General features: G+C 66.3%; 78 protein-coding genes (2 of these 78 cut by a window edge). 58 read left to right on the top strand and 20 right to left on the bottom strand.

Annotated features, from left to right (window positions below):
- From NQ151_RS06200 to NQ151_RS05955, 50 genes are all read left to right on the top strand, one after another.
- Positions 1-261 carry the 3' portion of a hypothetical protein gene (locus tag NQ151_RS06200; protein WP_257527396.1) on the top strand. The gene continues 33 nt to the left of window position 1, outside the view, so only the last 261 of its 294 coding nucleotides appear in the window; its start codon lies off the left edge, out of view; the stop codon is at positions 259-261.
- A 5-nt stretch (positions 262-266) separates the two neighbouring features.
- Positions 267-488, top strand: coding sequence for a hypothetical protein (locus NQ151_RS06195; protein WP_257527395.1), 222 nt, complete (start codon positions 267-269; stop codon positions 486-488).
- Positions 489-1106: 618 nt separating this feature from the next.
- On the top strand, positions 1107-1346 hold the full coding sequence (locus NQ151_RS06190) for a hypothetical protein (RefSeq protein ID WP_257527394.1): 240 nt from the start codon (positions 1107-1109) through the stop codon (positions 1344-1346).
- A gap of 45 nt (positions 1347-1391) precedes the next feature.
- A complete protein-coding gene (locus NQ151_RS06185) occupies positions 1392-1517 on the top strand; it encodes a hypothetical protein (protein WP_257527393.1) in 126 nt (41 codons plus the stop codon).
- 27 nt (positions 1518-1544) lie between these two features.
- Positions 1545-2669, top strand: coding sequence for a DUF3560 domain-containing protein (locus NQ151_RS06180; RefSeq protein WP_257527392.1), 1125 nt, complete (start codon positions 1545-1547; stop codon positions 2667-2669).
- Complete coding sequence (locus NQ151_RS06175; RefSeq protein ID WP_257527391.1) at positions 2666-3052, top strand: hypothetical protein; 387 nt, start codon at positions 2666-2668, stop codon at positions 3050-3052. The genes NQ151_RS06180 and NQ151_RS06175 overlap by 4 nt, the downstream gene beginning before the upstream one ends.
- Positions 3053-3078: 26 nt before the next feature.
- Positions 3079-3294, top strand: a complete 216-nt coding sequence (locus NQ151_RS06170; RefSeq protein ID WP_257527389.1) for a hypothetical protein — start codon at positions 3079-3081, stop codon at positions 3292-3294.
- On the top strand, positions 3291-3506 hold the full coding sequence (locus NQ151_RS06165; RefSeq protein ID WP_257527388.1) for a hypothetical protein: 216 nt from the start codon (positions 3291-3293) through the stop codon (positions 3504-3506). Before NQ151_RS06170 ends, NQ151_RS06165 begins: the two co-directional genes overlap by 4 nt.
- Positions 3507-3708: 202 nt before the next feature.
- Positions 3709-4068: a hypothetical protein gene (locus NQ151_RS06160; RefSeq protein ID WP_257527387.1), complete on the top strand. Its 360-nt coding sequence runs from the start codon at positions 3709-3711 to the stop codon at positions 4066-4068.
- Positions 4065-4337 (top strand): hypothetical protein, encoded by a 273-nt coding sequence (locus tag NQ151_RS06155; protein WP_257527386.1) that lies wholly within the window; start codon positions 4065-4067, stop codon positions 4335-4337. Before NQ151_RS06160 ends, NQ151_RS06155 begins: the two co-directional genes overlap by 4 nt.
- The gene (locus NQ151_RS06150) at positions 4334-4732 is read left to right on the top strand and encodes a hypothetical protein (protein WP_257527385.1); all 399 of its coding nucleotides are present in this window, start codon (positions 4334-4336) and stop codon (positions 4730-4732) included. The genes NQ151_RS06155 and NQ151_RS06150 overlap by 4 nt, the downstream gene beginning before the upstream one ends.
- Positions 4729-5019, top strand: coding sequence for a hypothetical protein (locus NQ151_RS06145; RefSeq protein WP_257527384.1), 291 nt, complete (start codon positions 4729-4731; stop codon positions 5017-5019). The genes NQ151_RS06150 and NQ151_RS06145 overlap by 4 nt, the downstream gene beginning before the upstream one ends.
- Positions 5016-5546: an Mbeg1-like protein gene (locus tag NQ151_RS06140; protein WP_257527383.1), complete on the top strand. Its 531-nt coding sequence runs from the start codon at positions 5016-5018 to the stop codon at positions 5544-5546. The genes NQ151_RS06145 and NQ151_RS06140 overlap by 4 nt, the downstream gene beginning before the upstream one ends.
- Positions 5543-5926 carry a hypothetical protein gene (locus NQ151_RS06135; RefSeq protein ID WP_257527382.1) on the top strand — a complete coding sequence of 128 codons (384 nt, stop codon included), beginning with the start codon at positions 5543-5545 and terminating at the stop codon, positions 5924-5926. The genes NQ151_RS06140 and NQ151_RS06135 overlap by 4 nt, the downstream gene beginning before the upstream one ends.
- 1 nt (position 5927) lies before the next feature.
- A complete protein-coding gene (locus NQ151_RS06130) occupies positions 5928-6218 on the top strand; it encodes a hypothetical protein (protein ID WP_257527381.1) in 291 nt (96 codons plus the stop codon).
- Entirely contained in the window at positions 6215-6757 is a 543-nt protein-coding gene (locus NQ151_RS06125; protein ID WP_257527380.1) for a hypothetical protein, read from the top strand. Before NQ151_RS06130 ends, NQ151_RS06125 begins: the two co-directional genes overlap by 4 nt.
- The gene (locus NQ151_RS06120) at positions 6754-7053 is read left to right on the top strand and encodes a hypothetical protein (RefSeq protein WP_257527379.1); all 300 of its coding nucleotides are present in this window, start codon (positions 6754-6756) and stop codon (positions 7051-7053) included. Before NQ151_RS06125 ends, NQ151_RS06120 begins: the two co-directional genes overlap by 4 nt.
- A complete protein-coding gene (locus NQ151_RS06115; RefSeq protein WP_257527378.1) occupies positions 7050-7337 on the top strand; it encodes a hypothetical protein in 288 nt (95 codons plus the stop codon). Before NQ151_RS06120 ends, NQ151_RS06115 begins: the two co-directional genes overlap by 4 nt.
- Entirely contained in the window at positions 7334-7927 is a 594-nt protein-coding gene (locus NQ151_RS06110; RefSeq protein ID WP_257527377.1) for a hypothetical protein, read from the top strand. The genes NQ151_RS06115 and NQ151_RS06110 overlap by 4 nt, the downstream gene beginning before the upstream one ends.
- On the top strand, positions 7924-8121 hold the full coding sequence (locus NQ151_RS06105) for a hypothetical protein (protein ID WP_257527376.1): 198 nt from the start codon (positions 7924-7926) through the stop codon (positions 8119-8121). The genes NQ151_RS06110 and NQ151_RS06105 overlap by 4 nt, the downstream gene beginning before the upstream one ends.
- A gap of 166 nt (positions 8122-8287) precedes the next feature.
- On the top strand, positions 8288-8845 hold the full coding sequence (locus NQ151_RS06100) for a hypothetical protein (RefSeq protein WP_257527375.1): 558 nt from the start codon (positions 8288-8290) through the stop codon (positions 8843-8845).
- On the top strand, positions 8842-9198 hold the full coding sequence (locus NQ151_RS06095; RefSeq protein WP_257527374.1) for a hypothetical protein: 357 nt from the start codon (positions 8842-8844) through the stop codon (positions 9196-9198). The genes NQ151_RS06100 and NQ151_RS06095 overlap by 4 nt, the downstream gene beginning before the upstream one ends.
- Complete coding sequence (locus tag NQ151_RS06090) at positions 9195-10727, top strand: helicase-related protein (RefSeq protein WP_257527373.1); 1533 nt, start codon at positions 9195-9197, stop codon at positions 10725-10727. The genes NQ151_RS06095 and NQ151_RS06090 overlap by 4 nt, the downstream gene beginning before the upstream one ends.
- A gap of 70 nt (positions 10728-10797) precedes the next feature.
- Positions 10798-11076 (top strand): hypothetical protein, encoded by a 279-nt coding sequence (locus NQ151_RS06085; RefSeq protein ID WP_257527372.1) that lies wholly within the window; start codon positions 10798-10800, stop codon positions 11074-11076.
- Positions 11076-11423, top strand: coding sequence for a hypothetical protein (locus NQ151_RS06080; RefSeq protein ID WP_257527370.1), 348 nt, complete (start codon positions 11076-11078; stop codon positions 11421-11423). The genes NQ151_RS06085 and NQ151_RS06080 overlap by 1 nt, the downstream gene beginning before the upstream one ends.
- Positions 11424-11574: 151 nt before the next feature.
- Positions 11575-11736: a hypothetical protein gene (locus NQ151_RS06075; protein ID WP_257527369.1), complete on the top strand. Its 162-nt coding sequence runs from the start codon at positions 11575-11577 to the stop codon at positions 11734-11736.
- The gene (locus NQ151_RS06070; protein ID WP_257527367.1) at positions 11733-12014 is read left to right on the top strand and encodes a hypothetical protein; all 282 of its coding nucleotides are present in this window, start codon (positions 11733-11735) and stop codon (positions 12012-12014) included. The genes NQ151_RS06075 and NQ151_RS06070 overlap by 4 nt, the downstream gene beginning before the upstream one ends.
- Complete coding sequence (locus NQ151_RS06065) at positions 12011-12373, top strand: hypothetical protein (RefSeq protein WP_257527366.1); 363 nt, start codon at positions 12011-12013, stop codon at positions 12371-12373. The genes NQ151_RS06070 and NQ151_RS06065 overlap by 4 nt, the downstream gene beginning before the upstream one ends.
- A gap of 1 nt (position 12374) precedes the next feature.
- Positions 12375-12605: a hypothetical protein gene (locus tag NQ151_RS06060; protein ID WP_257527365.1), complete on the top strand. Its 231-nt coding sequence runs from the start codon at positions 12375-12377 to the stop codon at positions 12603-12605.
- Complete coding sequence (locus NQ151_RS06055; protein ID WP_257527364.1) at positions 12602-12823, top strand: hypothetical protein; 222 nt, start codon at positions 12602-12604, stop codon at positions 12821-12823. The genes NQ151_RS06060 and NQ151_RS06055 overlap by 4 nt, the downstream gene beginning before the upstream one ends.
- 50 nt (positions 12824-12873) lie before the next feature.
- On the top strand, positions 12874-13137 hold the full coding sequence (locus NQ151_RS06050; RefSeq protein ID WP_257527363.1) for a WhiB family transcriptional regulator: 264 nt from the start codon (positions 12874-12876) through the stop codon (positions 13135-13137).
- A 377-nt stretch (positions 13138-13514) separates the two neighbouring features.
- Positions 13515-13832, top strand: a complete 318-nt coding sequence (locus NQ151_RS06045; protein ID WP_257527362.1) for a hypothetical protein — start codon at positions 13515-13517, stop codon at positions 13830-13832.
- Complete coding sequence (locus NQ151_RS06040) at positions 13829-14008, top strand: hypothetical protein (protein WP_257527360.1); 180 nt, start codon at positions 13829-13831, stop codon at positions 14006-14008. Before NQ151_RS06045 ends, NQ151_RS06040 begins: the two co-directional genes overlap by 4 nt.
- A complete protein-coding gene (locus tag NQ151_RS06035) occupies positions 14005-14253 on the top strand; it encodes a DUF3039 domain-containing protein (RefSeq protein ID WP_257527358.1) in 249 nt (82 codons plus the stop codon). Before NQ151_RS06040 ends, NQ151_RS06035 begins: the two co-directional genes overlap by 4 nt.
- On the top strand, positions 14250-14510 hold the full coding sequence (locus NQ151_RS06030) for a hypothetical protein (protein WP_257527357.1): 261 nt from the start codon (positions 14250-14252) through the stop codon (positions 14508-14510). The genes NQ151_RS06035 and NQ151_RS06030 overlap by 4 nt, the downstream gene beginning before the upstream one ends.
- A gap of 5 nt (positions 14511-14515) precedes the next feature.
- Entirely contained in the window at positions 14516-15238 is a 723-nt protein-coding gene (locus NQ151_RS06025; protein ID WP_257527356.1) for a hypothetical protein, read from the top strand.
- A gap of 40 nt (positions 15239-15278) precedes the next feature.
- Positions 15279-15944, top strand: coding sequence for a hypothetical protein (locus NQ151_RS06020; RefSeq protein WP_257527355.1), 666 nt, complete (start codon positions 15279-15281; stop codon positions 15942-15944).
- Between the two features lie 210 nt (positions 15945-16154).
- Positions 16155-18692 carry a bifunctional DNA primase/polymerase gene (locus NQ151_RS06015; protein ID WP_257527354.1) on the top strand — a complete coding sequence of 846 codons (2538 nt, stop codon included), beginning with the start codon at positions 16155-16157 and terminating at the stop codon, positions 18690-18692.
- Positions 18689-19201 (top strand): DNA N-6-adenine-methyltransferase, encoded by a 513-nt coding sequence (locus NQ151_RS06010; protein WP_257527352.1) that lies wholly within the window; start codon positions 18689-18691, stop codon positions 19199-19201. Before NQ151_RS06015 ends, NQ151_RS06010 begins: the two co-directional genes overlap by 4 nt.
- Positions 19198-19599, top strand: a complete 402-nt coding sequence (locus tag NQ151_RS06005; protein WP_257527351.1) for a hypothetical protein — start codon at positions 19198-19200, stop codon at positions 19597-19599. The genes NQ151_RS06010 and NQ151_RS06005 overlap by 4 nt, the downstream gene beginning before the upstream one ends.
- Positions 19596-20513 (top strand): DNA cytosine methyltransferase, encoded by a 918-nt coding sequence (locus NQ151_RS06000; RefSeq protein ID WP_257527350.1) that lies wholly within the window; start codon positions 19596-19598, stop codon positions 20511-20513. The genes NQ151_RS06005 and NQ151_RS06000 overlap by 4 nt, the downstream gene beginning before the upstream one ends.
- 64 nt (positions 20514-20577) lie before the next feature.
- Positions 20578-20802 carry a DNA cytosine methyltransferase gene (locus NQ151_RS05995; protein WP_257527349.1) on the top strand — a complete coding sequence of 75 codons (225 nt, stop codon included), beginning with the start codon at positions 20578-20580 and terminating at the stop codon, positions 20800-20802.
- The gene (locus NQ151_RS05990) at positions 20799-21152 is read left to right on the top strand and encodes a hypothetical protein (protein WP_257527348.1); all 354 of its coding nucleotides are present in this window, start codon (positions 20799-20801) and stop codon (positions 21150-21152) included. Before NQ151_RS05995 ends, NQ151_RS05990 begins: the two co-directional genes overlap by 4 nt.
- On the top strand, positions 21149-21373 hold the full coding sequence (locus tag NQ151_RS05985; RefSeq protein ID WP_257527347.1) for a hypothetical protein: 225 nt from the start codon (positions 21149-21151) through the stop codon (positions 21371-21373). Before NQ151_RS05990 ends, NQ151_RS05985 begins: the two co-directional genes overlap by 4 nt.
- Positions 21370-21945: a hypothetical protein gene (locus NQ151_RS05980; RefSeq protein ID WP_257527345.1), complete on the top strand. Its 576-nt coding sequence runs from the start codon at positions 21370-21372 to the stop codon at positions 21943-21945. Before NQ151_RS05985 ends, NQ151_RS05980 begins: the two co-directional genes overlap by 4 nt.
- A complete protein-coding gene (locus NQ151_RS05975) occupies positions 21942-22622 on the top strand; it encodes a hypothetical protein (RefSeq protein WP_257527344.1) in 681 nt (226 codons plus the stop codon). Before NQ151_RS05980 ends, NQ151_RS05975 begins: the two co-directional genes overlap by 4 nt.
- Positions 22619-22807, top strand: coding sequence for a hypothetical protein (locus tag NQ151_RS05970; protein WP_257527343.1), 189 nt, complete (start codon positions 22619-22621; stop codon positions 22805-22807). Before NQ151_RS05975 ends, NQ151_RS05970 begins: the two co-directional genes overlap by 4 nt.
- On the top strand, positions 22804-23439 hold the full coding sequence (locus tag NQ151_RS05965) for a Mom family adenine methylcarbamoylation protein (RefSeq protein ID WP_257527342.1): 636 nt from the start codon (positions 22804-22806) through the stop codon (positions 23437-23439). Before NQ151_RS05970 ends, NQ151_RS05965 begins: the two co-directional genes overlap by 4 nt.
- Positions 23436-23945, top strand: coding sequence for a hypothetical protein (locus tag NQ151_RS05960; protein WP_257527341.1), 510 nt, complete (start codon positions 23436-23438; stop codon positions 23943-23945). The genes NQ151_RS05965 and NQ151_RS05960 overlap by 4 nt, the downstream gene beginning before the upstream one ends.
- Positions 23942-24193 (top strand): hypothetical protein, encoded by a 252-nt coding sequence (locus NQ151_RS05955; protein ID WP_257527340.1) that lies wholly within the window; start codon positions 23942-23944, stop codon positions 24191-24193. Before NQ151_RS05960 ends, NQ151_RS05955 begins: the two co-directional genes overlap by 4 nt.
- A gap of 88 nt (positions 24194-24281) precedes the next feature.
- On the opposite strand, the gene NQ151_RS05950 is transcribed toward NQ151_RS05955, so the two are convergent.
- The 14 genes from NQ151_RS05950 to NQ151_RS05885 all read right to left on the bottom strand — a co-directional run bounded on the left by NQ151_RS05950 (position 24282) and on the right by NQ151_RS05885 (position 37873).
- The gene (locus NQ151_RS05950; RefSeq protein WP_257527339.1) at positions 24282-24533 is read right to left on the bottom strand and encodes a hypothetical protein; all 252 of its coding nucleotides are present in this window, start codon (positions 24531-24533) and stop codon (positions 24282-24284) included.
- Between the two features lie 38 nt (positions 24534-24571).
- A complete protein-coding gene (locus NQ151_RS05945; protein WP_257527338.1) occupies positions 24572-25882 on the bottom strand; it encodes a hypothetical protein in 1311 nt (436 codons plus the stop codon).
- A 104-nt stretch (positions 25883-25986) separates the two neighbouring features.
- Positions 25987-26343 carry a hypothetical protein gene (locus NQ151_RS05940; RefSeq protein ID WP_257527336.1) on the bottom strand — a complete coding sequence of 119 codons (357 nt, stop codon included), beginning with the start codon at positions 26341-26343 and terminating at the stop codon, positions 25987-25989.
- Between the two features lie 178 nt (positions 26344-26521).
- Positions 26522-26851, bottom strand: a complete 330-nt coding sequence (locus tag NQ151_RS05935) for a hypothetical protein (protein ID WP_257527334.1) — start codon at positions 26849-26851, stop codon at positions 26522-26524.
- Positions 26852-26888: 37 nt separating this feature from the next.
- Positions 26889-27854, bottom strand: coding sequence for a M23 family metallopeptidase (locus NQ151_RS05930; RefSeq protein ID WP_257527332.1), 966 nt, complete (start codon positions 27852-27854; stop codon positions 26889-26891).
- A 5-nt stretch (positions 27855-27859) separates the two neighbouring features.
- Complete coding sequence (locus NQ151_RS05925) at positions 27860-28441, bottom strand: transporter substrate-binding domain-containing protein (RefSeq protein ID WP_257527331.1); 582 nt, start codon at positions 28439-28441, stop codon at positions 27860-27862.
- Positions 28442-28451: 10 nt separating this feature from the next.
- On the bottom strand, positions 28452-29114 hold the full coding sequence (locus tag NQ151_RS05920) for a hypothetical protein (RefSeq protein ID WP_257527330.1): 663 nt from the start codon (positions 29112-29114) through the stop codon (positions 28452-28454).
- Positions 29115-29123: 9 nt separating this feature from the next.
- Entirely contained in the window at positions 29124-30719 is a 1596-nt protein-coding gene (locus NQ151_RS05915) for a hypothetical protein (protein WP_257527329.1), read from the bottom strand.
- Complete coding sequence (locus NQ151_RS05910; RefSeq protein WP_257527328.1) at positions 30716-31645, bottom strand: hypothetical protein; 930 nt, start codon at positions 31643-31645, stop codon at positions 30716-30718. Before NQ151_RS05910 ends, NQ151_RS05915 begins: the two co-directional genes overlap by 4 nt.
- Positions 31642-35238, bottom strand: a complete 3597-nt coding sequence (locus tag NQ151_RS05905; protein WP_257527327.1) for a phage tail tape measure protein — start codon at positions 35236-35238, stop codon at positions 31642-31644. Before NQ151_RS05905 ends, NQ151_RS05910 begins: the two co-directional genes overlap by 4 nt.
- 44 nt (positions 35239-35282) lie before the next feature.
- Positions 35283-35636, bottom strand: a complete 354-nt coding sequence (locus NQ151_RS05900) for a hypothetical protein (RefSeq protein ID WP_257527326.1) — start codon at positions 35634-35636, stop codon at positions 35283-35285.
- Between the two features lie 80 nt (positions 35637-35716).
- The gene (locus NQ151_RS05895; RefSeq protein WP_257527325.1) at positions 35717-36412 is read right to left on the bottom strand and encodes a hypothetical protein; all 696 of its coding nucleotides are present in this window, start codon (positions 36410-36412) and stop codon (positions 35717-35719) included.
- A 113-nt stretch (positions 36413-36525) separates the two neighbouring features.
- On the bottom strand, positions 36526-37278 hold the full coding sequence (locus NQ151_RS05890; protein ID WP_257527324.1) for a phage tail tube protein: 753 nt from the start codon (positions 37276-37278) through the stop codon (positions 36526-36528).
- 10 nt (positions 37279-37288) lie between these two features.
- Positions 37289-37873: a phage tail tube protein gene (locus NQ151_RS05885; RefSeq protein WP_257527323.1), complete on the bottom strand. Its 585-nt coding sequence runs from the start codon at positions 37871-37873 to the stop codon at positions 37289-37291.
- Between the two features lie 90 nt (positions 37874-37963).
- Between NQ151_RS05885 and NQ151_RS05880 the strand changes: the two genes are divergently transcribed.
- Complete coding sequence (locus NQ151_RS05880) at positions 37964-38719, top strand: endonuclease VII domain-containing protein (protein WP_257527322.1); 756 nt, start codon at positions 37964-37966, stop codon at positions 38717-38719.
- On the opposite strand, the gene NQ151_RS05875 is transcribed toward NQ151_RS05880, so the two are convergent.
- The 6 genes from NQ151_RS05875 to NQ151_RS05850 are packed head-to-tail and all read right to left on the bottom strand — an operon-like array spanning position 38720 to position 40767.
- Positions 38720-38935 carry a hypothetical protein gene (locus NQ151_RS05875; protein ID WP_257527321.1) on the bottom strand — a complete coding sequence of 72 codons (216 nt, stop codon included), beginning with the start codon at positions 38933-38935 and terminating at the stop codon, positions 38720-38722.
- A 39-nt stretch (positions 38936-38974) separates the two neighbouring features.
- Entirely contained in the window at positions 38975-39424 is a 450-nt protein-coding gene (locus NQ151_RS05870; protein WP_257527320.1) for a hypothetical protein, read from the bottom strand.
- Positions 39424-39867 (bottom strand): hypothetical protein, encoded by a 444-nt coding sequence (locus tag NQ151_RS05865; RefSeq protein WP_257527319.1) that lies wholly within the window; start codon positions 39865-39867, stop codon positions 39424-39426. Before NQ151_RS05865 ends, NQ151_RS05870 begins: the two co-directional genes overlap by 1 nt.
- Positions 39864-40298 (bottom strand): DUF6093 family protein, encoded by a 435-nt coding sequence (locus tag NQ151_RS05860; RefSeq protein ID WP_257527318.1) that lies wholly within the window; start codon positions 40296-40298, stop codon positions 39864-39866. Before NQ151_RS05860 ends, NQ151_RS05865 begins: the two co-directional genes overlap by 4 nt.
- 17 nt (positions 40299-40315) lie before the next feature.
- Positions 40316-40552: a hypothetical protein gene (locus tag NQ151_RS05855; RefSeq protein WP_257527317.1), complete on the bottom strand. Its 237-nt coding sequence runs from the start codon at positions 40550-40552 to the stop codon at positions 40316-40318.
- Positions 40549-40767: a hypothetical protein gene (locus NQ151_RS05850; RefSeq protein ID WP_257527316.1), complete on the bottom strand. Its 219-nt coding sequence runs from the start codon at positions 40765-40767 to the stop codon at positions 40549-40551. The genes NQ151_RS05855 and NQ151_RS05850 overlap by 4 nt, the downstream gene beginning before the upstream one ends.
- Positions 40768-40829: 62 nt before the next feature.
- On the opposite strand from NQ151_RS05850, the gene NQ151_RS05845 reads away from it, so the two are divergent.
- The 7 genes from NQ151_RS05845 to helR form a co-directional block, all read left to right on the top strand.
- Positions 40830-41873 (top strand): tyrosine-type recombinase/integrase, encoded by a 1044-nt coding sequence (locus NQ151_RS05845; RefSeq protein ID WP_257527315.1) that lies wholly within the window; start codon positions 40830-40832, stop codon positions 41871-41873.
- Positions 41874-42086: 213 nt separating this feature from the next.
- Entirely contained in the window at positions 42087-42506 is a 420-nt protein-coding gene (locus NQ151_RS05840) for a hypothetical protein (RefSeq protein WP_257527314.1), read from the top strand.
- Between the two features lie 45 nt (positions 42507-42551).
- Complete coding sequence (locus NQ151_RS05835; protein ID WP_257527313.1) at positions 42552-44846, top strand: MMPL family transporter; 2295 nt, start codon at positions 42552-42554, stop codon at positions 44844-44846.
- A gap of 49 nt (positions 44847-44895) precedes the next feature.
- Positions 44896-45477 carry an isochorismatase family protein gene (locus NQ151_RS05830; protein WP_257527312.1) on the top strand — a complete coding sequence of 194 codons (582 nt, stop codon included), beginning with the start codon at positions 44896-44898 and terminating at the stop codon, positions 45475-45477.
- 295 nt (positions 45478-45772) lie between these two features.
- Positions 45773-46381 (top strand): NADase-type glycan-binding domain-containing protein, encoded by a 609-nt coding sequence (locus NQ151_RS05825; RefSeq protein WP_257527311.1) that lies wholly within the window; start codon positions 45773-45775, stop codon positions 46379-46381.
- 368 nt (positions 46382-46749) lie between these two features.
- Positions 46750-48099: a D-alanyl-D-alanine carboxypeptidase family protein gene (locus NQ151_RS05820; protein WP_257527310.1), complete on the top strand. Its 1350-nt coding sequence runs from the start codon at positions 46750-46752 to the stop codon at positions 48097-48099.
- Positions 48100-48221: 122 nt separating this feature from the next.
- Positions 48222-48401 carry the beginning of an RNA polymerase recycling motor ATPase HelR gene (gene helR, locus NQ151_RS05815; protein ID WP_257527309.1) on the top strand. It continues 1959 nt past the right edge of the window, so only the first 180 of its 2139 coding nucleotides appear in the window; the start codon lies at positions 48222-48224; the stop codon falls past the right edge of the window.

Here is a 48401-nt window from a genome sequence, read left to right as displayed (position 1 = left end):
GTAGCGGCCTTCGCCACCCTGCTCGCAGACATGCCGCACGAAACGCGCGCCACGGTCACAGCCACTGAGAACGGCACCCCATGGGCAACCGTTTCGATTGCACCCACCACGGACACGCGCCGCACCGCCTTCCCCAACATTCTCGGCACCACTGCTGTAGGGGATTCGCGCAAGCGCGGCCAGTCAGGCGCAAGATTCACCGCGGGTGAGGCGCGCGACGCCTTGCGCGTCGTCATCTACCGCGCCGCGAAGATGGTGTAACGAACATGGCTTATCGCGTCCTCGCACACCCCGACGTTTCGCCCGCTCGCATCGCCCTCGCGCCTCGCCGGCAAGAGCTGGCAGACGCCTACAGTGACATGGGCGAAGGTGTCGTCATCAACGACGCCGGGAGCATCGTCGCCTTCCACCAGCGACACTTGCCGATCCTTGAACGCCGCACGGCGCGCGGGTTGCCGCTGCGAGTGCCGACGCACGGGCGGGTGTGACGGAACTCCGCTGTGCAGCCCTGAAACCGAAGGTGCCGACAGCTCCCAGTGAGACCGTCAGAACGGCCAAAAAGGCCCGATTCCTCACAGCCGACACTCAGAAACGGCAAAACCTGTACACCTGCACATACAACTACATAGGGGGGGGACCAGATGTGTAGTGGACTAAATGTGAGAGGCTCCGAGGCCTCCAGCCGACCCGAAAACCCCGGAAAATCAAGGGCTGGGTTTTTTTTGCCGCAGCAAGCGAAGAAGGCCTTATGTACTTACACACTTATACACATCAATACATAACTAGGATTTAAGAGAGTCAGGAAACCAAAAACCCCTCCCGCGGAATCACGCGGTTCTCTCCCCCTCCCAGCAGCCTCCCCCGCGACACATTTAGTCCCAAGGGGTTATGTACTTATACATGTAACACGCTGGAGTGATGTGGATTGCCTCACATTCCACACAACCCCGCCGCACAACCTATACATCGCAATACATAGACGGAAAACCTATGTGATCCACATATACGGGACGTATAGACAAAACCTGAGATAGTCCACTAAACTCAGATCAACCACACCAGCCGGCCCAGCCGGCGCCACCGCCACACAAGGGAGACTGACCAGCATGAGCACCCTTAAGCCCCGCATCATCGTCAGCGTCAACCGTGCCCGCATCGCAGCGGCGGAGAGTCGCGAAGAGTACGCAGGCGCCGCCATCGCCGAGGCTCTGCGCCTCATGGCCGATCAGATCGAAGAGCGCATCAGCGTGATCCCGTATGGCTCGGGGGAGTGGGTCCGAGAGGTCCACCGCTTCACCGATGCGGACTCGAAGCCGCTCGGGGCGCTGTCGCTCTACGAGGCCTGACCACCACCACCACCACCACCACGCAGAGCTAAGGGAGTCTCGATCATGGCCCGTCACACCACGCGCAAGACCACCACGCAGAGCAAGCGGGCCACCATCGCCCGCCGCGCACAGCGCGCCACCAAGTACCAGTCCGCCGCCCGCGTCACCACCGCCGGCCGCGCCCGTTAGTCCACAAACGTCTAGGGAGACGAAGACATGACCACCACCGCAACGCCCGTAGCCACGCTCACGATTACCCACACCCACGAGGCCGGAACGCTGATCGAAGGCACCGCCCGCGGCGACGGTTCCGCCGAAGTCCTGAAAGGCCAGCGCTGGCGCTGGGGGCGCAGCATCGGCGCCTGGTTCGTGCCGAACAGCCGCGACCGGCTGCCCGCCATGCACACGATCAACGCGACGCGAGACGCACTCACCGCCGCGGGTTTCGCCGTAGAGCTGGAGGTGTCCACCGAACGCAGGGACATGGCAGAGGTTGAGGCCGGCAAGATCGAGCGACAAGCGGCGCGCGTCGAAGCGCTCGAAGCCAAGGCGCAGCGCAAGGATGCCGCCGACGATGCCGCCTATGCCCGCGCGCTCGGTGCGTTGAAGTCGCTCCCCGAGGGAGGGGAACCGATCAAGATCGGCCACCACTCAGAGGGGCGACACCGCGCCGGAATCGCCAAGGCTGACCGCGCCATGCGGGCGTCCGTCGAAGCCGGAAAGGCGGCTAGCGAGGCGCGCGCCAAGGCTGAGATTGCCTCCCACACGACCGACGCCCGCTATGCGCCGGCCAGGGTCGCGCGCCGCATCGAAACGCTCGAAGTGGACGGGCGCAAGCTCGCGCGGAGCATCGAGCGCTCACAGGCGAACGCCGAAGAGGGCCGCGCCGCTGCCGAAATGACGGAGGACGACACGCGGCGATTCCTCGCGACTGACCGCGCCGAACGCGCCGAAGCGCACACCGCGCGACTCCAGCTCATGGCCGATGAGAACGCCGAACAGCTCGAATACTGGCGCGGCATCCGTGCCGCACAGATCGAAGAGGGCAAGGCGGGCGACTACTCACCCGCGACGATCGCCAAGGGCGACCTTGTGCGCTACCGGTTCGCGAATGCCGCGATTGTCATCCGCGTGAACCCTAAGACGGTGACCGCCGCTTACTGGCCGCGCTGGGATGCCGAGAACATGCACACCGACACAATCGCCTATGGCGACCTGACCGCGCACACCGTCCCCACGGATGACCAGCGCGCGCAGCTTCTCGCCAAGGCGAAAGAGGGCGCGGCCAAGTCCAAGGCCCGCCACGCGGCAGCCCTCGCAAGCTTGGGCGGGCGACGATGAGCGCCATCGAAGCCCGCGCCCGCGAGATTCACGCGCAGACGCCGCGATTCGCTCCCATCAGTGGGCGACCGCTCACCGCCGAACAGGCGTTTGACCTGGCACGCGACCACGGCACCAACAGCCACGCCCGCGCCGTGCGCCAGGCTCGCGAAGAGTTGACGGCGTGGGAGATGGTCACGGAGCGCATCGACGACGAAACCGGCGCGGTGTTCTCGACGGACCGCACGCAGGCGCACGGCTGGACGTCCCCGAGCGAGGCTGTCGCCAACTGGACCACGCGCGGGCTGTTCAAGCGCGACGGGTCGAGTCGCTACCGCAACGGGAAGATCGAGCGCGCCGGCGTCGGTTGCTCGGTGCGGACCTACTTCGAGGAGGCCAACTAATGCCCCCGTTCTGCGAAGAACACCAGATGTATCACAACCTCACGGGGGGCTGGGGCGAATGCGGCGACATGCGCCGCGCAGCCCACCGCGCCCGCATGGAAGCCAAGCGCCAGGAGAAGGCCGAACGCATCGCCGCCGAAACCTACCAGCGCTACGTCCCGCAGTTCGGAGACCCCACGCCCGAAGAGATCCGCGCGGCCCTGGCTGCCGCCGCCCTAGCCGGCATGGAGGCCGCAGCATGACCACCACGACCTACCGCCAGCCGTTCGGCGCGCCACTGCCGACCGCCACGGAGCCCGAGCCCACGCCGACAGTCGAGCGCATCCCGCGCACCGTTGACGGCTGCACCTGGTACGCCTACGCCGAGCACAACGGCGGACGGATCGGCGCCACCGCCCGCACGAAGCGCGACGCACTGGTGCGATTCTCGGCGCAGTGGGCGAGGTTCGCATGACCACCACGACCCCCCGCGCCCCGCGGTGCGCCTGCGCTCACTACAGCGACGGCTCTACGTCCGCGATGCTGTGCTCCCTGCACTCCGACACCGACCCGTGCCTCACGATGTCGCTGGTAACCGGGCGCCGGCGTAAAGGCACCATTCGCCGCGGGGTCTGCACGAACTGTGGACACGGCCAGAGCCAGGAAGAGGCCACAGCATGACCGCCTACGCCAGCAAGACGCCCCGCATGCTCAACAGCGACCCCGAGCCCTGGCTAGGGCGCTCACCCGTGACCAACGACCTGATTCGCACGCCAGTCGCTCCCGCGGGGTTGAGCGGCTTCCACCGCCAGCCGCGTGACTACTACAACCACGAGCAGCACAACGAGCCGAACCCGATCCTTACCGAGTTCCGCGAGGTTCACGCCCGGCCCCACCTGTCGGCCCATCCGGCGTCATGGCTTGCGGGGCACTGGATTATGAACTGGACCAGCCACGAACGGTACGCAGACGAAAGCGTGACCGAGCAGCAACTCGACCACGCCCGCAAAGTCCTCGAAAGGTTGGCCCGCGCATGATCTTCAACAGCATCAAGCTCCCGCTCGCCCAGTGCGGCGCGGATGACTGCACCGGCTGCATTGGGCAGGGCAGCGAGCCGAATCCGATCCTCATCCACGCCCGTGAGGCAAGCATCTTCTCCGCCCTCTCTTGGCTGGACGCTTTCGACGCCTTCGGGGGTTACGTGTCCTGGCCGGACGATCACCCCGTACTCATGGCAACGCCGGGCCAGCGCGACCACGCGCGCCGCGTTCTGGCCCGCCTAGAGGACATGGCGGTAGCAGCATGACCATTTACGCCAGCCAGGATCACACAGTCCGCCTTGCCGACACGCTCGCCGGCTGCCCGTTCTATCAGAACACCGGCACGCAGAGCTGCGACAGTCGCGCCGCTTGCGCCGCTCACCATGAGCCCCTGTGCATCACCGATGAGCCGATGGGCGGATGGGAGTCGCAGACCTACACGCCGCACAACGGGCCGAACCCGATCCTCATTGCCTTCCGTGAGATTGACGCTGGCCGGAATGAGTACGCCGATTGGGTTCGAGACTTCGATGAGAACCCGCACTTCTGGACCCGCGGACACGCTGACCCCGGCGCGCGCTATCCGCAGTACACGCCAGCGGAACTCGACCACGCGCGCCGCGTCCTGACCCGCCTAGCAGCCCTGGAGGCATCCGCATGACCCCCACCATCCACCCCGCCGCCCGCCGCGCGTACAGCGCTTACCGCGAGGCCGCTGCACAGTCCATCCTCTGCCCCATCGACCCGCGCAACGGCCACCGCATCAACGACCCCTTGCGCGCCCTCATCCCCGGTGCTCACGCCGCCACGCCAATGGCCCTGTACATCGTTGAGCAGATCACCGGCTACCGGGACCACCGGGACGAGGTTTTCACCGCCCCAGCCAGCCGCGCAGCCCTGCGCCGGTGGGCTTTGAAGAACGCGACCACGAAGGAGAACGCAGCATGAGCACTTGGAACGCCATCGTCATCGAGCAGCCTGGCAGCCTCACCATCGACACGCTCCCCGACGCACTCACGGGGGAGGGTGAGATCTGGGAGGGCTACGACGTCACCGACGAGCGGGAGAGCCGCCAGCCCAACACCTACTACCAGGGCGACCCTGGCGGCCCCGGCAACCCGGAGGGCCGCATCGTCATCAGCGGTCACAGCAAGTACGAGGCCAGCGCGGCCATCGCCGCCCTGATCGAACTATCCAAGACGACGGGCACGATCACGCACAGCGAAGAGTACGACTACGACGAGCCCGGCCAGGAAGTCACGGTCTACCGCGCCGGCGGTTACGTCCTGGCCGAATCGCGGACATCCGAACTGGTGCCCAACAACCTGGGCGAGCTGATCGCCGCCGTCCGCGAGGGTATCGCGCTGGTTGATGCGACCTTCGACAAGGAAGAAGAGCACTACGCCGCCGTCCGTACAGTCATGGCAGCCCGCGCACTTATCAGCGCCCTCACCCCGAATGGCGGCGCAGCATGACCATGAAAACCCCCCAGCAGATCGCGGCAGAGGTGGCCGACCTTCCCCGCATCGGGACCTACCGCAACAGCCAGAACATCAACGGCGACGGCTTCCGGCGAGCAATCGCTGTCGCCGCCATCGAGGCCGACCGCGCGCAGCTCCGCGAGGCGCTGGCCAGCGCTGGCCCCGTCCCCGGCATCCGCCCCTATCGCCTGGCGACCGTCGATGAACTGTTGCAGGCGTGGGACGAGTACAGGGGCGACGAAACGGCGTTCGTGGACGCCTGGAACGCCTACACGGCAGGCGAAGACTTCCCCTGCCCCGAGGCGTTCGGTGGCGTCCATGAGGTCACGGACGGCTCGTGCGACGCATGCGGCGACAAGAACCGGGCGGCCTGACATGCCCCCTATCACCCTGAGCCGCGAGGCCGTAATGCTGGCCCTCTTCATGGAGGCCCTCGCCCGCCACCCGCTGACCCCGTTCGAGCGCATGTGCTTGTTCAACACCTCGCAGGCCGCCGGCTCGGGCGCCTCGTTCCACTGGGCAGCAGTCAGACAGTCCACTAACACGGCGACGGGCCGCACCCTCTGGCACGCCGCGCTGATCCACAACCACGACTTGACCACCGATCAGGCCCCCAACGCCTCTCAGATCATCCGCATGCTGGAAAACGAAGGAGTCACCGCATGACCACTGCAAGCAGCTCATCCGACCGCTACGAGGCCGCGCGCGCCGCTCTCGCAGAGTACGACATGCCCGGATCGAGCGCGCACCACGCGGACGACCTGGCCGCAGCCCTCCGCGCCCTCATCGAGCCCGCCGCCACCGAGGAGAACGTCGATGACATCGCAGAGCGCCTGTCGCGTCAGCAGTTCGAGGAGGACGAGGACGAGGTTCGAGAGCACGTCTCGAACCTCGTCGCCCACGACTCCTGGGAGAGCGCGCCGGAGGAACTGCGCCAGAAGTACCTCGCCCGCACCACCGCCGCCGTGAACGCCGGCATTCTGGCCGCCTGGAATTCCTGGGAGCCCGACGACTACGCACCGGTCCAGTGCGCCAAGTGCGGCGCCGACACGGACGAGCCCGAGGCGGAGCCCGCCGAGGCCCTGCCGCTGGACCCCGAGCCGTGGGCGTCGCTCGACGGCTGGCGCTGGGACCGCAACCCCATCGGGGACAACTACTTCGCACCCCGCCCTGGCTATTCCCAGAACAAGGAGGACTACGCATGAGCACCATCACTCACACCGCCGAAATCGAGGGCATGACCCTCAGCCTTTCGATCAAGCCGGACTGGCGCGTGCTGGGCGAGCTGTTCGCGAACGCACGCTCCGACGAGCAGGGCCTCTTCCTGGAGGGCATGGTCGCCGAGTTCGGGCACCAGCAGATGGGCGGCAACATGCAGTTCTTCTACATCGCCGCCGGGCTCAAGGAGGAGGCGCCGAACGTCGCTCAGAAGGCCGCGCGCATGCTCACCGAGCTGGCCGAGCACCTGAGCGCCGTGCAGCCCGAGGTGGTGGCGGCATGAGCATCACCCTCACGAACGCCGCACAGTCGGCCTTCTACGCTTCCCACGACCGCACCGAGGACGCCGGCCCCGACTGGGACACCCTCTCGCCCGCCGAGCGCCAGGAACATCGCGAATACTGCCCCGACGCCTGCGCCACCTGCGAGAACAATCGATTCTGGGGCACCTGCTCCTCGTGCGGCGTCTGGCCGGTGGAGGCCGACGATGACGGCTACGGCTGCTGCGGATCGGTCATCATTCTGGAGATCCCGCGCGAAGACAACATGAAGGCGTGGGCAGCATGAGCGCCTTCACAGCCAGCAACGGGATCGCCGTCCAGTCCGAGACCCAGGGCATTACGGGTGACCGGCGGATCATCTTCGGCTCCGGCGACAATGCCCGCGTCATTACGTTCAGCGGCAAAGAGATGCGAGCCCTGATTGAGACGCTCGACCACGAGAAGGACGAGGATCTCGGGCGGTGGCGGTGGTTCGAGGACGCTGGCTACGTGGTCTATCCGGGGACGACAGACCCCGCCCGGAAGGGAGTGCGCGGCGTGACCGTACTCAACGAACAGATCCCCCGCCCGTACACCGTCTGGGAGGACAACATCGACACTCTCTACGGGACATCTGCCGACGAGGAAGCCCGCAAGAAGGGCCGGGACGCCGCCCGCGCCTACTTCGCCGCGCACCTGGAGCCGAAGCCCGCATGGCACGATGCCAAGCCATGGGAGACATGGCTCCTCACGATCGACGACATCGAGCATGCCCGCACCCTTGACGAGGACCGAGAAGTCCGCGACCCCGCCTACGTGGGCGACAACTCGTGGCTCCATATCACGGACGCCCGCATCACCGCGGGCCGCCGCATCTGGCCGGAGGACGCAGCATGAAGACCGCCGCCATCCGTACCGTCGTCATCATTGTGACCGCCGCGCTGCTGGTCGCCGGGTTCCTGCTGATCCCGTTCACGATGCGCAGCCTGAACTTCTACTCGCTGACCCTGGCGAACGCCGCGGGCATCGCCTGGGGTATGGGCGTCACGGTCATCAGCCTGGTGGCCTGGATGGATGCGGAGGCGCCGTGAGCGGCCTCATCCTCGGGCAAGCCTGGGAGCCCCGCCGCGGGCTGTGCCTGGTGGAGCAGCTCAGGCCGGGCTCCACGCTGATGGTCCTGACACCGCTCAGTGACCCGAACAACCGACTAATACGCGCCAGAAGCCAGGTTTCCTGGCGGAAAACGAAGGAGACAGCATGAACGGACTGCCGAAGTTGAAGCCCGAAGAGGAGCCGCTGGTCGACCAGGTGCGCAAGGCGAACCTGGCATACCAGGAGGCGCGCGCAACCGCGTTCATCATGGCGCAGCGCATGGCCGAGGAGCAGGTGCAGGGCCTCCTCATCGAGCGGGACAAGCTGGCCTACAAGGCGTACCGCGCCGGCATCTCGAAGCGAAAGATCGCCATCCACGGGCTATCCTCGCAGCACACCCCGAAGGCTGACACTGCGATCCTGCACGGCGCCCAGTTCTTCCACGAGGAGGAGGCGAAGCCGGTCGAGCCTGCCACGAGCCCCAACTTCGCGCTGCTCGGTGACACGCTGACCGTGACGCTGCACCCCGCCGATTTCAAGCCGTACGCCATCGAGGAAGCCTCGCAGCGGTCCCACTCGTTCACCGTGGCAGACGGGAACATCCTGCCGGTGGACCACGAGAAGGAGGAGACCTGGATGCACCCGGTTGTCCAGGTGGTCACGGCCGCCAATGGGGATTGGAAGCAGAAGGCGCTCGAGTACGTGGAGGGCCAGACCGCATGATGTTCTCCAGCATCGAAGCCCGCGACCTGCCGTTCCGCGCAGGCCAGGCTGTCACCATCCACGAGGCGACGCTGAACGGTGAGCCCGCGAGCCTGGTCGTTCGGGAGTACGTGCAGCACAACAAGCCGAATCCGGTACTCGTGGAGTTGCGCGAGGAGCTGCCCTACCGAGCGCACGACGGCGGAATGGGCGAGCAGTTCACCGCGGCAGAGCTTGCGCAGGAATGGCTGGCGAAGGGCGCTCTCTCACGGTCCCTCTGGGGACACCACGCCACAGTCATCGCTCAGATCGACCACGCCCGCAAGGTGCTCACCCACCTCGCCGCACTCACCAAGGAGAACACTCCCGCATGACCACCGCACCCGCCAAGCTCACCCCGCGCGTCGAGCAAGAAGACTCGATTGTCCGCATCCTCGCTGAGCCGACGAAGGCGGCCTTGATCGGTGACGAGACCGGCTACGGAAAGACGTTGCTGGCTACCGAGGTGATTGTGCGGGCTGGGTGGAAGCGAGTGCTACTCCTGGGCATCTCGGCGACGTTCCCCCAGTGGGCCGACCGGCTGGCGGCTCAGAGTGACGGCGCCATCCAGCTCCGCCGCCTGGATTCCACGAAGGCGGGCCGGGAGGCGTTCGACGCTTTCCTCGCCGGCGAGCCGGGCCACTACTTCACCACAATCCAATGGGCGACGGCGCAGAACAACCTGCACCGCGACAAGACCGACTACGCGGGCAACAAGATCCCGAAGATCGACCGGAAGACGGGCCTGCCGACCGACAAGTTCGAGCGCGAGCGGGTGAACCTGAAGGTCTACGAGAAGATGAGCAACCGCAAGGCGGGACCGGTGGACGCGATCATTTTCGACGAGTCCCACGCGATCGCCAACCGGGACAGCATCGGCCGCAAGACGCTGCTGTCCATCAAGACCGACTGGAAGATCGCCATGTCGGCCACCTGGTCGGGTAATCGGTTCGATTTCGCCTGGTCGACCACGCGCTGGCTGTGGCCTGAACTGATCCCCGCGTACTGGACGTGGCGTGAGGAATGGTGCCGCACCGAGACGAAGTACGTCAACGGCGGCCGTGCCGTGCAGGAGGTTGTGGGGGAGAAGGAGCCCGAAGGCGGGTTCGTGAAGACCCTGCCGCTGTACCTGCGCCGCGAGCACGACATGAAGGCACCGCCCGCGGTGATCGTGGAGTGCGATTCCACGGTGGAGCAGCGAGCCCAGTACGAGGATCTCAAGTCCGAACTGATGACCTGGGCGTCGTCGTGGAGCGGCGACCGTGAGCCGCTGGTCGTGGACATCCCCGCCGTGCTGCGGTCGCGTTTGCGCCAGGTGGCGCTGGCCGAACTGTCGCTGGATCAGGAAGGCAAGGTGACTTTTGCACCGAACGCCGCCTCGGCGAAGCTGCGCGCGCTGCGCGGCGTGCTGGACCGGTGGGCAGGTCAGCCGGTGGTCATTATGACCGACTCGAAGATCTACGCGAAGCTGGTCGCCGCCCGCATGACGGCCGCCGGCTACCGTGCTGAGGCGTGGACGGGCGACTCTTCGCAGGGTGAGCGGCAGCGGTTGAAGGCCGACTTCATCGAGGGCCGCCTGCCGTACCTGGTGATGACTGTGCAGTCTGGTGGCACCGGTGTTGATGGGCTCCAGTTCGCGTGCTCGAAGATCGTCTGGTTGAGCATCCCGGAGGGTGACCCGAAGCTGGTCGAGCAGGCACTCGGCCGCGTGTTCCGGCCCGGCATGACGACCGAGTACGGGGCGTTTGAGCACGTACGCATCAACATGCGGGACTCGCTTGACACGGAGATCCTCGAGAACCTGCTACTGAAAGGCAAGGCGATCCGGGATTCCATCGGCGCGCAGGCTTTGAACGCCGCCTAGACAGATGGGCCGCCGCCCTTGCGGTATTAGTCCACTAACCCGTACCATACAACCACCACGAGGGGGAAGCATGACCACGACAACCGAAGCCCACGAGGCCCTGACTGCCGCAATGCGGGAGTACGCGGATGCCGTCCGCGGGGACTGGAGCGAGTTCGACGGCCGGCGCGAGCAGGGCGTCATCGAGGCATGGATCGAGGAGATCCGCAAGCCGACGGCGACCACACTTCCCGAGTGGCGCGACCGGCTGGGCATCTGCCCGGATGGGCACGGGCATTGGGCCGGTCTGCGGTGGGGGCACTGTAGCCCCGAGGACTGCCCGACGCAGGCGAAGCGCGAGGCGGAGTGATGGGCGCCCCGGAACCACGCGACGAGCTGCGCACCGCGATCGGCGCCGTGCTGGTCAACGCCTTCAACTTCCCCGAGCGCGTGCAGGCCCGCCTGCTCGGGCAGGACATGGCACCGCTGATCGACAAGGTGACGGCCGCCGTTCGCGCCGCGGGGTTCGAGAAGGCGCCGGAACCCGAGTGGGAGTACACGGTACGACACAACGGCCCACTAGGCCTGTCGACCCCGTACTACTTCCTCACGCCCGAGGAAGCCGTTGAGTACGCGGCCCAGCACCCGGATACCCGAGCCGCTGTCCGCCGCAGGATGTTTCGCGCTGGCCCGTGGCTCCCGATCGGCGGCGAGTGATGGGCGCGCGCAAAGGCCTCGGCTGCCTTGAGCACCCGCAGTGGGGCTCCGTGATGGTCCCCATCTGGCTGGGTTGGTGGCTGCCGCGACTCCACATGCGGCTGCACGAACGCCGACACCACGCCGCGGCGCCGGTCGGGGAGGGGGAGCGATGACCGAACAGCAAGCACGCGACGAAGTGGGACTGCTGTTCGCGCGGTTCGACGCCTTCCGCAACAGCGGAATCTGCTCGCCCACGACGCGAGGCCTGCTGGACGACGCCGAACGACTCCTCCGGCGCGTGCTGGCGAAGGCAACGGAGGGGGAGCAGTGAGCGAGCGTTCGACGATCAGCGTCTACCCAGTGGGTCTGCTGTGGGATATCAAGCGGCGCCGAGTGTGGCGCGGTGTGCGCGGCTACCTCTGGCCCCAGGTTCAGCGCAAGAACTGGCGAGCCGTTCGGAACTACTTCAATGGCTACCTAGCCGAGATCGACTACCCGCCCGCGAGTCTGAACTTCTACCATTGCGGTAAGGGGTGGACCCAACGGGCCGCGCTCTCGTCGCTGGGTCGCCAACTGGGCGCCGACAACCCCGTGGTCCGCTACCCATGACCACCGAAGATCTCCTCGCGCTGCATGCCGCCGGCACCACTGCCGTCGAGATTGCGAGACGTATGGGGATTCCCGAGTGGCAGGTGAGAAGGCGGTTGCGGGAGGCGGGCGTCCCGGCGAAGCCGTTGCGCCGTTTGACGGCGGAGGAGCGGGACTGGGTGATGCGGTCGCGGGCTGAGGGTGTCCCGGCGGTGTGGATCGCGGAGACGCTGGACATCCAGGGCAAGGCGGTGAGCCGGTTGTGCCGCAATGATGCGGAGACGGATGTGTGGCAGCAGACCTGGCCGCAGATTTTTAAGGACGCTGAGCTGCTGAAACTCCACCAGGAGTTCAGCCCGAAGAAGAAAGTGAAGGCATGACATGACAACTTTGATTCCGAGCCAGGTGAAGGACGCACTCGCCCTCATGGAGGGACTGACCAAGATCATCGAGGAGATGGACGACGAGACCGAATGGGGGTCGGGGCTGCGGCTCATCCTGCCGGAGGCGATCCCGCTCAAGGCTGACGACAACAGCAGCAGCGAGCCGGTCGCCTGGCTGGTGGCCAACGACTTCAACGGCTATGACCTGTCGACGGTGAAGCCGGCATGACTGACCCGAGGATTACAGCAGTCGAGCAGTACCAGGCGTGGTCTGAGGAGATGATCCTCGGCGGCACACCCGATCCAACCGTGGAGCAGTATCAGGAGTACCTGCGGGTGCGCGACATGGAGGACCGGATGCGGCAGATCCGCGAGCTTGCGACCCGCGCGACGTTCGACGCTGACGAGGCGGAGCGACTGGCTCTCATCGCAGGATTGGCCGCCTGATGCCTCACCGCAGGCGCAGTAAAAGTGACCTTCCCGCCTACACCTCGGCGATGAACCTCGCGCACATCGGGGAGGGTCCGCAGCCGGACTGCTGGGAACACAGCGACGAGTTCAGCGACTACGAGATGGCGGACATGCCTGATCGTGAGACCGCTGAGCTGCTGTGCTCCCGATGCCCGCTTCTTCAGGTGTGCGCGGCGAACGCCAGGCACAGGAAGCCGGCTTGGGGAGTTTTCGGCGGCGTGGCCTACGTAAACGGCAGGCAGGCGCACCTTTTGGCGGAGGATGATCCTCGTCTTCAGGAAGCCGCATAGTCTCGTTGCGCTCAAGATTGGCTCAATAGTGGACTATTCCTTTGCTAACAGTGGACTAAATATGTAATCTGTGGGTATCGCCAGATAGGCGGTGAGCCACAGGATACAGAGGAGGTTCCACTATGAGCGGTTCCGGCGGACTCAGCAGGAGGAGGCAGGAGCGGCCACGCCGCTCCACGTACATCAAGCCGAAGCTGTGGAACGCAGCGCGGTATCACCGCAAGACCCGAAAGGGGTGGGCCGCCCACATGTAGTGGAGCAACCAGCCCCCCACCACCACATCTAGACCACCCGAAATCCGATCCAGAAACGCTCGCATTTAGTCCACTAATCAGGCTAGACTGGGCGGACCACACACCACCGAAGGGAGCCTTCCAATGGGATTCAAGGAAGACGTCGCTCGCAGGGTCGCCCTGCTGGAGCAGCGAAACAACATCGAAGATGAGATCGCCCTCATCGACAGCCGCCTGCTGGAGGAGCACTCCTACGGCACGCATGACGCCGGCGACTGGTCGCTGATCGTCAGCCACAACCGCCGGCTCAACCCCGAGGCCATCCAGGCCCGCTACCCGGTCGCGCAGTTCCCGCACCTGTACAAGCCCGCGGTGAACACCGAGGCCGTCAAGAAGCACATCGCACCGGTGGAGCTGGACGAGCTTTACTCCGAGGGCAAGCCGCGTTTGGTCGTGAAGTGATGGCCACGCAGGCGGAAATCGAGGCAGCCTCCCTGGTCCTCTGGAACGACTACGAGCAGCAGTATGACGCGACCGGCGTCGATGTCTCGACGTTCTACCCTCTCGCTATCGAGGTTCTCAATGCGGCAGCCGTGGCTCGCACGCTGACCACCCTGGAGAAGGAGGACGAAGCATGAGCATGCTCGACATCATCGAGGACGCCACGACCATCCTCGCGCCGCAGGAGCCCGGCGACCACGACCGCTTCTCGCACTACGTCCGCAAGGAGGACATCATCCGCTCCACGTTCGACAGCGTGCCGGTGACGGCGCTCTGCGGGAAGACGTGGGTGGCGAACAAGTCGCCGGAGAAGTACCCGGTGTGCCCCGACTGCAAGGCCGTCTTCGAGGACGACCAGAAGTTCCTGGGGAGCAACCTGTGAGCGGCCGGAAATCGGACTACGTGCTGGTCCCGAGTAAAGCGCACCGGGCGCTGGTGGCCCGCGAGACCGGCATCCCGGCACTCAATTCCGACGACTGGGGGCGCATCGAGGCCTGCCTCCGGGGCTACGCCGACGAGATCGTAGCTCTGCCTGAGAGCAAGCGGCACCCGCGGGCCGAGCAGACCATCCGCCGCACGCTCGACAAGGTGGAGCGCATCAATCAGACCGGCGACTACACACCACAGTTCGGAGGCTGAATCGCATGACCATCGACGTGAAGGCAGCAGTCCTCTCGACCATCGAGAAGGCGATCATCGGCGAGCCCCGCTCGCAGCAGACGATGATCGGCCCCTCGGAGATCGGGACGGCGTGCGAGCACTGCCTGTCGGCCAAGCTGGCCGGCTGGGAGCAGCGCGAGGACGCCGCCTGGCTGCCTTACGTCGGCACGGCCATGCACGCCTACCTGGAGCCCGTCTTCTCGTCCACCGAGGGCTGGCTGACGGAGACGCGGGTGAGCGTTGGGCGGATCGGGCGGTTCGAGGTGCATGGAACCTCTGACCTGTTCCACATCCCGAGCGGCACCGTGATCGACCACAAGCTCACCGGCGCCACGACGCTCAAGAAGGCGAAGGGCGGCCCCACACCGGTCTACCGCACTCAGGCGCACCTGTACGGCCTCGGCTTCCTGCGCGCTGGCCTGGACGTCAACACTGTGGCCATCAACTACCTGCCCCGCAACGCGATCAGCCTGCGGCACGGCGTCTGGTGGGATGAGCCCTTCAACCCGATGATCGCGCTGGACGCACTCGACCGGGCGGCGAAGATCGTTGACACCCTCGAGTCGTTCACCTCCGAAGAGGCGCGCGACGCCTACATCACCAGCCTTCCCCGCGATGCCGACTGCTTCAGTTGCGCTCGCTACCACGACGCGCCGAAAGCGGCGCCCAAGAACTCCCTCGACGCCATCCTCGGCTTCGCTGGGTGACTGAAAAATCCGAACAACCGACAAAAGGAGAGCAATCAAAATGAGCACCGGAATCCTCGACGACTTCCTCAAGGGCAAGGCAGCAAAGAACCCGTTCGCCAACGACGAGAACGACCAGATGGCGCCGTTCGGGACCAGCGTGACCGGCGAGATCCTTGACATCCAGGTCCGCCAGACCCGCAACGTCACGACCAACGAGCCCGAGGAGTGGCCCGACGGCAACCCCAAGCAGCAGGCCATCATCACCCTCCAGACGAAGCTCCGCGAGGATGCCGAGGATGACGGGCAGCGCACGGTCTACATCAAGCTCTGGGGTCTCCAGAAGAAGGCGCTCATCGAGGCGTCGCGTGAGGCGGGCGGCGGCCCGGTCGTGCGTGACTCCTTCACGGCCACCTTCACGGGTCTCGGCAAGAAGACGAACCCCGCCTTCAGCGCCCCGAAGCTGTACAAGTACGAGATCAAGAAGGCCTCGCCGCTGGACGCCGTGGTCTCCCCGGCACCCGCCGAGCAGTGGGCACAGCCCGTCGCAACCCCGGCACCGGCCCCCACGGCCGCTGGCATGAACACGGCGGTCGCCGACCAGATCAAGAAGCTGATCGGCCTGGGCCTCCAGGATGGCGACATCGCCACGGCGCTGAGCATCGACATCCAGACGGCCGCGGCGGTTCGCCTCCAGGCGGCGGCGGACGGCTCCCAGGGCTTCTAGGCCCGAACCGATTTCCCGCCGCCCCTGGAACCGGGGGGCTCCGCAAGTGGGGCGGCGGGAACGGGGTGACTCACCGTGACGAGTCAGGCCGGTAGCTCAACGGTAGAGCGGTAGCCCCGAGAAATGCAGCCGGGGGACCGATGCGGGTTCGAGTCCCGCCCGGCCACATTGACCACATAGTCCACTAATTTTGGAAGGAGTACGGCCCACTTGAACTCCTTCGGAGGCTACGCCGCGGTCGCCCAGCAGTATCGCGCCAACGGGTTCGCGCCCATCCCCGTCATCGGCAAAGGTCGTCAGGAAGACGGCACCGGCGGCCTCCCCAAGGGGGCAACGGGCCGTGAGGGCACCGTCACTGACGAGAAAATCGCCGAGTGGATCGCCAGCCCGTTCTGGCGGGACGCGAACATCGCACTCCGCTCCGACGGCTCGTGGATCGGCATTGACGCTGACGCCTATGACGGCAAGATCGGCGACGAGACCCTCGCGGCGATGGAGGAGGAGCTGGGGCTACTTCCCGCCACGATCTCCTCCACGTCCCGCGGCATCGACTCGCCCAGCCGCATCTACTTCTTCTCTGTGCCCACCGGCCTCAACTTCGTCACCCGCTTCACCGATGTCGAGATCGTGCAGCACTCGCACCGCTACGCGATGGTCTACCCCTCCCAGCACCCGCGCACCGGGCAGCAGTACGCCTGGTACGGCTACGAGGGCGAGCTGCTGGAGGAGATCCCGTCCGTAGGCGACTTCGAGGCATTGCCGGACGCCTGGGTGGAGCGCCTGTCGATCCCCGATCACGACGCTGAGGGGCACGGCTTCACCGGCGGGGTGGCGGAATGGCTGGAGGCGGCGCCGCAGGGCCAGCCGGGCTTCTTCATGGCCGCCCGGATGGGGGAGATCCCCCGTGACCGGCCGTTCGGGCACGACGAGATGGTGTCGCTGCAAGCCTCGTTCGTCAGCCTGGCGGCGTCCGGTGAGACGGGCGCGAAGGCCGCACTGAACACACTCCGGAAGGAGTGGCTGCGCGGCGAGTACAACACCCCCGACTACGCCAATGACTTCGACGTCAGCCTCGCCGGCGCGATCGCCAAGTTCGGCGCGCTCCCCGACGAGCCCGAAGACATCCTCACCCAGCAGCAGGCCGAGATCTACAGCCGCCTGAACAGCGAGGAACTGTTCGACGCCTGGACGGGTCTGCCGCGCGTCGTCACCCCCGATTCGCTGCGCGAGCGCGTGGCCCGCGTCATGTCGATCGCCTACGAGCAGGGCGGGTCCACGCTGGACGCCGCCACCCTCGGCTGGCATTCGGCCGCCGCGCAGCACGAGCACGGCATCCGCCAGCAGGGCCTCCAGGCTGTCTGGGATCTGGCGCTGCACGTCGCCAAGAGCCCGGTGGTCAGCGAGCAGCAGTTCGCCGCTGAGCCGGAGCCGGAGCCTGCCGTGAAGCCGGAGCCGGTGCGGCGGGTGAGCCTGCTGAACGAGTACGAGCGGGAGAGGGTCGCCGACGCCGACTGGTGGGGCGAGGAGTTCATGCGGGCGATGGCCGTGATGAACCCGGTGCTCAGCGAGCCGTACTACCGGCTCAACCGCTGGATCGCCCTCAGCCTGTGTTTCGCGGACAAGGCGGTCATCCCGTGGACGAACGGCACCCACCTGATCCTCAACTTCTACGGCATCATGGTCGGCCCCTCGAACAGTGGGAAGACCGAGGCGCTGGAGCCGGTGAAGGAGATCGCCCGGCAGTTCTGGCTGGGCATGGACGACCCGGACATCGGTGGGGATGCGACGCCGGAGGCGCTGACGGCTGCGCTCATCCGCCGGGACGGGAAGCCGTCGCTGATCCACGCCGATGAGGCGGATGCGAAGTTCCGCAAGTGGGCGGATGTGCGTGGCCCGTACTCCGGGATGCCGCACCTCATCACCGAGATCTACACCGGCAACGTGCCGGCGATCTGGCGGAACACGCAGAGAGACATCTCCGGCATTCACGCCAAGGCTTTCCCCAACGTCCACATGATGGGCATTCAGCACAAGATCGCTGACGCCATCCACCCGGACGACTGGATCACCGGCTACATCAACCGGTTCGTGTGGGCGAACGGTGAGCGGAAGACACTGACCGCCGAGCAGAAGAAGGCGCCGATCAGAAGGTCGGGCCAGTCAGCGTCGGGCGCGAAGACCACGAACTGGTACCAGCAGTGGACGGCCATGTTCAAGATGATCGAGAACACCACGCTCAAGCCGGAGACGGGCCAGAAGTACGCCTGGATCGACATCGCCGATGACGTGCTGGACCGCGACGTGCAGATGAAGGAGACGTTCGAGGCGATCGCGCAGAACTCGCCGTACGAGGAGAGGCTCGAGCCGACGTTCAAGCGGCTGGAGAAGACGATCCTCAAGTGCGCAGCGCTGGTCGCCATCACGAAGAGGCGAAGGCAGATCGAGATGGACGACTACCTGATCGCGCTGGAGCAGGCGGAGGAGTGGGCCGAGAACATCCTCGACATGGTGGCGGCCACCGACGAGACGCCGCGGGCTCGGGAAGTCAACAAGCTGTACGACCTGCTGGTGAGCCGGGGCGGCCGGATGGCGCCGTCGGCCATTCACCGCGAGAAGGCGTACGCAGGCCAGTCGAAGTACACCAAGGGCCTCATCGAAGAACTGGTCGCACAGGGGAGGGCTGAGGTTCTCCCGCTGCCCGGACCCGAGCGGGCCGAGATCATCCGAATTGTGAAGGAGGAGCAATGACCCTGACAGGTTTCAAGGCCAAGAATCACCCGCAGCAGACTGGCGCGCGGGGAGCCCTCGACGAGGTGGATGACCGCGGCACGGCGCCGGAGTATTTCGACCCGTGGAACGAGCGGTTCGGCGGTTTCACGCTGGACGTCGCCGCAGCCCCGCACAACGCGAAGTGCGAGAAGTTCTACACCCGCCAGGACGACGGGCTCGCACAGTCGTGGGCGGGGGAGCGCGTGTGGTGCAACCCGCCCTATTCGGGCCTGTATTCGTGGGTCGAGAAGGCGTGGCGCGAGCACCCGCATACCCGCGGGATCGTGATGCTGCTTCCCGCTAACCGAGTTGAGCAGAAGTGGTGGCAGGAACTTGTCGAGCCGTACCGCGACAGGCCGGGCTCACCGCTCTCGGTGGAGTTCCTGCCCGGCCGCATGAGGTTCGTCAGGCCCAACGTCGTCATAGGACCCAAGGGTGACCGTCCGCCATTCGGATGTTGCCTGTTGATCTGGAAGGAGGAGCAATGAACACCGCACTGGAGGAGGCGATCTTCGTCCACGAGCACCGCGACAACCTGGACCGCCAGGCCCGTTTCGATGCCGCCGTGTCGCTGGCCGAGTGGGGCGTGTTCAGCGGCGCCCAGATCGGGACGATCACCGGCTTGAACCGCGCGACCGTGGCGAAGCTGATCGGCAAGAAGGACCGCACGGGTGGCCGCCTGACGGTGGAATCCCTGAAGCCGCTGCTGCACCTCGCGCAGCTCAGAAGGCGCGACGAGGTGGATGTGCTGGCTGTGAAGGAGGCGCTGGACGCCGGCGCCAGCCGAAGGATGTGCGCGCGTTTGACGGGGTGGTCCGAGGGACAGCTCCGCAGGCAGGCAGACCGCGCGGAGGCAATGACGATGAAGGAAGGGGTTGCCGCATGAAGGATTACAGTCACCACACTGTGCTCGAGCTTTTCGCCGGCCACGGCGTAGGGGTCGCCATCAAGGAACTTGGGGCGAACGAGCACGCAGTCGAGAAGGCGCCGGACGCAATCGCAACGCGGCGGGCCAACGGCATGGACATCGCCTACGAAGACGTCTGGGACGTCCACCTGGCCGAGGGGCTGGAGCACGACACTCAACACGGCTCGCCGCCCTGCCCGTCGTTCAGCGCCGCCGGCAAGGGGAGTGGCCGCAAGCAGATGCCGCTCATCCTCGACGCCATCCAGGATGGTATCTGGCGCGACATCCACGAGCTGCGCGCCTGGTCGGACTCTCTTGAAGACCCCCGCACCGGCCTCACGGTGGTGCCGCTCCACTACGCCTACCGGTTCAACCCGACCTACATCTCGCTGGAACAGGTGCCCGCCGTCCTCCCGATCTGGGAGGCGTACGCCGAGGTTCTGCGCGGCATGGGGTACTCAGTCTGGGTGGGCAATCTCCAGGCCGAGCAGTACGGCGTGCCGCAGACCCGCAAGCGCGCGATCCTCATGGCGAGGCGCGACGGCAAGGAGGCGAGGCCGCCGAAGCCGACTCACTCGCGCTACTACTCCCACGACCCCGAGAAGCTGGACCCCGGTGTGGCGAAGTGGGTCTCGATGGCTGACGCGATCGGCAGCATTCCCGCCGACCGGCCTAGCCCCACTGTGACAGGGGGGGGGTGTGATGACAGGCGGCTGGGAGCCCTTCGGGACGGGCGGCCGGCGGGCGATCCGCAATTCACTGTCGTCAGCAACTACGGCACCGGCGGAGATCCTGCAAAGCGAGGCCGCCGCATGAGCACCGAGCCCGCCGCGACCATCACCAGCAAGTTCGACCGGATGAAGAAGGTGGCCAGTGGAGCCTTGGGTTTTTGAACGACCAGCCCCAACCATTGTCGGAAGTAGAAGAAGTGAAGGAGGACTACTCGTGGGGCGACAGATGAATGACAACTCGCGGCGGGACATCGGGGGACACCAGACCAGCGTTGGTCTGCGAGCAGGTATGCTGCCCGGCGTCCGAGTGACCATCGAGGAGGCGGCGGCACTCCAGTCATACCCCGCCGACTTCAAGTTCGCTGGCACGAAAGGCTCCATCGGTCTCCAGATCGGGAACGCCGTCCCGCCGCTGCTGGCCAAGGCGATCCTTGAGGAGCTGTGGTCGTGAATCAACCGCTCCCCGTGTACCCGTGGCCGCTGTCTGACGCCCGCATGGCGCTGCTGAAAGCGGCGAAGGCGTCCCTGGGCCTGCCGTACCTGATTCAGCCCGTACCGGCGGTCCCTGGCTCGCCTGGCCGCGTTCTGTGCTTCGGGGCGGTGCAGCCGTGGCTTGCCCCGTACGCCCCGATCCTGCCGGAGAACGTTGACAAGGTGGAGTCGATCGCCGCGGCGCTGCGCTTCTGCCTGGAGGATTCGAGTGCCCGCTTCGATGACGCCTCGTGGCTGAGCCGCGCGATGGGCGTGCCGGTCACCTACTCGCATTCCGAAGACCACACGGGGAAGGTGGTGTTCGCATGAGCGCCTCTGCCGTGAAGGTCTACGTCGCGCACTGCGAGGAGTGCGACTGGGAATCCGACGAGTCGTACGACGATGAGTGGGACGCAGATCGGGCCGCCGAGGCGCACAATGACGTCTGCCCGCACGCTCAGGGCGTAGACGAGTCGGGCATGACCGAGCGCGAAGCGTTCCAGGCGGCCCTTGATGAGGCTGTCGAGCGGGCCAAGGTGGCGGCGGCATGAGCGTCACGGCGAAAGACATTCTGGCTGCGGTGAGAACGAAGCACCTGAAGGACGCCGTGATCCGCGAAGTGGTGATGACCGATCCGATCGAGATGGCGATCCGCCGGCGAGTGCACACTGAAGGCCCGCATGCCGAGTTCTACCGCAAGCACTACGCCAAGCGTGGCGAGATGGTTGCTGATGAGATCCCCGAGGGCTGGTCGCTGCGCGGTAGCATCCCGACCCGCCGCATCGACGCGCTCATCCTGAGCGGGACGCAGACCACGGCCGTCGAGATCAAGGTGAGCCGTGCCGACTTCCTGCGCGAGACGCCGGAGAAGCGCCGCGCCTGGATGGCTGTGTCCAACCGCTTCGTGTACGCGGCGCCAGTCGGTCTGATTCGCCGCGAGGAGGTTCCTGCGGGCTGCGGGCTCTGGGAGTTCGACCCCGAGCGCATCTACGACTGGCGATGGGGAAAGGCAGGACTACACGCCACCGTGAAGGCGAAGATCAACAAGGACCCCGAGCCGCTCCCTCGCCAGGTGCTCGTCGCCCTCGCCTACCGGGTCGGAAAGTACGAGGCGGCGGCATGAGCGAGGACTGGGCTGAGTATTTCAAGCGGGTCCGCGCCGAGGCCGCGCAGGAGGTGGTCATCCCGCCCGTCACAACCACCATCCTCGAGCAGGAGGACGTGGACCCTGCCACCCTGCCCGCTGGCGCAATCAAGCGCCTGGTGGGCCGTCTGACGGCTGCGCAGTGGCCGACTGTCCGACTGGCGACGTCGCTGGTCCACGTCTCGGATGCGTTCCGTGTGGCCGACTCGAAGTTGAAGCCGGGAGAGGAGACGCCGGCGAACCGGAAAGGCGACTTGAAGAAGGCTGCCCATGACGTGCGGCGGTGGTGGGTTGTCGCCATCCACCCGACCTACCGGCTGGGTATGCGCGTGGAATACCTCGAAGGCGTCACGGCGAAAGGGGGGCGGTCATTCACTTTCCAGTCTGCGGAGTGCCGCGACCCACTGGGTATGCCGGTCGAACTGTTCGTCAACTACGAGCCGAGCAGTGACGACCTGAAGCAGGTCAAGGATGAGCCGGGCTGGGCGCATGCGGAGCGGGTGGCGCGCGTGAAGGCCGACGCGGAGCGGCGCGATTACGCCTACAACACGGGGCATTCGTGGCTGAACACCCGGCCGCTGTTCAAGGCCGCGGGGGAGTTCACCGCCTGGCTGGATGAGGCAATCGACATGACAACGAAGAAGGAGGCGGCATGACGACCAAGGGATCGCGGCGCCGCAACGGCGTGCGCAACAAGAACTTCAGCATTCCGTGCACGGACGAAGAGTACGAGCTGCTGCACCAGGCCGCCGCGATGGCCGACCAGTTCGGAGCGGCCTGGGGGCGAGACATCCTCGTCGCCGCGGGGTTGCGCGCCAGGTGGAGGGGGCAGGCGGCATGAACGGCTACACGGTAAGGCAGATACCGGGTGGGATGGGGCGCGACTTCATCAAGGAGCACCACTACACAAAAGGGTGCCACAACGGCCCAATGTGCTGGGGTCTCTTTGACAGCGAACGCCTCATTGGCGTGTGCGCCTTCGCCACGCCAAGTTCGGAGAATGTGCGATCGAGTGTGTTCGGCGTGGAGCACAAGAGCCGTGTTACCGAGTTGCACCGGCTTGTGATTCTCGATGAGACGCCCACCAATACGGAGTCCTGGTTCATTGTGCGCGCCCTGCGCGGGCTCCAGGAGTATCGGCCGGGGATCTGGGCTGTCTTGTCATTCGCGGATGGGACAGAGGGCCACGTTGGGACGATCTACCAGGCCACCAACGCGCTGTACTGCGGCACAACTGGACGATCCCGCTTCTGGCGCGACCAAACCGGCAGGCTGCGCCATCCCCGGCAGAATGGGCACAACATCACGCCAGAAGAAGCCGCCGAGCGTGGCTGGGTGGGGGAAATGCGGGACGCAAAGCACCGCTACCTCTTCCTCCTGGGCGACGGGCCAGCGCATCGCCGGATGCTGCGCCGGCTAGTGCAGGTCAACGTACTCGAGGGCTACCCGAAACGGCCGGAGGTTGCAGCATGACCTACATGCAGATCACGGACCCCGGTTGGAACACCGGGGTCGCCCTCGCCTACTACGACGCCATCACACCGTTCCAGCTTGTGAAGCGATTCCAGGTGCACGGCGGGCTGAACGGTTTCCTCGCATGGCTGGACACCGGCGGGGTGGGCGCCCCGGTCGACGAGTACGTGGTGGAGAAGTTCATCCACGACCCGAATGCCGATGCCGCGGACCTGAGTGGTGTGCCGATCGAAGGCGTGATCGCTCACCTGGCTCACATCGAGGAAGTTCCAGTGATCTGGCAGACGAGGAGCGACAAGAGTGGACTAATCGGCTATCCTGAGAGCGCCAAGACCAAGGCGCAACGCCAGCGCGTCCGGTTTGACTTCCTGGAACGCCACGGCCTGTTCGTTCCCGGCACCGAGAACGACGACACCAACGACTGCGCGACCCACGGGCTTGTGAGCCTCAAAAGGCGTAAGCACATGCCCACCCTGAATTTCTACTTTGGAAGGAGAGCCGCATGAAGATTGCCGAGAAGTGCTCATGCGGCGCCCGATTCGAGATAGCGGTGTTCCCAAACTCCGCGCTCGAGCGGTGGGATTGGCGGATGGAGCAGATCAAGGACTGGCGAGCATCGCATCGCCACGAGATGCCGGAGGAGCCCGCAGACCAGCCGATGATCCACGAAAGCGGTTCGTCTCACGAGCGGCTCGGTGACGAGTATCCGGTCCTGGATCGCGCGCGTCCCGCGGGCTTCCGGGCGAACGACTAAGGCCCCAGTCCGAAGACCAGGGCCTAGGCCGAGACGTCGATCACCTGCTCTCTTTGCTCCGCTTGCGTGGGGAACGAAGAGGGCAGGTCTAGTTGGCGGCCCCCTGGTAGACGGGCGCCTTTGCCAGGCCGAGCAGCCAGCCGAACTTCGGCGAGACGTAGACCTCAAGCAGTCGCACGATGGCGTAGTAGACGGCCGACGATGCGGCAGTCAGGCCCGCGATGAGCGAGGGCTCGAAGGCAGGGTCAACGGGGATACCTGCGGCGGTGAACCCGCCGAGCACTGCGCCGACGGCGATGGGGATGAGGGTTCGCACGAGCGAATCCCAGATGTCTTTCATAGGGCCTCCTTGAAAGTAGGTGATCTCAGTTTAGTGGACTAACGACCCGCGACGCGGAGGACGGCCTCATCCTGGTAGCGCGTGTTCTCGGTCATCACGAACGACAGCATGCCGGGCTCGGAGTATTCGCCGGTGGCCATCTCGAAGTAGGGGGAGCCGTTGTCCTGCGAGGGGGTCTGCCGCCAGAGGCACGAGCCCCAGTCGCTCATCTTGTCGTGGTGGAAGTGGTGGGTGATGAGCACGTCAGCCTCGCCGAGGCGGCCGAACTTGCCGCGCCCGAGGGCCATGTTCTTCATCCAGGTGTGCGCCTTCTTGTCGATCGTGGCGCCGGATACCCCCTTGGCGTAGATGTCGCCGTGCGTAGTCACCAGGACCCAGCCGAACACCTCGCACCAGACGCCTGCCTCCGACTCGGCGATCGTCCATTCGATCTTGTCGGCGTAGTCCGGGTCGCGGGAGAGGGCGAGCTTGGCCATCTCGAAAGCGTGGGTGTCGTCGTTGTCGTCGAGGGTCGTGTACTTGCCGTTGATCCGGTTCTCGCCGTGGTTGCCGCGGGCAGCGAGCACCTTGATGCGGGAGAACATCGGGCCGAGGCTGTCGATGGTGTGCAGGATCATGGAGACGACGCCTTCGACCTGCTGCTTGCGGTTCAGGTCCAGCGAGAAGGCCTGGTTGCCGTAGATGACGCAGCCTTCGACCAGATCGCCGCCACCCACGACGACGAGCGTGGAAAGCCGCCGGCCGAGCGCGCGCAACTCAAGGACGCGCTGCTGCGCGAGGGTGATGAACTCGTAGAACTGCTTGATGGCGCGCGGGGAGCCGCCGTTGTAGGCCTGGCCGAGTTGGATGTCGTTGATCGAGATGATGAACGCCGAATCCTCGTCGGACTCAATGGGCACATAGGCCGATGGGCGGGCGGGCGACTGGGCGCGCAGGGAGTTGAGGAGTGCGAGCGGGTCGATGTCGGTTGCCGACCTGACGAGCTTCTTGTTCCGCCTGGTCGCTGAGAACTTGTTGGCGTAGAGCGTCTTGGTGACCTGATCGCGGGTGTGCTGGAGGTAGATGGAGTGGCCGTGCGACGTGTCGAAGTCGTCGGGGTTGTGCCCGTCGAGCCGCAGGTCTTCCAGCCACTCGCTGAGCGGGATCACGCGCTCGGCGACCTTGGTGAGTTTGAGCGTCCCGTCTGCGAGGACTTCGCGTTCTTCGAGGAGCTGGCGGCCCTGGGGGTAGATCGCATTGCCGCCCCCCTGCGCCGAGCCCGTGGAGGCGCTGACGCCGGACTCTTTCCGCACGTCGACAACGAGACCGGAGGACACCCCCCACTTCTCCATGATGTCCTTTTTCCGCATGCCAGAACGGCAATCGGAAATGAAGTCAGGATTGTCCCAGAGGGGCGATTTAGCCATGTCGGCTCCTTTGTGGTCTACCCGTCAGTTTAGTGGACTAACGCGACCTATTCGCGGGGTTTACCGTCCCGCATGAAGGCGTCCCGCGGGCCTTGGTCGCGGCGCAGATCGAGGAAGGCAGCCCATGCGAAGTAGCTGAGCACCCCGTACAGGAGGAGGGCGATCCACTCGCGGCCAGGGAACTCGCCGAACAGGCGGGTCGCGATCACGAACACGATGATGGCGATGAGGGCGATCTTCTGGCCGAGCAGGATCTTCGACACCGGCATCAGCGTGCGGATGTCGAACACGCGCCGCTGGTGCTTCGTGCCGGGCACCGGGTCGGTGGTGAAGAAGAAGACGAACTGGGTCAGCGGGATCAGCCAGCACGCCAGCACCGCTAGGGTCAGGAATTCGATGGTCATGGGTTATGCGTTCCTCGGTGTCGCGGCGGAACGGCGGGCAAGGTCAGCGGCCCACCGTTCGCCGAAGTGGTTACGGCGGCCGTGCGCTTCAACGCGGCTTGTGAGTTGCTCGATCTCTGCACTGCGCGAAGCGGCCGAGATGATGGACTTCTGCGCCACGACGTTGGCCTTGTCGGCTTCAGCCTTGAGATCGGCGCCGGCGAGTTTCCGTAGTATCCGAAATGCCATCAAGCTCACCTCCTTCCGCTCGGGGCAGCGCATCCAGCGCGCGGGCTACAACGGCGGTGGCGTCGACCAGCTTGGTGATCTGGTCGTCCTTGATCTCGCCCGCCTGTTGCGACTTCTCGAAGGCGTCTTTCCATGAGCTGGCGGCGTCCTTCCAGGAGTTGGCGTTCGACTTGGGTACGAGATCTCCGCGCAGGATCATCACCACGATGATGACGACCAGCGCTGTCGGCCCCACATCGCCGATGCGGAAACTGGAGATGAACTCGCCCCAAGGGTCCATGATTACCTGCTTGCGGGGGAGGCTCGGCGGCGGTACATCAGCCCGCCCGCAGCGTCAGTTTCGCGAGCGCACCATCGACGATCGCCGCCACCTCTCCGGGGGTAGCGCCGTCAACGCCACCCAAGCCCGCGACGATCTCCGCACGGAGAGCAACCCCGAAGTCGGCCAACTGCTGCATGAACGACGCACCGAGACGCCCCTCCATGTCCGCGATGAGCGCCTCGAAGTCCACGTTCTCGCCGGCTGCGAGCTGCCCGAACGCGGTCGCCAGCGCGGAGAGTCGGCTCGCCGTGTCCTGGTGGTAATCCCAGAGCACCCTGCCGTCCTCAGCCCGAACGAACATCCGATTGTGGATATCCTCGACCTTCTGATCGGTGGCCTGCGGGTAGCCGTAAGGCACGCCGCCGCTCTCACCCTTCTTCAGGTAGTTGGCGATCTCGCTGGAAACAATGCCCCGCAACTGGGCTTCGGTGAATGGCATGTCGTCCTCCTCGAACGGGGTGTAGCCGCCACCCGAGGGCGCGGCGAGAGCTTCACGGATGAGAATGGTCGGGTCGGTGAATGCCGTGAGGGTGCGATGCCCGGCGATCATCTCGAAAGCCGAACGCGGGTGACCGCCGACGACGAAGTGCAGGTGCGGGCCGTCCCACGCAGTCCCACCCCACTCAGGGGAGTTCTTGTCGCGGGAACCGAGCGCCACGCGACCGACACGTTCACCGCGACCGATCCGCTGCCCGACGCGGGGGAGCCTGTCGCCCGCGAGGTGACAGTACGAGTGGTACCGCCACGCACCAGGGAGCCCGGTGTCGATGACCACGACCCACGCCATCGTGCCGGTTCGCTCGACATGGACGACCACGCCGCCGAACAGCGCGGGGACGTCGCCGATGCGCTTCATGTCCAAGCCGATGTGCTTGCCGAAGACGATCGTGTAGGAGCCGCCGGGCTTGCCGAACGCCCACCCCCAGAACTGCGACGACCAGAAGTCCACAAGTGATCTCATTGCACTTAGCCCACGGGGTATTCGCCGGAAACGGTGATGCCACCGGACCCGGATTTTGCGACCACAACGCTTCCTGCCGGCGTGAACTGCACCTCTTTGGCCACGTCGTTGTACGACGAGGTGAACGTCATAACTTTGGTCGGTCGGTAGCCGGAAGGGATGGGGGCGATGCTCCAGTTGCCTGCGCCCCACGAGCCGTTGGTGGCCGAAACGTTGAAGTGCACAACGTTGCCGATGCGGCGGAAGATGATGCCCGTGCCGTACGGCGTGAAGCCGGTGCCGGAGGGTGTGACTGTCTGCCACCCCGTGTCTCCGCCGTCTCGCATCCACCCGGTCGTGGGGAAGACGCTGGTGTTGTTGTAGTACCTCTCGACGTAGCCCAGGTCTTCGCGGAACACGGCATTGCCGTGAACCGGGGACGGGAAGAGGTCGTTGCGCGCACCCTCGTCGGCAACGGGCTGGGGAAACTTCTTGGCGAGGTTGTTGAGTGCCAGCTCGATGGCATCCGACTGCCCGTTGAGCAGGGCGTCGAGCGCGGCAGTATCGGTGTCGTCGTAGTAGGGGAGGTTGTGAGTCGGGGTGGGCATTGATGCTCTCCTAGTAGATCCGGGTGACGGCGAGCGACTGGTAGCCCCACAGGGCCACGCCGGTGCCGGTGCCGCCGATGCCGCGCCGCAGTCGGATGGTCACGGCCGAGTTGGCGGGGACGGAGATGACCATTGCGCGGGCGATGGTGGTTGTGGCGTCGGTGACGCTGCAAGACCGTGGGCCGATGGCTTCGGGCGACATGATGCCCACAACTTCGGTGCCGAGCAGCGCGTCCAGGACGCCGCCGCCGAGGAACGCGGACACCTGGACCACGAGGAGCCCGCTGCCGGTCGTGTTGACGGTGAGCGAGCAGTCGTAGACGGGATCGAACGGTCGCCAAGTGGTGCTACTGATCGTGGTGTCGCCGCCTGTTAGCGTGGAGCGCGAGTCGTATGACGTCTGCGACTGGAGGAACGCCACCTGGCCAGCGATCTGCCCCTGCGCGGCGGCGAGGGCCGTCTGCTGGACCGCGAGCGCTGCCTGCTGCTCCTTGACGAGCAGAACAGCCTCGCTCAGGCTGGCGACGGTGGCGGCCAACCCCTTGTCGGTGGCTTTGCCGTCGAGTGCGGAGCGGTCCATCTGTCGCTCGATAGCATCGAGTCTGCCGTCCACGCTGCGCTTCCACGGCTGGTCACCAGGACCACCGAGAGCAGCATTCGGGACAACGGGCATGTGCCCAGTTTAGTCCACTAATCCTTGGAGTGGTGCGATGTTGACGTCCTTGATCGTCTTCCCCGCCCAGCGTGCCTTCCACTGCCCAATGGTCTCGCCGGTGCGGTAGACGTCGGCCACGGTGTTGTCGCGCTCAGCGGTGTAGTTGATGCTTCCCTGCGTGAGGGTGGCGGTGCGGATGCGGTACCAGGAGTCCTCGTAGCGCACCCGCGCACCGCCGACGTTGCCGAATGCCTGGTTCTCGAAGTCGTTGGCCACCGAGGCGAAAAGGGTGGCGTTCCACTCGCCGATCGTGCCATCGAAGCCGGGGGTCGCTTTCAGGCTGCCGATGGTGGCGCCGGGGTACATCGCCTTCAGGTCGCCGATGGTCGGGTAGACGTACGAGCCGGTGTCGCCGCGCCTGTTGATGCCTTTGGAGCGGACGGTGATCGTCTGGCGGGGCGTGCCGAACCGCGTGCTGGCCCACAGGAGGGCGTGGTAAAGCTGGTCCCACGTCTCGAATGCTTCGTTGTCGATGGTGACGCCGACTTCCTGCGGCGCCCGGTCGGTGTCCGTGCAGGCGACGAGCGTGTGCAGTTCGCGGCGGTAGAACACGCCGGTCCCGCGGATGCGCAGCGAGGAGTAGTAGTCGGATGTGCCTGCCGAGACGGCGATGCGGTATGGGGCGTACTCGGTCTCTGTCGACGCCTTGATCGTGACTTTCAGGCTGCGAGTGTCTTCGCCGATCGCAACGGTCACGCTGCCCCCGCCGGCGGCCCACTGGGCGGGTGGGATGGCGATACCGTCGTTGCCGCTGACCGAGTACACGCTGGTCGCCTCATGGGTGCGATCCACGAACTCCACGCAGACCGGCTGTTCAACGGAGGACAGCGAGGCGTCCAGGTCCAGGTCGAGCACGACTGTTGCGCCCGCGTCGACGGTCACGCCGTCAGCATTCTGCACGTCCGGGGTCCAGCCGCCGGGCGGGTAGGCGAGCTTCGTGCCGGAGGTGGTGTTGTAGACGTAGCCTTCCACCCGCTGAGCAAGGTTCGACTCGTCCAGCGTCCAGGTGACCCCGGCGTCCCGGTAGTTCTCGGCGATGCGGCCACGGAACGGCCGGAAGACGATGTTGCTGCTGGCGAGGGTGAACTCGAAGCCGCGCGCCGGGCCGAGCTGCTTCAGCTTGTCGTAGACGACCGCATCCCAGCCGGGCAGTTTCACCGGCACGTTCTCGAGCGTCTCGTCGATGACGATGCCCGAGGTGATGCCGCACAGCCCGAGGTAGTAGCGCAGTGCTCCGCCGAGCGTGCCGACGAACGGGGCGGCCTTACGGGTGACGGCGGTGAGCGCAAGCCGCGAGTCGGCGGTGATCGTGGCGGCAAGCCCGGTGCCGTTGAGCCCGCGCACGATGCCGCTCGTCTTACCCTGCGCACCGTCGGTGAATTCCAGCGCCTTCCCGCCGAGCAGCTTGATGCCCGGCTTGTCGCGCACGGTGAAACTGATCTGCCCCGTGCCGCCGGTCATGTCGGACGGGTCGACGGGGGTGGAGTCTTCGACGATCGAGTAAGCGCCGGTCGACCAGAACGGCTGGCCGCCGATTGTGACATCGACCCCCGTTCCGCTCACTGGAAGTCCTCGGTCTCGGTGAGCTTGATGGCCAGGCCCACCCGGTCGTGCCGGTTGGTGAGGTGGTAGGGCACGGCGCGCGGCTTGCCTTCGATCGTGCAGCCGGATGCGCCCTGCCCGAGGATGAAGCCGCCGAGACTGGGGATGGCGAACCCGCCGCCGTACGGGTCTTCACCGTAGCCGCCGATGCCGTAGCCGACGCCATCCGTGGGCACGATGCCGGAGGGGAGGACCTGCACCATCATGCCCGCGATGGTGGAGTAGCCGTTGCCGATCTCCAGGCTGATCTCAATGCCCGACTGGTCGCCTGCCGACGCGAAAGCGTGGCTGAACCGCTCGCGGGTGGAGACGGGGGACACCGGCACGATCGTGGCGGCGCCGGAGACGATGCCCGCCATCGTGGGCTGCACCTGGACGCCCAGGGTGGAGAGGATGTCGCCGTGCACCCCGATGACAGCGGTGTGTCCGGGCGGGATGGGGATGTAGAACGACCGGGACTTGTCGGTGGTCGTCAGGTCGTAGCGAGCCATCTCGTACGGGTAGTCGAGGCTCATGTCGCTGTTGTAGACGATCTTGGGCCGCTTGTTGCCTGCCAGCGGCACGCCGTCTTTCGCGGTGATTCCGGGAGCCGACCAGGCGGGGTTGAGGAGGTTCTGGTCGGCGGCGATCGGGTCGACGAAGTAGATGGGGTCGGAGCCGTAGATCCCGTAGGCGTAGTCGGTGACCTGGCGGGCCTGCTCGCGGGTCATCGAGTTCCAGGTGAGCGTGTACTCCTGGTGGCCGTTCACCGACTCCCGGATGGCGACACCGCCGTTGGTGAAGTCGAGGCGCTCGGAGAACCCGTTGGATGTCTGCGCGCGGCCAGGCGCGTCGACTTTCACCCAGCGCATTTTCCGCTTGGTGCCGAAGTACATGGACCGCATCATCCGGCTCTCCTCGCTGTGGCGTTCGCGTTCGCGCCGTTGGTCACGGCCTGGAGGGTCTGTCCGGGGATGGAGATGCCCACGTTGTCGCGGATGTCGCTGAGCAACTGGCGGTCGTACGGCGACAGTTCGACCATCCCGCTGCCACTGGCTGCCAGCCCGGATGGCGCGAAGCCCTTGCCGGATTTGAGCATGTTGTGCATGTAGGCCATCGCGTTGGGGCCGCCGGCGTTGCGGACAGCGGGCGCCGACATGACGAACTCTTTGCCGTGCACCAGGCCCGCCACGTCGTTGACGCCGCCGTTGCCGGTGTAGCCGCCGGAGCGGAAGCCGAGCTGGCTGTACGAGTCGAGGAGCTTCTTGAGGGCGTCTTCGAGGCGAGTGGTACCGATGTTCGAGTTGCCGCCCGCCGCCGCATACGCGGAAGCGAGACGCCCGCGCATGGCGATGATCTCAGCCTGGAGCGATTCTTTCGCGCCCGTCGTGTCCCCGAACGTGGAGACCGGAACGCTCAGCCCGCCGCCGGAGTTCAGCGCCGCCTGCGCCTTCGCCTTGAACTCTTCGATCGCGGTGAGGGCGGCGTTGCCGTCGAAGTCGATGGTGACGTCGCGGGGGATGTTGCGGATGATCGTGCCCATGTCGTCAAACGCCGCGGCGTACCGCTCGATCTCGCTGCGGTTGTAGCCCATCTGAGCGGCCTGGTTGACGAACTCCGCCCGGAGCCGCTGCGACTCCCGCTCCAGCTCCGCCTGCTCCATGCCGGAGGCGGCGAGGGCCTGGAGGTAGTTCTGGTAGTTGCCGACCAGGCCGAGGATCTCCGCGCGGTTGGCGATCGCGGCGTCCGAGTTGCCTTCGAGGGTCTTGTTGCTCTTGTCCTGCGCGGCGGTCAGTTTCTTCTGCGTACCGGTCTGCTTCTGATCCAGTTCAGCCAGTTCGGCCCGCAGCTTGCCCGCACGTAGCGTGTCGCCGTAGTTCTCGGCGACCATGAGCCAATACTTCTTGATGTTGCGGTCGGCGGCCATGTCGGCAAGTTCGGCGCGGTAGCCGGCGGCTTCTTCGCGCGCCTCCTCGGCGGCCTTGGCGATGGCAGACCAGCCGGTGGAGATCGTGTCGAACGCCTGGTCGCCGCCGAAGCGGATGTCGAACGAGCGGGAGAAGACGCTCTGCAAGTCGCTCGCGTAGTCGGCGAGGGTGCGGACCTTCTGGGTGGCCGCCGCCGCCCCGCCGCCCAGGTCACTGTACGACTCGGTGGCACCCTCGTTGGCGGTCTCGATCTTCTGCGCGGCGCTCTGACCGGTCACCCCCAGAATGTCGACCTGGTTGATGAAGCCGCCGGTGATGCGCGACATCTCGTTGACGGTGCGACCGATGACACTTCCGAAGGCACCGGCGCCCTGGCCGATGGCGTCGGCCCGCCCGCTGCCCCAACCAGCGTCGATCGGGCCAGTGCCCCCGGCCGCGAAGGCGGACTGGAACTTCGCCCCACCCACGCGGGCGGCGTTTTCGAGCCGCTGGAAGTAGTCGAGGACCGCATCTTCGCCGCCAGCGGCCGAGGCGCGGATAACCTCGTCCATGTTGGCGCCGATGGTGGTCCAGTAGTCCGTGAACTCAGCGTTGCCCGCGAGGTTGCGGAACGCCTCGTTCTGCATGAGCTGGTTGCGTACCCATGCGTTCGTGTTCTCGCCGAGGTACTGCGTGTTGGTCTGGATGGCGTCGTTGGCGTTGCCGATCGCGGGCGGCGTGAGGCCGAGCACCGTGGCGGTGTTGGAGATCGCAGTGGCGTTGTCGGCGAGGCTCGCGCTGTTCGTGTCGACACTGGGCGTCATGGCGACGAACGAGTTGGCGAGGGCGAAGTTGCCTTCCACCATTGCCTGCGTGTAGGTAGCCCGGTCGGCCGCGAGAGCGTCACTGAGTCCCGCGGTGGAGCTGACGTAGGTGTTGAAGGCGTTCTCGGCGGAGTTGCCGGTGGCCATGAACGCGGCGGCCAGCGTGCCGAGGGCTACGACCACGAGGCCGATGCCGGTGGATGCGAGCGCCACCTTGAAAGCGTGAACACCGGCGGTGGTCAAGCCCATCGAGGTGCCGACAGAGCCGATCGCCGCCGACAGGCCCCGGAACGTGAAGATGGAGGCGGCCGACGTGATATTGAGCGACACCATCGCGGTGCGGAGGGCAGCCATCGAGGCGATGGTGAGCGCCCCGGCGGCGACAACAGCGGCAAGGATTGCGACGATGCCGCCGAGCGCCGCGGCGATGCCGATCACCCACGAGCCGACCGGGTTGGCTGCGAGAGCCGCGAAGCCTTGGAAGAGTTGGGCGAGGAAGTCGAGGGCCACCTTGATGGCGGGGGCCAGCACGTCACCGACAGCCGCGCCCGCCTCGGAGAGCGCGTTGACGAAGATCTGCCACTTGGAGGCCAGGTCGTCGACCACCAGGCCGTAGGAGCCTGCGAGGTAGGTGCCCTCCTGGTAGGCCTGGTTGGTGCTGGCGAGCTGCTCGTTGTAGAACTCGACGTTGTTGGCCAGCGCGGTGAACAGGCGGACCTCGCGGGTCTCCACGATCCCCAGCGCGTCCAGCGCGGCAGTCAGGTCGCCGGTCTGGCTCAGCCCCTTCAGCAGTGCACTAATCGCACCCTGGGGGCCGTCAGGCGAGTTCCATGCGGAGGCGAAGTCTTCGGCGGCCATGCCGGAGATGGCGGCGTAGTTCTGGAGCGCGTCGCCGCCCTCGGAGACGTCGCGGGTGATCTGCTGGAAGACGCGCTGCGTGGCACCCTGGGAAGCCTCGAGCCCGATGCCGAGCGAGGAGAGGGTGGCCGACAGCGCGACAACCTGGTCAGCAGTCAGCCCGACTTCGTTGCCGACGATGGAGAGACGCTGGGCGTAGTTGAGGACGTCCTGCTCGGTGGCGACTGAGGTGTTACCGGCGTAGAGGATCGCCGAGCCGAGCTTGTTGAACTCCGATGTCGGGACACCGAGCAACTGGGCGATACGGCCGAACCCGGTGGCGGTGGCATCGAGTGTCGTGCCTGCGGTGGCCGAGAACTGCGCGATCGACTCGGAGAACGAGGCCAGGTCGCCCGCCGCGATGTTGAGCTGCGCACCGAGCGTGGCGATCTGCGAGACTTCGCCGAACGAGGTGGGGATCTCGCGCGTGAGCTGCATGAGCTGGCCGCGAAGGTTCTCGGCGGCCAGCCCCGACGTGCGGGACGTCCTCTCGACAGACGTGAAGGAGGACTCGAAGCTGGCCGACAGAACGCCGACCGCCACGCCGGCGGCGGTGAGCGCTCCGGCTGCGACCGTCGCCGTGCTGGCAACGTCGTAGAGCGCGTACCGCAGGCGGGGGAGCGTGGACTCCAGCTCTTTGTTCTTGGCATTCGCCTCATCGGCGCCACCTGCGAGCCCGCGCAACTGTCCGCCCGCAGTGCTGGCTTCGGCTCCGGCGCCCTTGATCTGGCCGGAGACGCGAGCGACCGTGCGGCCGTACTTGTCCCACTGTTTGTCGCCCGTGCTCTCGTAGAGGCTCTCGAATTGGGCGACAGCCTTGTCGAGTCCCGTGACGATAACTTCAAGCTCTGCCCGAGCGTTGAGGTTATCCATGCAAGGCTCCGATCAGGCGAACAAGTCCTTCTCAGTTTAGTGGACTAAAAGGACCCGTCTTCGGGGTCGGCATCCTCGCGCTCCTCCGCGAGTTGCTTGTAGTACGACGCGCGGAATGTGTGCAGCGGCGCACCCCGCCGGTCGTAAACCTCGGGGTAGGCGGTGCCGCCGATGAAGTTGTCGTCCTTGGAGCGACTCTCCTCGTGGGCTTTGAGTTCTGGCTTCACCCAGCACTCGTCTTCCTTGATGCGGACCTGGAGGCGGGCGTCCTTGTTGTGGCACAGCCAGCGGGGGAGCCCGCACTGCGTACAGCGCTCGTCCTGGACCATTTGGTACGCCTGCATGACGAGGACGTCCTGCTTCGACCACTTCTTGCGGTTGTCCGCACCCAGGATCATCGTCGTAGGCCTGACGCCAGCCGCAAGCGCCGCTTGAATGAGTGACAAGTACCCCGCCCCGCGCTCAGCGAGGTACTCGGCTAGAAATCCGCGGAGTCAGTCCCCGCATCGCCGATCGCGCGCCGCGCCTGAAGCTCGTCCAGTGCGCCTTCCAGCTTCGCCCACTCTTCGGGGAGCAGGTTCTTCTTCAAGGCTCGAGCGTTCTCCAGGCTGAGCGAGTCGAAAGTCTTGCCGATGGCCGCGTCCGTCCACTTCGTCACGCTGGTCGACAGGACGACATTCAGGTATTCGTCCCGGACGTCCTCGTCTTCCTCGGCAGTGAGGCCGCCCTTCGGCTTCAACTTCAGGTTGCGATACGCCTTGCGGCGGGCATCCTTCATAATGAATTCGGGCAGCGCGCGGATGGTGAACGTCATCGACGTCTCGGCGAGCTTCTTCTCCAGAGCCTCCGCGCGGTCGGCCAGTTCGGCCGCCTCCGCCTTGGCCTCTGCGACATCCTCGTCGGCGACATTCTCCTGCGTGAGCAAGACCTTGAGCTTCTCGTTGAGTTCGTCCTGCTCGCCGCGCACGCCCCAGCGGCGAGTGTGCTGGATGAGTTTGGTGTTGGGGACGTAGGTGCGCTCCACGCCGCCGAGCTGCTCGCCGGTCACTTCGTCGGTGAAGACGGTGACCTTGCGTTCGCGCTTGGTGATGCCGGCGAGCCTCGCGCCAAGGTCGTAGTCTTCGCGAGCCTCGCTGATGATCTCCTCGACGGTGCTCTTGTCCTTCTTGCCCATAGCCAAACCTCCTGTGGTCGAAACGTGCGGTCACTCACAATGGTACGCCGTGTTAGTCCACTAAAACACGAAACGCCCCTCATGGGGGCGAGACGTGCTCCGAGGTAGCGGAACTAGGCCGAGACGGTGATCTCGTGAGCCGTGCCAGCGGCCGAACCGGGGTAGGTGGCCGTGATCTCCACTTCGCCGTCCGCGATGCCGATGACCTTGCCGTGCGGGGTGACGACTGCGATCGACTCGTCGCTGGAGACCCAGACGGCGCCGACGGTGATGTCGTTGCCCTCGTAGGCCGCGCGAAGCTGGATCGACTCCCCGACACCCACGGCCGCGGGGCCGGTGATGGCCACGGCGGTCGGGGTGAGCGAGGGGACGATCCGGTTGATGCCGACAGCGCCCTTCGGCCGGAAGTCGATCGTGTAGAAGCGGTTCTTGTCACCACGCTGCTCGGAGTTGGCGTCGGTGATGACGTGGAAGGCGTTGTACACCTGGCCGGGAGCCCAGGCCGCGCTGGCTGCGTAGCCGTCGCGCTGGGTGAGCACCAGTTCGGTGTGCGGCGTGCTCACCAGGCTGCGAACAGCGCGCTCGGGCGTGCCGACTTCGCCGGGCAGCGGTGGGAAGAACGCGATCGAGCCGCCGAAGTTCTCGTAGCCGCGCGTGGCGGCCGTGGCGGCGTCAGTGAGGACGCGATCCTCGTCCGTCTCGGAAGCCTCGACACCGAAGTCGTAGCCGTCCCACTTGGTGACGTTCGAGGCGTTGGTCAACGCCTGAAGCTCGGGGAGGATCGCAGTCTCAACGTCTGCGATGGCTGCGCGCACACCGATGTGAAGGGCGGTGTGCTTGTTGCTGGAGATTTTGGTTGCGGGCATGGCGGGCTCCTTAGGCGTCCAGGAAGCGGGGTCCGAGGGCGTCCTTCTGGATGAAGACGCTCTGGATCTTCTGCTTCGAGCCGTCATCGTGGACGTTGACCGGAAGGTCGGTGTGGGCGTAGTAGGTGTAGATCTCCTGGTCCTCGGCGAAGGCCGTGGTGGAGTCGAAGCCGACGCGGTGGATGATGATGTACGGCACATCCGGCGCGAAGGTCAGGTTCTTCCAGAGGTTGAACACCGAGTCGGTGGCCGCGGGGTTGGCGTCCCGGAAACCGGTCATGTCGGCGTCGAAGTTGAAGTCCGTCAGGTCGACCGAGTTGCCCGGATCGCACAGCGTCCGCTCGTCGTCCTCCTCGGAGCCGGTCATCTGGAGGGTGAAGCCATCCGAGACGATCGCGCAGGTCACGTTGCCACCGGCGCCGGCGTTCGAGTGCGCGGGGGTCGTGACCACTGCGTAGTGGTTGATGTCCGCGGACGTCAGCTCATCCCACGGCACAAGGCCAGACGGCAGGACGGCGTACGGCTCACCCAGAACCTCGTAGGCGGGGAGCACCACGACGGCTTCATCCTCGTTATCTATACGGCGGCTGGCCATCGGGTCTCCTGATGCTCGGCTAGTACGTGCTTGCCACAAGTCTAGCGATTATTAGTGGACTAACACGCGAGAGCGGACTAGACTTAATACGTGAATCAACGCACTGACTGGGACAATCTCTTCTGCTCCTTCGAGGGCTGTTATAACCGCACGTACTCTGGGGGCCTGTGCTACGGGCATGTCTGGCAGATGCGACGTGGTGACCTGGGGGCGCACCCCCTGAAGAAGCAGAAGACGGAGCCGTGGGATGTGCCGGCGTGCGCGTTCGAGGGCTGCGAAAGCCCGTCCTACGACACCGCCTACTGCGACCCCCATGGCCAGCAGATCAAGAAGGGTCAAGCCCTGTCGCCCATTCAGGCGCGCAAGCGGGCGAAGCTGCCAGATGGCACATTCGCGCAGTGTTCGTTCGAGGGGTGCGACAACCCGTCGCGCTCGATCGGCCTGTGCCGGACGCACTACTCCCAGCATTACTCGGGGAAGGAACTGCACCCGATCAAGCAGGAGATCCCGTGTCCGGTTCCCGAGTGCCGGGGGAGCTACACCGCGAAGTCCCGTATCAAGTGCTGCCCATGGCACGTTCAGAAAGGTCGTCGGTACAACCTGACGGTCGCGGAGTTGATTGAGCTGTTTACGGAGGCCAAGTGTGCCATGTGCGGATCGCGAGATGCTCTTCATGTCGACCACGACCACGCGTGCTGCCCAACCCGCGGCACCTCGTGTGGCAAGTGTGTGCGCGGGCTCCTATGCAAGGACTGCAACACGCTGCTTGGGCATGCTCGTGACAGCACCGCCATCCTTGGAGCCGCGATCACCTACCTGGAAACGCGCGGGTTGCGCGCCGCCTGATTACAGGGTGAGTTCCTGCTCGTCTTCGCCCTTTTCGGGCTCGTCAGATGCGGAGGCGAGGTAGCCCTCGATGACCTCCTGCGGAATGGGAAGGTATGCGAGCGGCTTGGCGTCATCGGCGATCAGGGTGAGATGCGGATTTCCTTCGGCCACGCGGGGGCTGAGCCACTGGGTCAGGCCGGTGACACCGTGCCTGTATTTCCGAAGTGCGCTCATACCTACCAGTCTAGAGCGAATTAGTGGACTAAACGCGGGTCACCAGGGACCGTCAACGCCCACGTTCACTGTCGTCTCGAAGAAGGTGCCGGAGATGAAGCGAGTGGGGGTGTTGGCTGTGGAGGGCCGACGAGTCCCGTAGCCGCCTTTCATCTCGAAGGCGTCCGATGTGGGGGAGGGCGCCCAGTCGAGAAGCAGGCCGATCACCGCCTTCCGTGTCTTCCGAGCGTCATTCGCATTGCCCGCGTAGCAGGCCACATTGACGGGCAGGACGTGCGGCTGGCCCTTCTCCGGGTTGGCGAGGTTGCGCTCGCGCGCCGAGCGGATGGTGGAGCCGAAGTCGGCCACGATGTAGGGCGCGATCTTGCCGTCGGCCAGGCGCGGCGGGTTTGCCTCATCAGGCAACGCACTCTCGTAGACCCGGCCGCCGACCAGCGTGCGCAGGCGCGCGAGAACCGCGTCGATCTCGATGTCGCCATCTGCTGCCATCAGACTTCCCTACCGATCTCGCGGAGGCGTGTCCTGAAGTTCTCGCGCGCCTGAACGAAGCTGCCCTGGAGTGCCGACATTCCCTCAAACTGGACGTCGTACTTCTCGGAGCCCGCCTCCTGAAACAGAAAGTATTCGAGGAACTCGTCCAGCCATCCCCACGCGCCCACCGTGCGATCCTTCGTCTTCGTGAGGATGCGGGACCGGATGGCGTCGCGCATGGTGCCGCTGTCCACGCGGCCAGGCCCGTTACCGCCAGCCTCGGCGCGATCGGCGCCGGTCTGCGTCCAGGCGGCTTCGAGGATGCGGATCATGTCTTCGGCCGCTTCGGCGATGACGTCCTCGAGGATCTTGTCGAGTTCTTCCTTGATCCGCCGGCCCTGCGCTTCCGCCCAGGCGCCGAGATCCTGGTCAGGCTTGTGCATCTTGAAGCGGACGGTCATTCGGAGATCCCCAACTCGCTCATGGCCTCGACGGTGCGCAGTGCGGCGTGCGAGGAGTTGACGGCGGAGAGCACCTGGTAGTCGAAGCGGGCGAGGCTGGGGTCTTTCCCGCCGCGGTACTCCACGTACATGCCCTTGGTGATGATCGGGTCGTCAGGCAGCAGATCCCACTGGAAGCGGAACCGCCGCTTCGTGCTCCAGCCGTTGCCGTCGCTCGTCTCCAGTGGCATGCCGACGTGCTGCGCGCGGGCCGGCCGCCAGTCCTGCGCGACCGTGGGCGGCGTGCCCCCAGTCACCGTGTCGGTGATCGGGTCATAGGTGCCAGGCGTACCCGGCAGCATGACGCGAGCCTCGCCGTTGAACATCGTTCTGGCAGCCTCGGCGATCACGTCGCTCCAATGAGCGGCGGTCGGGATCGGAGACAGAGGCATAGTTCCAGGATAGTGGACTAACCGGGCGGCGAATCGGGGGCGCTCTCGGCCGCCAGGCAAGCGGGGCAGGTGTCCATCGGGTATTCGCGCTGGTATCGCCAGCCAGCGTCGATGATCTCGTCCTTCATCTGCGCCTGGTGGTCTGAGGTGTTGCCGAACGGGCCTTTCGTGGCCTTGTGGCAGGCGTCGCACACTGCAAACCAGACCTGCTTCTGTGGTGCGCCCTTGGGTAGGCGATAGGCGTGGAAGGTCATGCTGCCTTCGCCTTCTTCTTGGCCTTCTTGCCGCCCTTGCCATGCGGGCAAGGTTCGTTCAGCATCCATGCCCGGAAGCACGCCTCCTCGACGCGCCACGTTCCGCGCGTCTTCGGCTGGCCGCCGTGCAGCTCCTCCAGTTGGAGGGCGGGCATGATCGTGTATCGAGAGATGCCCGACTCTTCGACCATCTCCGCCATTGTCATGTACCTCATTGGAACTCCCTTCATTAGTCCACTAAATGGCACATTAGCCACCTATCCCCTACAGTGCAAGGGTGGCATGGACTCAGCAACTCCCATCGGGCAACTGGCGGGGGCTCTACCGGGGGCCGGACGGCAAGCCTCGCAATGCGGGCACGTTCGCCCATCAGAAGCGCGCCCTAGCGGAAGCCACCAATGCTGAACACGAAGCAGACAAGCCGGGCTGGCGAGACCCTCGCGCGGGCGCGCGCAAGTGGGGGGAGTGGTATGAGGAGTGGCGCGCCGTCCGCGAGGACGCCGACAAGCTGAGCCAAACCGACAAGTCGCTGCTCAAGAATCACATCATCCCCGCCTGGCAGGATGTCGCGCTGGCGAGCATCACGCGGTTCGACGTGCGGGCGTGGGCCGCGAAGCTCGGGGCGTCGAAAGAGGATGGCGGCGCCGGGCTCTCCGAGTCGACGGTGAAGCGCGTGGTCGCTGTCTTCTCTGGCTCCCTCTCTGCGGCGATCGACAAGGAGATCTTGGCCACCAACCCGTGCTTCCGACTCGGGCTCGAGCCGGGCGAGACGGATGTGGTGCGGTTCTTCAGCCGCAAGCGCGTGGCGAAGATGCTCAAGAAGCTGAAGGACCGGCCGGAGGATCGGGCGATGCTCGCCATCATGGTCGGCTGCGGGCTGCGCTGGGGCGAGATGGCGGGGCTGCGACCCGAGCGGGTGGACCTGAAGCGCCGCATGCTCCGGGTGTCGCACGTCCGCAAGCAGAACGGCAAGGTCAAGAAGTACCCGAAGGGCCGGAAGATCCGCGATGTGCCGATCCCCGAGTGGGTGGTGGCGGAGATTAAGCCGTTCGTGAAAGAGGGACGCGAATTCGTCTTCATGCGCACCAACTCGTCCAACTGGCGGCGGGACGTCTGGAGCCACCTGGACACCGGCGGTCGCATCCACGACCTGCGCCACACCTACGCCTCTTGGCTACTCCAATCCGGCGTCGAGATCGCCAAGGTCAGTAAGCTGATGGGACACTCTTCCATCCGGGTGACCGAGCGGTACGCGCACCTCGCGCTCATGCCGATGGAGGAAGTGGACGCGGCGATGTACGACCCTCGGCGTGTAGCGTAACGTGTAGCGAACAGGGTCACCAATGGCCCACAACCTTCAACTAACAGTCGAGGTCGGAACCGCGGAAATACGCGGAAAAGGCCCGAGGCTCCACTTCCCGAAACTTGCTCCACCAAGGCCTAAACGCACTCGTAATGAATAGGTCAAGGGTTCGATTCCCTTAGGTGGCTCTGACCGAAAGTGGGGCTCTTCGGAGCCCCATTTTCGTATCGGGTGATCGAGCGCGCAGGGGGACTCATGGATGCCGCGCTCGACGCGATCCTCGAGATCTTCAGCTGGGTCGGCCTCGGCGCCGGCGCGGTGGTCGGACTCGTCGCCCTCGTGCTGTGGGCGGTGGACGGATCGTGGCTTCCCACCCGCGGTGTCGTGGACCAGGACGAGGACCGCACCGTCGTCCGCTGGTTCGACGATGACGGGGGAGTGGGCGGCGCTGTCGCCAGCCACGCCGACGCGGAGCGCCTCGCCGGCGAGTCGATGGTCGACATCTGGTACCGGCACGGCTCCCGCGACCGCTTCCGATTGACGCACCACTCACCCGGTGTGCGCGCCGCCGCCTGGCTGGCCGCGGGGCTCGCGATGCTCGGGGTGCTGGCGTTCGCGGCATCCGGAATTCTTCTGTTCGTTCGCGGCTGAGGTCGCCCGGTGGCGATCTCCGTGATCGCTAGATAAGCTAGCAATATGGCAAATGAGCGAACCGTGCCGCGCTGGTTGCGCATCGGAATTCCGGCGATCCTGGTGCTGGTGTGGCTGATCGGCGGTTCGATCGGCGGCCCGTACTTCGGCAAGGTCGACGAGGTCGCGATCAACGACCGCTCCGCCTACCTGCCTTCCAGCGCCGACGCGACGCAGGTGAACGAGCGACTGGGGGCGTTCCTCGGCGATGACAGCGTGCCCGCCCTGGTCGTGGCCACCGGCGACGGCGAGCTGACCGAAGAGCAGCTGGCCGAACTCGGCGAGGTTGCCGCGGGCCTGGCCGACCTCGACGCAGTGGCCGGTGAGGTCTCGCCCGCGGTGCCGTCCGAGGACGGCGAGGCTGTGCAGATCTTCGTGCCGTTGGATGCCGACGCCGAGCTCGCCGACGCCGTCACCGAGCTGCGGCAGCACCTCGTCGACGTGGCACCGGCCGGCATCGAAACGTGGGTGACCGGCCCCGCCGGGTTCTCCGCGGACCTCGTCGAGGGGTTCCTCGGCATTGACGGGATCCTGCTGGCGGTCGCGCTCATCGCCGTCTTCGTCATCCTCATCATCGTCTACCGGTCGCCGCTGCTGCCGGTGCTCGTGCTGCTGACCAGCGTGTTCGCGCTGTGCGTGGCGCTGCTGACGGTGTGGTGGCTCGCGAAGGCGGGCATCTTCGTGCTCAACGGGCAGGTACAGGGGATCTTGTTCATCCTCGTGATCGGCGCGGCCACCGACTATGCGCTGCTGTACGTCGCGCGCTTCCGGGAGGCGCTCGCCTCGGGCAAGCATCGCTGGGACGCGACGATGGCGGCTTGGCGTGGGGCGTTCGAGCCGATCCTGGCCTCCGGCGGCACCGTGATCGCGGGGCTGCTGTGCCTGTTGCTCAGTGACCTCGCCACGAACCGGGCGCTCGGCCCGATCGCGTCGATCGGCATCGCGTTCGCGATGCTGTCGGCTCTCACGTTCCTGCCGGCGATGTTGGCGCTCACCGGGCGGGCGGCGTTCTGGCCGTTCGCTCCCAAGCCCGACGCGCTCGGCATCCCGGATGACTTCACCCAGCCGCAGAAGGGACTGTGGCCCCGCCAGGCCCGGTTCGTCTCGCGGCATCCGCGTGCCGTGTGGATCGTCTCCACGCTCGTGCTGCTGGGCGCGTGCTTCGGGGTCACCCAGCTGAAGGCCGATGGAGTGCCCTCGAGCGACCTCGTGCTCGGCGCGTCCGAAGCCCGCGACGGGCAGGACGAGCTCGTCGAGCACTTTCCGGGGGGCTCCGGCAGCCCGGTGTACGTGATCCTCCCGGAGGATCAGCTCGCCGCAGGTGTCGAGGTGCTCACCGCCAACGACGGCATCGACTCGGTCGCCGTGGCGTCGGAGGATTCGCCCAACGGTCAGGCGGGCGTGGCTTTGGAGGGTGGGGACGTCGTCTTCACCGCGATGGGTCCGCCCGGAACGCCCGTGCCGGCGCCGACCGTGGCCGAGGGCGACGTGCTGCTCGTTGCGACCCTGACCGACACCGCCGACTCGATCGCCGCGGAGGACGTCGTGCGCGACCTGCGCACCGAGCTCACCGACACCGTCGGCAGCGACGTGCTGGTGGGCGGCGAGACGGCGACCGACGTCGACACCAACGACACGTCGATCCGCGACCGCACGCTGATCATCCCGATCATCCTGCTGGTGATCCTGATCATCCTCATCGCGCTGCTGCGATCGCTGCTGGCGCCGGTGCTCCTGATCGGCACCGTGATCCTGTCGTTCGGCTCGGCGCTGGGGGTGAGCGCGCTGGTCTTCAACGGGATCTTCGACTTCCCCGGGGCCGATCCCGCCGTCCCGCTGTACGGGTTCGTGTTCCTCGTCGCGCTCGGCATCGACTACAACATCTTCCTCATGACGCGCGTGCGGGAGGAGTCCCTCGCGCACGGCACCCGCCTCGGCATCCTGCGGGGGCTCGTCGCCACCGGCGGGGTGATCACCTCTGCCGGGCTCGTGCTCGCGGCGACCTTCGCCGCGCTGGGCGTCATCCCGATCCTGTTCCTCGCGCAGCTGGCGTTCATCGTCGCGTTCGGTGTGCTGCTGGACACATTCATCGTGCGCTCCCTGCTGGTGCCGGCGCTGTCGTATGACATCGGCCGGGCCATCTGGTGGCCGTCGAAGCTGTGGCGCAACGACATCGGCGGGCGGCAGCGGGCTGCGGGTGAGGTCGGGGCCGGCGCCGGCGAGCCTGGCGCTCCCGCCGAGCACAACGTCGCCAATCCGGCGCCGACAGGGGCCACCCGCCGCTCCTTGCGCCGTCGCTGACCCGGATTAGCGACGTTGTGCACGCGCGCGACGGCGTACCCTAGCGAGCATGAGTAAGGCACTGTTCATCGTCGACGTGCAGAACGACTTCACCGAGGGGGGCGCGCTGGCCGTGCAGGGCGGTGACGCGGTCGCCGAGGCGATCACCCGGCACCTCGCCGCCAACCCCAATGACTATGACCTGATCATCGCCTCCCGAGACTGGCACGATGCCGACGGCGACAACGGCGGGCACTTCGCCCCCGGCGAGCCCGACTTCGTGGACACCTGGCCGCCGCACTGCGTCGCCGGCACCGAGGGCGCCGAATACGACCCCGGCCTGGTCACCGACGCCGTCACCCACCACGTGAAGAAGGGGCAGGGCGTTCCCGCTTATTCGCTGTTCGAGGGCACCACCGACGAGGGCGAGTCCGTCGCGGAGCTGTTGACCGCTCGCGGCATCCTGGAGGTCGACGTCGTCGGACTGGCGACGGACTACTGCGTGCGGGCCTCGGCGCTGGATGCCATCGCCCACGGCATCCGCGTGCGCGTGCTCACCGACCTGGTCGCTGGGGTCGCGCCGGAGTCCAGCGACGCCGCGCTGGCCGAGCTCGCCCAAGCCGGCGCCGAGCTGGCGGAGTCCGGCGCCTGAGCCTGTTGCCGAGCTGCGGAGATCGGCCGAGCTGAGGGCGGATGCCGCGCCGCGGCCCGCGCCCGGGCGGATCTCCTCGTCCCGGCAAAGCCGAGGCGGGAGCCGCGCCCGATTCGCCGAGATGCGGGGATCGGCCGGAGTGAGGGCGGACGCCGCGCTGCGGTCCGCATCCGGGCAGATCTCCTCGCCTCGGCAGCGCGCGGTCCTCGAAATCGCAACCTACGGGACGGACGTCGGAAGGTGTATTCTCGCGCCCAACTCCAAGCCGTGTGGGGGCGAGTCCGTGGAGGGCATCGTGGCTGAAGAAGAGGTTTCGCGGGGGCGAAGGCTCCGGTCCTGGGTGCTCGGTCACCTGGACGGTATCGTCAAGGCACTCGTCGGTGCGGGAGTGGTGGCCGTCGCCGCCGCGTTCTTTGCGCCGCGCCCGGAGCCCATGTGCGACGACCCCGGGGAGTTACAGCGAGTTGTGCCTGTGTCTGTGGAAGCCTCCAGCACTTATACGGAACCGGGCTATGAGGCGAGCAATCTCATTGATGGGGATCTCAATTCCGCGTGGATTGAGGGGATGGCGGACCACGGGGAGGGCGTGACCCTGCGGGTTGAGCTGCCTGCCGGCACCGATCTGGCATTGGTCTGCCTGGCCAACGGATGGGCGAGGAGCGAGGCGCTTTTCGCGCGGAACGCCACGCTGGCCACGGTCGAGGCGGCGACCGAACATGGTGTGGAACGCAGGTCGCTCCGCGAGAAATCACCGGATGAGCTTCGGGTTCGGCAGTCCATCGCGATCGTGCCAGGCCGCACCGACTTCGTCGAGTTCACGCTCGTGTCCGTCCATCTGCCATACGAGCCGGTCTCCGGGGAGCGCGACCTCGCGCTCTCGGAGCTGGAGTTCTGGGCGCGCTGACGTCACCCCAGAGGGGAGCTCGTGGCGCAGGGCGGCTTGGGCGCGGCGGGCGCGGACCTGGCCGAGTCCGCTGCCTGAGCCGCGCCCCCCCCGGAATTGCCGAGGAGCGGGGATCGGCCGAGCTGAGGGCGGATGCCGCGCCACGGCCCGCGCCCGGGCAGATCTCCTCACCCCGGCAAACCCGAGGTGCCGCGGTCTTGCCGAGGAGCGGGGATCGGCCGAGCTGAGGGCGGATGCCGCGCCACGGCCCGCGCCCGGGCAGATCTCCTCACCCCGGCAAACCCGCGCCCCCGCCCACCCCCGAAAACCCGTAGATGCGCTCCCGCGCATATGCGTGGTAGACAGAAATTGGATGGGGGTCCCGCACGATGACGACGCAGCACCGGCCCGACGATGCGCTCGAGGACTTCACGGAACTGCTCCGTGACGAACACGCACCCTTCAATGAAGACCGCTTCGACCCGGAGCTCCGGCGCAAAAACCGTCGCCGCGGCCTGATCGTCACCACGGTCGTCCTCGCGGTGACCCTGGCCTCCGGCGGAGGGTACGCCGGCTGGGCGCTGACCGCGCCGCTGAGCGACCCGGTCGCCACGTCGCAGGCCCCCAATGCGCCGGTGCCGGCCGCCGCGAGCATCCCGCTGCCGCCCGAGGGTGCCTCGGCGATCGCGATCTCGGGCGCCGACGAGTACCTCGGCTCGACAGCCAGCACCATGTGGGCGACCAGCGGAACCGACGAGCCCCGCCCGATCGCGAGCATCAGCAAGCTCATCACCGCCCTGGTCGTGCTCGACGCGGTGCCGTTGGCGGATGCCACGGATCCCGGCCCCACGCTCTGGTTCGACAGTGCCGACTACGCGCTGTATGACAAGTACTACCTGATGGGCGCCACCATCGCCGCGATGCCGCGGGGCAGCTCGATGTCGCTGCGCGACGCGCTCGCGACGATGCTCATCCCGTCGGCGAGCAACTACGCCGAAGCCGTCGCCGGCTGGGCCTTCGGGTCGCAGAGCGGCTTCGTCGGCGCGGCCCGGCGCTGGCTCGACGCCAACGGGCTTACGAACACCACGATCGTCGAGCCCACCGGCATCAACCCGCGCAACACCAGCACTCCTACCGACCTCATCGCGCTCGGACGGCTCGCCGCCGCGAACCCCACGATCGCCCAGATCGTCTCCACCCGCGGCCTGACGTTGCCCGGCCCCGGCCCCATGTCAAACACCAACGGGCTGCTCGGCAGCCACGGGATCACCGGGCTCAAGACCGGCACGCTCGACCCCGGCGGCTCGAACCTGCTCTACACCGCGACCCTCGACGTCGGCGCGGCCCAGCCGCTGGAGATCGTCGGTGTCGTGCTCGGCGGCTCCTCACGCGAGGCGGTCAACCACAGTGTGACCAGCCTTCTCGACGGTATCGCCGGCGGCTTCACCCAGGTGCCGCTGGCGGACGAGGGCCAGCAGGTCGGCTCCTACACGACCCCGTGGGGGAGCACCGCGCAGATGGTCCTCAGCGAAGACGCCTCGGTATTCAGCTGGTCGGACACACCCATCACCGTGACGATGGACACCACGACACCCACGACGTGGCAAGACGGCGAGGTGGTCGGCAGCGTCACGTGGACATGCGGCCCGAACACGGTGACCGTCCCGGTGGAGATCGAGGGGAGCATCACACCGCCGGATGACTGGTGGAAGCTCACGCACCCCGACGAACTCGGCTGACGCCCCTGTCCGCGGTTCCAGTTTATCGCCCGCACCGGGGCTTGCGGCAGGGTCCCCGTTGCGGTGCATACTGGGCGATCGCGCGCGTGAAGCCAGGCGCCGCGGTCGAAACGGAGCCGCCCGTGAGTCCAGCCACCGTCAACGCCTTCCACCTCCCCGAACGACTCGCGATGAAGGCGGATGCCGCCCTCATCGCCGCCGATGAAGCCCACTTCACCCGTATCGCCGAGACGCTGCAGCTGTCGCGGGCGCGGGCGACCGCCCGCCTCGACGCGATGCTCAACGCCCCCGGCGGCAAGGGT

The sequence above is a fragment of the Microbacterium sp. zg-YB36 genome (assembly GCF_024623575.2).
In the GTDB taxonomy this organism is placed as follows: domain Bacteria; phylum Actinomycetota; class Actinomycetes; order Actinomycetales; family Microbacteriaceae; genus Microbacterium.
Note: the sequence above shows the minus strand (reverse complement) of the source record. Positions and strands in the feature narration are given on the sequence as shown.

Excerpts from the sequence above, each read along its gene's own strand:
- NQ151_RS06195 (WP_257527395.1), top strand. The coding sequence starts at position 267 with ATGGCTTATCGCGTCCTCGCACACCCCGACGTTTCGCCCGCTCGCATC.
- NQ151_RS06190 (WP_257527394.1), top strand. The coding sequence starts at position 1,107 with ATGAGCACCCTTAAGCCCCGCATCATCGTCAGCGTCAACCGTGCCCGC.
- NQ151_RS06185 (WP_257527393.1), top strand. The coding sequence starts at position 1,392 with ATGGCCCGTCACACCACGCGCAAGACCACCACGCAGAGCAAGCGGGCC.
- NQ151_RS06180 (WP_257527392.1), top strand. The coding sequence starts at position 1,545 with ATGACCACCACCGCAACGCCCGTAGCCACGCTCACGATTACCCACACC.
- NQ151_RS06175 (WP_257527391.1), top strand. The coding sequence starts at position 2,666 with ATGAGCGCCATCGAAGCCCGCGCCCGCGAGATTCACGCGCAGACGCCG.
- NQ151_RS06170 (WP_257527389.1), top strand. The coding sequence starts at position 3,079 with ATGTATCACAACCTCACGGGGGGCTGGGGCGAATGCGGCGACATGCGC.
- NQ151_RS06165 (WP_257527388.1), top strand. The coding sequence starts at position 3,291 with ATGACCACCACGACCTACCGCCAGCCGTTCGGCGCGCCACTGCCGACC.
- NQ151_RS06160 (WP_257527387.1), top strand. The coding sequence starts at position 3,709 with ATGACCGCCTACGCCAGCAAGACGCCCCGCATGCTCAACAGCGACCCC.
- NQ151_RS06155 (WP_257527386.1), top strand. The coding sequence starts at position 4,065 with ATGATCTTCAACAGCATCAAGCTCCCGCTCGCCCAGTGCGGCGCGGAT.
- NQ151_RS06150 (WP_257527385.1), top strand. The coding sequence starts at position 4,334 with ATGACCATTTACGCCAGCCAGGATCACACAGTCCGCCTTGCCGACACG.
- NQ151_RS06145 (WP_257527384.1), top strand. The coding sequence starts at position 4,729 with ATGACCCCCACCATCCACCCCGCCGCCCGCCGCGCGTACAGCGCTTAC.
- NQ151_RS06140 (WP_257527383.1), top strand. The coding sequence starts at position 5,016 with ATGAGCACTTGGAACGCCATCGTCATCGAGCAGCCTGGCAGCCTCACC.
- NQ151_RS06135 (WP_257527382.1), top strand. The coding sequence starts at position 5,543 with ATGACCATGAAAACCCCCCAGCAGATCGCGGCAGAGGTGGCCGACCTT.
- NQ151_RS06130 (WP_257527381.1), top strand. The coding sequence starts at position 5,928 with ATGCCCCCTATCACCCTGAGCCGCGAGGCCGTAATGCTGGCCCTCTTC.
- NQ151_RS06125 (WP_257527380.1), top strand. The coding sequence starts at position 6,215 with ATGACCACTGCAAGCAGCTCATCCGACCGCTACGAGGCCGCGCGCGCC.
- NQ151_RS06120 (WP_257527379.1), top strand. The coding sequence starts at position 6,754 with ATGAGCACCATCACTCACACCGCCGAAATCGAGGGCATGACCCTCAGC.
- NQ151_RS06115 (WP_257527378.1), top strand. The coding sequence starts at position 7,050 with ATGAGCATCACCCTCACGAACGCCGCACAGTCGGCCTTCTACGCTTCC.
- NQ151_RS06110 (WP_257527377.1), top strand. The coding sequence starts at position 7,334 with ATGAGCGCCTTCACAGCCAGCAACGGGATCGCCGTCCAGTCCGAGACC.
- NQ151_RS06105 (WP_257527376.1), top strand. The coding sequence starts at position 7,924 with ATGAAGACCGCCGCCATCCGTACCGTCGTCATCATTGTGACCGCCGCG.
- NQ151_RS06100 (WP_257527375.1), top strand. The coding sequence starts at position 8,288 with ATGAACGGACTGCCGAAGTTGAAGCCCGAAGAGGAGCCGCTGGTCGAC.
- NQ151_RS06095 (WP_257527374.1), top strand. The coding sequence starts at position 8,842 with ATGATGTTCTCCAGCATCGAAGCCCGCGACCTGCCGTTCCGCGCAGGC.
- NQ151_RS06090 (WP_257527373.1), top strand. The coding sequence starts at position 9,195 with ATGACCACCGCACCCGCCAAGCTCACCCCGCGCGTCGAGCAAGAAGAC.
- NQ151_RS06085 (WP_257527372.1), top strand. The coding sequence starts at position 10,798 with ATGACCACGACAACCGAAGCCCACGAGGCCCTGACTGCCGCAATGCGG.
- NQ151_RS06080 (WP_257527370.1), top strand. The coding sequence starts at position 11,076 with ATGGGCGCCCCGGAACCACGCGACGAGCTGCGCACCGCGATCGGCGCC.
- NQ151_RS06075 (WP_257527369.1), top strand. The coding sequence starts at position 11,575 with ATGACCGAACAGCAAGCACGCGACGAAGTGGGACTGCTGTTCGCGCGG.
- NQ151_RS06065 (WP_257527366.1), top strand. The coding sequence starts at position 12,011 with ATGACCACCGAAGATCTCCTCGCGCTGCATGCCGCCGGCACCACTGCC.
- NQ151_RS06060 (WP_257527365.1), top strand. The coding sequence starts at position 12,375 with ATGACAACTTTGATTCCGAGCCAGGTGAAGGACGCACTCGCCCTCATG.
- NQ151_RS06055 (WP_257527364.1), top strand. The coding sequence starts at position 12,602 with ATGACTGACCCGAGGATTACAGCAGTCGAGCAGTACCAGGCGTGGTCT.
- NQ151_RS06050 (WP_257527363.1), top strand. The coding sequence starts at position 12,874 with ATGAACCTCGCGCACATCGGGGAGGGTCCGCAGCCGGACTGCTGGGAA.
- NQ151_RS06045 (WP_257527362.1), top strand. The coding sequence starts at position 13,515 with ATGGGATTCAAGGAAGACGTCGCTCGCAGGGTCGCCCTGCTGGAGCAG.
- NQ151_RS06035 (WP_257527358.1), top strand. The coding sequence starts at position 14,005 with ATGAGCATGCTCGACATCATCGAGGACGCCACGACCATCCTCGCGCCG.
- NQ151_RS06025 (WP_257527356.1), top strand. The coding sequence starts at position 14,516 with ATGACCATCGACGTGAAGGCAGCAGTCCTCTCGACCATCGAGAAGGCG.
- NQ151_RS06020 (WP_257527355.1), top strand. The coding sequence starts at position 15,279 with ATGAGCACCGGAATCCTCGACGACTTCCTCAAGGGCAAGGCAGCAAAG.
- NQ151_RS06010 (WP_257527352.1), top strand. The coding sequence starts at position 18,689 with ATGACCCTGACAGGTTTCAAGGCCAAGAATCACCCGCAGCAGACTGGC.
- NQ151_RS06005 (WP_257527351.1), top strand. The coding sequence starts at position 19,198 with ATGAACACCGCACTGGAGGAGGCGATCTTCGTCCACGAGCACCGCGAC.
- NQ151_RS06000 (WP_257527350.1), top strand. The coding sequence starts at position 19,596 with ATGAAGGATTACAGTCACCACACTGTGCTCGAGCTTTTCGCCGGCCAC.
- NQ151_RS05995 (WP_257527349.1), top strand. The coding sequence starts at position 20,578 with ATGAATGACAACTCGCGGCGGGACATCGGGGGACACCAGACCAGCGTT.
- NQ151_RS05985 (WP_257527347.1), top strand. The coding sequence starts at position 21,149 with ATGAGCGCCTCTGCCGTGAAGGTCTACGTCGCGCACTGCGAGGAGTGC.
- NQ151_RS05980 (WP_257527345.1), top strand. The coding sequence starts at position 21,370 with ATGAGCGTCACGGCGAAAGACATTCTGGCTGCGGTGAGAACGAAGCAC.
- NQ151_RS05975 (WP_257527344.1), top strand. The coding sequence starts at position 21,942 with ATGAGCGAGGACTGGGCTGAGTATTTCAAGCGGGTCCGCGCCGAGGCC.
- NQ151_RS05970 (WP_257527343.1), top strand. The coding sequence starts at position 22,619 with ATGACGACCAAGGGATCGCGGCGCCGCAACGGCGTGCGCAACAAGAAC.
- NQ151_RS05965 (WP_257527342.1), top strand. The coding sequence starts at position 22,804 with ATGAACGGCTACACGGTAAGGCAGATACCGGGTGGGATGGGGCGCGAC.
- NQ151_RS05960 (WP_257527341.1), top strand. The coding sequence starts at position 23,436 with ATGACCTACATGCAGATCACGGACCCCGGTTGGAACACCGGGGTCGCC.
- NQ151_RS05955 (WP_257527340.1), top strand. The coding sequence starts at position 23,942 with ATGAAGATTGCCGAGAAGTGCTCATGCGGCGCCCGATTCGAGATAGCG.
- NQ151_RS05950 (WP_257527339.1), bottom strand. The coding sequence starts at position 24,533 with ATGAAAGACATCTGGGATTCGCTCGTGCGAACCCTCATCCCCATCGCC.
- NQ151_RS05945 (WP_257527338.1), bottom strand. The coding sequence starts at position 25,882 with ATGCGGAAAAAGGACATCATGGAGAAGTGGGGGGTGTCCTCCGGTCTC.
- NQ151_RS05940 (WP_257527336.1), bottom strand. The coding sequence starts at position 26,343 with ATGACCATCGAATTCCTGACCCTAGCGGTGCTGGCGTGCTGGCTGATC.
- NQ151_RS05935 (WP_257527334.1), bottom strand. The coding sequence starts at position 26,851 with ATGGACCCTTGGGGCGAGTTCATCTCCAGTTTCCGCATCGGCGATGTG.
- NQ151_RS05930 (WP_257527332.1), bottom strand. The coding sequence starts at position 27,854 with ATGAGATCACTTGTGGACTTCTGGTCGTCGCAGTTCTGGGGGTGGGCG.
- NQ151_RS05925 (WP_257527331.1), bottom strand. The coding sequence starts at position 28,441 with ATGCCCACCCCGACTCACAACCTCCCCTACTACGACGACACCGATACT.
- NQ151_RS05920 (WP_257527330.1), bottom strand. The coding sequence starts at position 29,114 with ATGCCCGTTGTCCCGAATGCTGCTCTCGGTGGTCCTGGTGACCAGCCG.
- NQ151_RS05910 (WP_257527328.1), bottom strand. The coding sequence starts at position 31,645 with ATGATGCGGTCCATGTACTTCGGCACCAAGCGGAAAATGCGCTGGGTG.
- NQ151_RS05905 (WP_257527327.1), bottom strand. The coding sequence starts at position 35,238 with ATGGATAACCTCAACGCTCGGGCAGAGCTTGAAGTTATCGTCACGGGA.
- NQ151_RS05900 (WP_257527326.1), bottom strand. The coding sequence starts at position 35,636 with ATGATCCTGGGTGCGGACAACCGCAAGAAGTGGTCGAAGCAGGACGTC.
- NQ151_RS05895 (WP_257527325.1), bottom strand. The coding sequence starts at position 36,412 with ATGGGCAAGAAGGACAAGAGCACCGTCGAGGAGATCATCAGCGAGGCT.
- NQ151_RS05890 (WP_257527324.1), bottom strand. The coding sequence starts at position 37,278 with ATGCCCGCAACCAAAATCTCCAGCAACAAGCACACCGCCCTTCACATC.
- NQ151_RS05885 (WP_257527323.1), bottom strand. The coding sequence starts at position 37,873 with ATGGCCAGCCGCCGTATAGATAACGAGGATGAAGCCGTCGTGGTGCTC.
- NQ151_RS05875 (WP_257527321.1), bottom strand. The coding sequence starts at position 38,935 with ATGAGCGCACTTCGGAAATACAGGCACGGTGTCACCGGCCTGACCCAG.
- NQ151_RS05870 (WP_257527320.1), bottom strand. The coding sequence starts at position 39,424 with ATGGCAGCAGATGGCGACATCGAGATCGACGCGGTTCTCGCGCGCCTG.
- NQ151_RS05865 (WP_257527319.1), bottom strand. The coding sequence starts at position 39,867 with ATGACCGTCCGCTTCAAGATGCACAAGCCTGACCAGGATCTCGGCGCC.
- NQ151_RS05860 (WP_257527318.1), bottom strand. The coding sequence starts at position 40,298 with ATGCCTCTGTCTCCGATCCCGACCGCCGCTCATTGGAGCGACGTGATC.
- NQ151_RS05855 (WP_257527317.1), bottom strand. The coding sequence starts at position 40,552 with ATGACCTTCCACGCCTATCGCCTACCCAAGGGCGCACCACAGAAGCAG.
- NQ151_RS05850 (WP_257527316.1), bottom strand. The coding sequence starts at position 40,767 with ATGAGGTACATGACAATGGCGGAGATGGTCGAAGAGTCGGGCATCTCT.
- NQ151_RS05835 (WP_257527313.1), top strand. The coding sequence starts at position 42,552 with ATGGCAAATGAGCGAACCGTGCCGCGCTGGTTGCGCATCGGAATTCCG.
- NQ151_RS05830 (WP_257527312.1), top strand. The coding sequence starts at position 44,896 with ATGAGTAAGGCACTGTTCATCGTCGACGTGCAGAACGACTTCACCGAG.
- NQ151_RS05820 (WP_257527310.1), top strand. The coding sequence starts at position 46,750 with ATGACGACGCAGCACCGGCCCGACGATGCGCTCGAGGACTTCACGGAA.